At 64.6% G+C, this 56,354-nt stretch carries 52 protein-coding genes and 2 pseudogenes (2 of these 54 running past the window's edge); 29 read left to right on the forward strand and 25 right to left on the reverse strand.

The window, feature by feature from the left end; all coding sequences use genetic code 11:
- The 3 genes in view from MUG94_RS02930 to MUG94_RS02940 are tightly spaced (at most 38 nt apart) and all read right to left on the reverse strand, a layout consistent with a single transcriptional unit that may run on beyond the window.
- On the reverse strand, positions 1-400 hold the beginning of the coding sequence (locus MUG94_RS02930; RefSeq protein WP_227909294.1) for an N-acetylglucosamine-6-phosphate deacetylase. The gene continues 854 nt to the left of window position 1, outside the view; the window shows 400 of its 1,254 coding nt (coding positions 1-400); its start codon is at positions 398-400; its stop codon lies off the left edge, out of view.
- Positions 400-1,116 (reverse strand): glucosamine-6-phosphate deaminase, encoded by a 717-nt coding sequence (locus tag MUG94_RS02935; RefSeq protein ID WP_423724487.1) that lies wholly within the window; start codon positions 1,114-1,116, stop codon positions 400-402. The genes MUG94_RS02930 and MUG94_RS02935 overlap by 1 nt, the downstream gene beginning before the upstream one ends.
- A gap of 38 nt (positions 1,117-1,154) precedes the next feature.
- Positions 1,155-1,871 carry a FadR/GntR family transcriptional regulator gene (locus tag MUG94_RS02940; RefSeq protein WP_227909295.1) on the reverse strand — a complete coding sequence of 239 codons (717 nt, stop codon included), beginning with the start codon at positions 1,869-1,871 and terminating at the stop codon, positions 1,155-1,157.
- 255 nt (positions 1,872-2,126) lie between these two features.
- On the opposite strand from MUG94_RS02940, the gene MUG94_RS02945 reads away from it, so the two are divergent.
- The 8 genes from MUG94_RS02945 (at position 2,127) to MUG94_RS02980 (ending at position 11,297) form a co-directional block, all read left to right on the forward strand.
- Positions 2,127-3,731, forward strand: a complete 1,605-nt coding sequence (locus MUG94_RS02945; protein ID WP_227909292.1) for an ABC transporter substrate-binding protein — start codon at positions 2,127-2,129, stop codon at positions 3,729-3,731.
- Between the two features lie 81 nt (positions 3,732-3,812).
- Positions 3,813-4,772, forward strand: coding sequence for an ABC transporter permease (locus MUG94_RS02950; RefSeq protein ID WP_104054897.1), 960 nt, complete (start codon positions 3,813-3,815; stop codon positions 4,770-4,772).
- Between the two features lie 2 nt (positions 4,773-4,774).
- A complete protein-coding gene (locus MUG94_RS02955; RefSeq protein ID WP_227909291.1) occupies positions 4,775-6,949 on the forward strand; it encodes a dipeptide/oligopeptide/nickel ABC transporter permease/ATP-binding protein in 2,175 nt (724 codons plus the stop codon).
- Positions 6,946-7,776, forward strand: a complete 831-nt coding sequence (locus MUG94_RS02960; protein WP_227909290.1) for an ATP-binding cassette domain-containing protein — start codon at positions 6,946-6,948, stop codon at positions 7,774-7,776. The genes MUG94_RS02955 and MUG94_RS02960 overlap by 4 nt, the downstream gene beginning before the upstream one ends.
- Positions 7,777-7,846: 70 nt before the next feature.
- Entirely contained in the window at positions 7,847-8,779 is a 933-nt protein-coding gene (locus tag MUG94_RS02965) for a dihydrodipicolinate synthase family protein (protein WP_227909289.1), read from the forward strand.
- Positions 8,780-8,781: 2 nt separating this feature from the next.
- The gene (locus MUG94_RS02970; protein WP_227909288.1) at positions 8,782-9,798 is read left to right on the forward strand and encodes an ROK family protein; all 1,017 of its coding nucleotides are present in this window, start codon (positions 8,782-8,784) and stop codon (positions 9,796-9,798) included.
- The gene (locus MUG94_RS02975; protein WP_227909287.1) at positions 9,791-10,462 is read left to right on the forward strand and encodes an N-acetylmannosamine-6-phosphate 2-epimerase; all 672 of its coding nucleotides are present in this window, start codon (positions 9,791-9,793) and stop codon (positions 10,460-10,462) included. Before MUG94_RS02970 ends, MUG94_RS02975 begins: the two co-directional genes overlap by 8 nt.
- A 67-nt stretch (positions 10,463-10,529) precedes the next feature.
- Positions 10,530-11,297 carry a MerR family transcriptional regulator gene (locus tag MUG94_RS02980; RefSeq protein ID WP_227909286.1) on the forward strand — a complete coding sequence of 256 codons (768 nt, stop codon included), beginning with the start codon at positions 10,530-10,532 and terminating at the stop codon, positions 11,295-11,297.
- On the opposite strand, the gene MUG94_RS02985 is transcribed toward MUG94_RS02980, so the two are convergent.
- On the reverse strand, positions 11,270-12,883 hold the full coding sequence (locus tag MUG94_RS02985; protein WP_227909285.1) for an SLC13 family permease: 1,614 nt from the start codon (positions 12,881-12,883) through the stop codon (positions 11,270-11,272). The two genes, MUG94_RS02980 and MUG94_RS02985, sit on opposite strands and share 28 nt — an antisense overlap.
- 223 nt (positions 12,884-13,106) lie before the next feature.
- Here MUG94_RS02985 and MUG94_RS02990 point away from each other — a divergent pair, with 223 nt between their 5' ends.
- A complete protein-coding gene (locus MUG94_RS02990; RefSeq protein WP_227909284.1) occupies positions 13,107-13,670 on the forward strand; it encodes a small multidrug efflux protein in 564 nt (187 codons plus the stop codon).
- Here the strand turns inward: MUG94_RS02990 and MUG94_RS02995 are convergent.
- Genes MUG94_RS02995 through MUG94_RS03010 form a run of 4 tightly spaced genes read right to left on the reverse strand, consistent with a single transcriptional unit; the run spans position 13,654 to position 15,447 of the window.
- Entirely contained in the window at positions 13,654-14,076 is a 423-nt protein-coding gene (locus tag MUG94_RS02995) for a VOC family protein (protein ID WP_227909283.1), read from the reverse strand. The two genes, MUG94_RS02990 and MUG94_RS02995, sit on opposite strands and share 17 nt — an antisense overlap.
- Before the next feature lie 14 nt (positions 14,077-14,090).
- The gene (locus MUG94_RS03000) at positions 14,091-14,576 is read right to left on the reverse strand and encodes an SRPBCC family protein (protein WP_227909282.1); all 486 of its coding nucleotides are present in this window, start codon (positions 14,574-14,576) and stop codon (positions 14,091-14,093) included.
- Complete coding sequence (locus MUG94_RS03005; RefSeq protein ID WP_227891773.1) at positions 14,573-15,082, reverse strand: SRPBCC family protein; 510 nt, start codon at positions 15,080-15,082, stop codon at positions 14,573-14,575. Before MUG94_RS03005 ends, MUG94_RS03000 begins: the two co-directional genes overlap by 4 nt.
- On the reverse strand, positions 15,079-15,447 hold the full coding sequence (locus MUG94_RS03010; protein WP_227909281.1) for an ArsR/SmtB family transcription factor: 369 nt from the start codon (positions 15,445-15,447) through the stop codon (positions 15,079-15,081). The genes MUG94_RS03005 and MUG94_RS03010 overlap by 4 nt, the downstream gene beginning before the upstream one ends.
- Before the next feature lie 206 nt (positions 15,448-15,653).
- Between MUG94_RS03010 and MUG94_RS03015 the strand changes: the two genes are divergently transcribed.
- Entirely contained in the window at positions 15,654-15,947 is a 294-nt protein-coding gene (locus MUG94_RS03015; RefSeq protein WP_104054906.1) for a hypothetical protein, read from the forward strand.
- 29 nt (positions 15,948-15,976) lie between these two features.
- Here MUG94_RS03015 and gluQRS read toward each other — a convergent pair whose 3' ends face one another.
- Positions 15,977-16,888 (reverse strand): tRNA glutamyl-Q(34) synthetase GluQRS, encoded by a 912-nt coding sequence (gluQRS, locus tag MUG94_RS03020; protein WP_227909280.1) that lies wholly within the window; start codon positions 16,886-16,888, stop codon positions 15,977-15,979.
- Between the two features lie 47 nt (positions 16,889-16,935).
- Positions 16,936-17,364, reverse strand: coding sequence for a VOC family protein (locus tag MUG94_RS03025; protein WP_227909279.1), 429 nt, complete (start codon positions 17,362-17,364; stop codon positions 16,936-16,938).
- A gap of 108 nt (positions 17,365-17,472) precedes the next feature.
- Between MUG94_RS03025 and MUG94_RS03030 the strand changes: the two genes are divergently transcribed.
- The 3 genes from MUG94_RS03030 (at position 17,473) to MUG94_RS03040 (ending at position 20,562) form a co-directional block, all read left to right on the forward strand.
- Entirely contained in the window at positions 17,473-18,333 is an 861-nt protein-coding gene (locus tag MUG94_RS03030) for an MBL fold metallo-hydrolase (RefSeq protein WP_227909278.1), read from the forward strand.
- Between the two features lie 161 nt (positions 18,334-18,494).
- Positions 18,495-19,730 carry an NRAMP family divalent metal transporter gene (locus MUG94_RS03035; RefSeq protein WP_227909277.1) on the forward strand — a complete coding sequence of 412 codons (1,236 nt, stop codon included), beginning with the start codon at positions 18,495-18,497 and terminating at the stop codon, positions 19,728-19,730.
- 10 nt (positions 19,731-19,740) lie between these two features.
- Positions 19,741-20,562, forward strand: a complete 822-nt coding sequence (locus MUG94_RS03040) for a putative hydro-lyase (RefSeq protein ID WP_227909276.1) — start codon at positions 19,741-19,743, stop codon at positions 20,560-20,562.
- Between the two features lie 54 nt (positions 20,563-20,616).
- Here the strand turns inward: MUG94_RS03040 and MUG94_RS03045 are convergent, their stop codons facing one another.
- From MUG94_RS03045 to MUG94_RS03065, 5 genes are all read right to left on the reverse strand, one after another.
- On the reverse strand, positions 20,617-21,282 hold the full coding sequence (locus MUG94_RS03045) for a GntR family transcriptional regulator (protein WP_227909275.1): 666 nt from the start codon (positions 21,280-21,282) through the stop codon (positions 20,617-20,619).
- Positions 21,283-21,353: 71 nt separating this feature from the next.
- Positions 21,354-23,114: an acetyl/propionyl/methylcrotonyl-CoA carboxylase subunit alpha gene (locus tag MUG94_RS03050; RefSeq protein ID WP_227909274.1), complete on the reverse strand. Its 1,761-nt coding sequence runs from the start codon at positions 23,112-23,114 to the stop codon at positions 21,354-21,356.
- Complete coding sequence (locus MUG94_RS03055; RefSeq protein WP_227909273.1) at positions 23,111-24,808, reverse strand: 5-oxoprolinase subunit B/C family protein; 1,698 nt, start codon at positions 24,806-24,808, stop codon at positions 23,111-23,113. The genes MUG94_RS03050 and MUG94_RS03055 overlap by 4 nt, the downstream gene beginning before the upstream one ends.
- On the reverse strand, positions 24,805-25,563 hold the full coding sequence (locus MUG94_RS03060; RefSeq protein WP_227909272.1) for a LamB/YcsF family protein: 759 nt from the start codon (positions 25,561-25,563) through the stop codon (positions 24,805-24,807). The genes MUG94_RS03055 and MUG94_RS03060 overlap by 4 nt, the downstream gene beginning before the upstream one ends.
- Positions 25,564-25,625: 62 nt before the next feature.
- Entirely contained in the window at positions 25,626-26,312 is a 687-nt protein-coding gene (locus MUG94_RS03065; protein ID WP_227909271.1) for a TetR/AcrR family transcriptional regulator C-terminal domain-containing protein, read from the reverse strand.
- A gap of 220 nt (positions 26,313-26,532) precedes the next feature.
- Here MUG94_RS03065 and MUG94_RS03070 point away from each other — a divergent pair, with 220 nt between their 5' ends.
- Positions 26,533-27,492, forward strand: coding sequence for an NAD(P)-dependent alcohol dehydrogenase (locus MUG94_RS03070; protein ID WP_227909270.1), 960 nt, complete (start codon positions 26,533-26,535; stop codon positions 27,490-27,492).
- A gap of 155 nt (positions 27,493-27,647) precedes the next feature.
- On the opposite strand, the gene MUG94_RS03075 is transcribed toward MUG94_RS03070, so the two are convergent.
- Positions 27,648-28,085, reverse strand: a complete 438-nt coding sequence (locus MUG94_RS03075) for a nitroreductase family deazaflavin-dependent oxidoreductase (RefSeq protein ID WP_227909269.1) — start codon at positions 28,083-28,085, stop codon at positions 27,648-27,650.
- A gap of 139 nt (positions 28,086-28,224) precedes the next feature.
- On the opposite strand from MUG94_RS03075, the gene MUG94_RS03080 reads away from it, so the two are divergent.
- The 3 genes from MUG94_RS03080 (at position 28,225) to MUG94_RS03090 (ending at position 32,281) form a co-directional block, all read left to right on the forward strand.
- Positions 28,225-28,419: a helix-hairpin-helix domain-containing protein gene (locus MUG94_RS03080; protein ID WP_227909268.1), complete on the forward strand. Its 195-nt coding sequence runs from the start codon at positions 28,225-28,227 to the stop codon at positions 28,417-28,419.
- 86 nt (positions 28,420-28,505) lie between these two features.
- Positions 28,506-28,895, forward strand: a complete 390-nt coding sequence (locus MUG94_RS03085; RefSeq protein ID WP_227909267.1) for a VOC family protein — start codon at positions 28,506-28,508, stop codon at positions 28,893-28,895.
- Positions 28,896-29,392: 497 nt separating this feature from the next.
- Positions 29,393-32,281 (forward strand): glycoside hydrolase family 3 protein, encoded by a 2,889-nt coding sequence (locus tag MUG94_RS03090; protein ID WP_227909266.1) that lies wholly within the window; start codon positions 29,393-29,395, stop codon positions 32,279-32,281.
- A 98-nt stretch (positions 32,282-32,379) separates the two neighbouring features.
- Here MUG94_RS03090 and MUG94_RS03095 read toward each other — a convergent pair whose 3' ends face one another.
- Positions 32,380-33,456, reverse strand: coding sequence for a thermonuclease family protein (locus MUG94_RS03095; protein WP_227909265.1), 1,077 nt, complete (start codon positions 33,454-33,456; stop codon positions 32,380-32,382).
- Positions 33,457-33,770: 314 nt separating this feature from the next.
- Here MUG94_RS03095 and MUG94_RS03100 point away from each other — a divergent pair, with 314 nt between their 5' ends.
- The 5 genes from MUG94_RS03100 to MUG94_RS03120 all read left to right on the forward strand — a co-directional run bounded on the left by MUG94_RS03100 (position 33,771) and on the right by MUG94_RS03120 (position 38,991).
- On the forward strand, positions 33,771-34,166 hold the full coding sequence (locus tag MUG94_RS03100; protein WP_227909264.1) for a hypothetical protein: 396 nt from the start codon (positions 33,771-33,773) through the stop codon (positions 34,164-34,166).
- A gap of 279 nt (positions 34,167-34,445) precedes the next feature.
- Positions 34,446-35,570 (forward strand): multiple monosaccharide ABC transporter substrate-binding protein, encoded by a 1,125-nt coding sequence (gene chvE, locus MUG94_RS03105; RefSeq protein WP_227909263.1) that lies wholly within the window; start codon positions 34,446-34,448, stop codon positions 35,568-35,570.
- Positions 35,571-35,656: 86 nt separating this feature from the next.
- A complete protein-coding gene (gene mmsA / locus MUG94_RS03110; RefSeq protein WP_227909262.1) occupies positions 35,657-37,204 on the forward strand; it encodes a multiple monosaccharide ABC transporter ATP-binding protein in 1,548 nt (515 codons plus the stop codon).
- Complete coding sequence (gene mmsB, locus MUG94_RS03115; RefSeq protein ID WP_423724199.1) at positions 37,201-38,403, forward strand: multiple monosaccharide ABC transporter permease; 1,203 nt, start codon at positions 37,201-37,203, stop codon at positions 38,401-38,403. The genes mmsA and mmsB overlap by 4 nt, the downstream gene beginning before the upstream one ends.
- Before the next feature lie 171 nt (positions 38,404-38,574).
- Positions 38,575-38,991, forward strand: a complete 417-nt coding sequence (locus MUG94_RS03120) for a VOC family protein (RefSeq protein WP_227891731.1) — start codon at positions 38,575-38,577, stop codon at positions 38,989-38,991.
- Positions 38,992-39,018: 27 nt separating this feature from the next.
- Here MUG94_RS03120 and MUG94_RS03125 read toward each other — a convergent pair.
- Positions 39,019-39,279: pseudogene (locus MUG94_RS03125) on the reverse strand (VOC family protein); the annotation flags it as partial.
- Positions 39,280-39,383: 104 nt separating this feature from the next.
- Here MUG94_RS03125 and MUG94_RS03130 point away from each other — a divergent pair.
- Entirely contained in the window at positions 39,384-40,349 is a 966-nt protein-coding gene (locus MUG94_RS03130; protein ID WP_247098831.1) for an IS481 family transposase, read from the forward strand.
- An 11-nt stretch (positions 40,350-40,360) separates the two neighbouring features.
- On the opposite strand, the pseudogene MUG94_RS03135 reads toward MUG94_RS03130, so the two are convergent.
- Positions 40,361-40,654: pseudogene (locus MUG94_RS03135) on the reverse strand (VOC family protein); the annotation flags it as partial.
- Positions 40,655-40,758: 104 nt separating this feature from the next.
- Between MUG94_RS03135 and MUG94_RS03140 the strand changes: the two are divergent.
- Entirely contained in the window at positions 40,759-41,604 is an 846-nt protein-coding gene (locus MUG94_RS03140) for a helix-turn-helix transcriptional regulator (RefSeq protein WP_227909296.1), read from the forward strand.
- 81 nt (positions 41,605-41,685) lie between these two features.
- Positions 41,686-42,867 (forward strand): SGNH/GDSL hydrolase family protein, encoded by a 1,182-nt coding sequence (locus MUG94_RS03145; protein ID WP_227909297.1) that lies wholly within the window; start codon positions 41,686-41,688, stop codon positions 42,865-42,867.
- Positions 42,868-42,932: 65 nt separating this feature from the next.
- Here the strand turns inward: MUG94_RS03145 and MUG94_RS03150 are convergent, their stop codons facing one another.
- Positions 42,933-43,661, reverse strand: a complete 729-nt coding sequence (locus MUG94_RS03150) for a hypothetical protein (RefSeq protein WP_227909298.1) — start codon at positions 43,659-43,661, stop codon at positions 42,933-42,935.
- Between the two features lie 195 nt (positions 43,662-43,856).
- Entirely contained in the window at positions 43,857-45,143 is a 1,287-nt protein-coding gene (locus tag MUG94_RS03155) for a hypothetical protein (protein WP_227909299.1), read from the reverse strand.
- 92 nt (positions 45,144-45,235) lie between these two features.
- Here MUG94_RS03155 and MUG94_RS03160 point away from each other — a divergent pair, with 92 nt between their 5' ends.
- Entirely contained in the window at positions 45,236-45,682 is a 447-nt protein-coding gene (locus MUG94_RS03160; RefSeq protein WP_227909300.1) for a hypothetical protein, read from the forward strand.
- 29 nt (positions 45,683-45,711) lie between these two features.
- Here MUG94_RS03160 and MUG94_RS03165 read toward each other — a convergent pair whose 3' ends face one another.
- Positions 45,712-47,277, reverse strand: coding sequence for an SIR2 family NAD-dependent protein deacylase (locus MUG94_RS03165; RefSeq protein ID WP_227909301.1), 1,566 nt, complete (start codon positions 47,275-47,277; stop codon positions 45,712-45,714).
- Between the two features lie 478 nt (positions 47,278-47,755).
- A complete protein-coding gene (locus tag MUG94_RS17265) occupies positions 47,756-47,998 on the reverse strand; it encodes an ARPP-1 family domain-containing protein (RefSeq protein ID WP_489884359.1) in 243 nt (80 codons plus the stop codon).
- Between the two features lie 145 nt (positions 47,999-48,143).
- On the opposite strand from MUG94_RS17265, the gene MUG94_RS03170 reads away from it, so the two are divergent.
- The gene (locus MUG94_RS03170; RefSeq protein WP_227909311.1) at positions 48,144-49,064 is read left to right on the forward strand and encodes a YDG/SRA domain-containing protein; all 921 of its coding nucleotides are present in this window, start codon (positions 48,144-48,146) and stop codon (positions 49,062-49,064) included.
- Between the two features lie 352 nt (positions 49,065-49,416).
- Here the strand turns inward: MUG94_RS03170 and MUG94_RS03175 are convergent, their stop codons facing one another.
- Both MUG94_RS03175 and MUG94_RS03180 read right to left on the reverse strand, forming a co-directional pair.
- Complete coding sequence (locus MUG94_RS03175) at positions 49,417-50,205, reverse strand: hypothetical protein (protein WP_227909302.1); 789 nt, start codon at positions 50,203-50,205, stop codon at positions 49,417-49,419.
- Positions 50,206-50,398: 193 nt separating this feature from the next.
- Positions 50,399-52,078 (reverse strand): nuclease-related domain-containing DEAD/DEAH box helicase, encoded by a 1,680-nt coding sequence (locus MUG94_RS03180; protein ID WP_227909303.1) that lies wholly within the window; start codon positions 52,076-52,078, stop codon positions 50,399-50,401.
- A gap of 488 nt (positions 52,079-52,566) precedes the next feature.
- Here MUG94_RS03180 and MUG94_RS03185 point away from each other — a divergent pair, with 488 nt between their 5' ends.
- Both MUG94_RS03185 and MUG94_RS03190 read left to right on the forward strand, forming a co-directional pair.
- Positions 52,567-55,617, forward strand: coding sequence for a hypothetical protein (locus MUG94_RS03185; RefSeq protein ID WP_247098832.1), 3,051 nt, complete (start codon positions 52,567-52,569; stop codon positions 55,615-55,617).
- Positions 55,614-56,354 carry the 5' end (the start) of a DEAD/DEAH box helicase gene (locus MUG94_RS03190; protein ID WP_227909305.1) on the forward strand. Its footprint extends 4,590 nt past the window's final position, so only the first 741 of its 5,331 coding nucleotides appear in the window; the start codon lies at positions 55,614-55,616; its stop codon lies off the right edge, out of view. Before MUG94_RS03185 ends, MUG94_RS03190 begins: the two co-directional genes overlap by 4 nt.

The following is a 56,354-nucleotide window of genomic DNA, read 5'->3' on the forward strand; positions in this document are numbered from 1 at the left end:
CGGCCAGCCCGGCGAACATGTCCAAGCCGGCGAACAGATCGGCAGGGGACGCGGTGACCAGACTCGCCAGCACGGTGGTGGTGCCCGCGGAGTGCATCCGGTGCAAGGAGCTTCGGGCGGCGACGGCGTCGGCGGACAGGAAATCAACGCCGTAGCCGCCGTGGTTGTGCACATCCACCAAACCGGGGGCAACCAACTGGCCGGGAGCCAGCACCAGCGTTGTCACATCGGAAGCGGCGATGCCGGCTGCCGTCAGCGCGTCCGGAAGTCCGGTTTCCAAGCCGGCATAAATGATCGCTGTTCCGGCCACGGCAACAACACTGTTCTCCACCACACGCGAACCCAGCAGCACCCGGCCGCGGACAACCGTGACCGGCTGGGTGTGGTTTACCGGCTTCATCAGCGGAGCCCGGCGGCGGCAGCTTGGTCAAGGATTACAGTGACCCGCGGGTGCAGCTGCAGCGCGGATGCCGGACAATCCGGGGTGACGGGGCCCTGCAGCGCCCGCGCAATAATGTCGGCTTTATCAGCGCCGTGCGCGATCAGGAGCAGCTGCCGGGCATCCAAAATGGTGCCGATTCCCTGGGTCATGCAGCGGGTGGGCACCTGGTCGGGGGAGTCGAAGAAGCGGGCGTTGGCACGGCGGGTCCGTTCGGCGAGCTGCTCCACCCGGGTGCGGGAATCCAGGGCGGCACCGGGCTCGTTGAACGCCAGATGGCCGTTGTGGCCGATACCCAGAATCTGAAGATCCACGCCGCCGGCGTCTCGGATGGCCTGCTCATACTCCCGTGCGGCGGCCTCCAGGTCTGCGGCTGCGACATCGGGCAGGAGCACGGATCCGGGCCGCATGCCCAGCCGCTGCACCACTTCACTGTCGATCACGGCACGGTAGCTGCGGGGATCTCCCGGCGGCAGCCCGATGTACTCGTCCAAGGCAAATCCGCGCACACCGGAGAAGTCCAGACCGAAGTCCGCCAAGGCGTCGTAGAGCGGCAGCGGGGAGGAACCGGTGGCAAAGCCCAGCACCGCATCGGGTTTGGCCTGCACACACTCCCGGACGACGGCGGCTCCCGCGGCACCGGCGGCTTCCCGGCTTTCCCTGGTCAAAACCTTCATGGCGTGGTCCTTGGCAGCAGTTCCGACATATGAGGCGGTCATCGGCTGACCAGTTCGGCAATAGCCTCGCGGATGCCGTCAAAGTGGCTGTTGATCCGTTCGGACGCCAGCGCCTTGTCTCCGGCACGGACCGCTTCGAAGATCCCGCGGTGCATTTGCGCGGTGGCGTGCAGGCTGGCGGCCTTCATTCCCGCTTCGGCATGGATCCGGCTGTAAACATCCCAAAACACCGACATGAGGTGGGTCAGCAACTCGTTGCCCAGCGGCTCAAACAGCTGCCGGTGAAATTCCGAGTCCACTGCAGCCAGGGCCTGGCCTTGATCTGCCAGGGATTCCATCTCCCGGACGGTGGTCTCGATGGCGGCAAGATGCTCAGGGGTCATGAGTGTCATTGCCTGACCGATCAATCCTGATTCCAGTGTCTGCCGGACGTCCACCAGTTCCAGTGCCTCCTTGCCCTGCTGCCGCAGCGATAACCGCCCCCGGAAGCTCAGCCCGGCGGTCAGGGCATCGAAGTTGGTGGGCGCGACAAACATGCCGTAACCGTGCCTAATCTCCACGACGCCCAGGGCCTGGAGAACTTTGAGGGATTCGCGCAGCGTGTTCCGTCCAACGCCCAGTGCCGAGCAGAGTTCGGCCTCGGTGGGCAGCGGACTTCCGGCCTGCAGCTTGCTGTCCAGAATCAAGTCCATGATGTCGCTCTGCAGGGCAGCAAGCCGTGCCTGGGCGCTGAACCGCGGCGCCCGGGCGGCTATGCGGGCAGGGGACTCCGCGGAGACCGGGGCGGCTTGGCGGGAAGTCGGTGCGGCGTCATTCACCAAAGTCGGAACTCCTTAGAAACGGTCAGGAACTAAACGGCTCAAGGCTGCAGTTGGGTATGGGGCAAAACCGCCGGACCCTGCGCAAACTCTTCCTTGACCCGCCTTGTGATTCAGCTTACAGTCTACTCAACCCGCATGGGATGTCCTACGTCCGATATCCACATCACACCAGAATGGTGAGGCACCTTCATGAGTACAACTTCCGAGAGCACCGGCTTTCTCCGGAACGCCAGCCGGCGCGATTTTCTGCGCATTGCCGGTGTCCTGGGCACCGCTTCGGCCTTTGCCGGCTCCCTGGCTGCATGCAGCCCCGGCGGCGCTCCTGCTGCAACCGGCACCGGCGCCGCTGCAGCAGACTCCATTGAGGCAGGCATTTCCTATTCCCTCTCCACCGGCTTCGACCCGATGACCGCAACCGGCGCCACCCCGGTGGCCGCCAACCTCCACATTTTCGAAGGCTTGACGGAACTGCACCCGGCCACCCGGAAGCCGTACCTGGCCCTGGCCGGAGCCGAACCCGAAAAGGTGGACGACACCACGTACCGCGTCACGCTCCGTGACGGGGCCACCTTCCACAACGGCGAGCCCGTCACGGTCGACGACGTCGTCTACTCCTTTGAGCGCGTGCTCGACCCGGCCAACGCCTCCCTGTTTGCCGGTTTCATCCCCTTTATCGCGTCCGTCACCGCCGACGGCGATGCGGTGAAGTTCGCCTTGAAGTACCCCTTCGCCGAATTCGGTCCGCGTATTTCCGTGGTCAAGATCGTTCCCAAGGCCCTGGCCTCGAACCAGGCGGCCTTCGATCTGGCCCCCGTGGGCAGCGGACCGTACAAGTTTGTCTCAGCGGTCAAGGAAGACCGGATTGTCTTCAAGAAGTTCGAGGAATACAACGGTTCCTACCCGGCCAAGGTCACCGATATGACCTGGCTGCTGCTGGCTGACCCTGCGGCACGGGTGGCAGCGGTTCCGTCCCGGACCCAGGCCATTGAGGACATTCCGTACCTGGACGTGGACCAGCTCAAGGCCAAGCTGGATGTGGAGTCCGTGCAGTCCTTCGGCCTGCTGTTCATGATGTTCAACTGCGCTTCGGAGAAGTTTGCAGACAAGCGGGTACGGCAGGCACTGCATTACGCCACCAACACCGAGGACATCATTTCCAAGGCACTGCTGGGCAACGCCGCCGCAGCAACCTCCTATTTCCAGAAGGGCCACCCGTCCTACACGGAGGCCGGCACCGTCTACGGTTATGACCCTGAGAAGGCCAAGGCCCTGCTCAAGGAAGCCGGGATGGAAAACATGACCGTGACGCTGACTTCCACCGACGCCGGGTGGGTCACCAAGGTGACCCCGCTGATCAAGGAAAGCTGGGACGCGATCGGCATCACCACCACGCTGGAACCCCTGCAGTCCGCAGCGGTCTACGCTCCGGAGAAGGTGGGCGGCCAGAACTTCGACGTCCTGGTTGCTCCGGGCGATCCCTCCGTCTTCGGCAACGACGGCGACCTGCTGCTGAGCTGGTTCTACCGAGGCGACACCTGGGCGAAGAACCGCATGGCCTGGTCCGGCACCCCGGAGTACGCGGAGGTCCAGGCAAAGCTGGACGAGGCAGTCCAGATGGACCCGGCCGAAGCGAAAAAGCTGCACGCCGCCGTCGTCGACATTGTTGCCGAAGAGGCACCGCTGTACCCGCTGTTCCACCGGCAGCTTCCCACCGCGTGGGACAGCAGCACGCTCGACGGCTTCGCGCCGCTTCCGACCACCGGTCTCTCCTTCGTCGGCGTCGGCCGGAAGTAAGACCTGCCCTGCCGGATGAGGGACATCCCCCAGACGCCCTCCTCCGGCAGGGCGGCCCCGCACCACTTGGAGAAATAAAACATGGCAACACTTTTGCGCCTGCTGGGCCGCAGGCTGGCAGCTCTGCCGTTCATGCTGCTGGGCGTGACCATCATGGTCTTTATCGTTCTGTCCGTGATCCCGGCGGACCGCGCCACGGCCGTCCTGGGCGAAAACGCCAGTGAAGAGGCCAAGGACGCCTTCCGCGAGGACCGCGGCCTGAACGACTCCCTGCTGGTGCAGTTCCTGCGCTACCTGGGCGGAGTGGTGCGGCTGGATTTCGGGTTCACCAACCCGCCGGAGGAATCGGTGGCCTCCAAGATTGCCTCGGCATTCCCGGTCACCCTGCAGCTGACCCTGCTGGGCATCCTGCTGGCTGTGTTTCTGGCCCTGGTGCTGGGCGTGACGAGCGCCCTGTACCGGGACCGCTGGCCCGACCAAGCCATCCGAGTCTTCTCGATTGCCGCCATTGCGACGCCGTCGTTCTGGCTCGCGATCCTGCTCATCCAGTGGTTTGCGCTGCCTGCCGGCTCGATCTTTCCCACCGGCGGCCTGGACTGGGCCGATCAGTACGGCTTTGTCGGCTGGATGTACTCCATGGCCCTGCCCGCGCTGGCCCTGGGCCTGCCGGTTTCCGCATCCCTCATCCGGGTGGTGCGGACCTCCATGGTCGAGGAGCTGGACCGCGACTACGTCCGCACGGCCATCGGCAACGGAGTTCCGTACCGGACCGTCGTGGCCCGGAACGTGCTGCGCAACGCCCTGGTGACCCCGGTTACCGTGCTGGGTCTGCGCATCGGGTACCTGCTGGGCGGCGCGGTGGTGATCGAGAAAATCTTCAACCTCAACGGCATGGGAGACCTGATCATTGTCGGGCTCAACACCTCGGACACCAATCTCGTCCAAGGTGCGGTGCTGACCATTGCAGTGGCCTTCGTCGTCGTCAACATCCTGGTGGATGTTCTCTACGTACTCATCAATCCCCGGATCCGGACGGTATAACCATGCGCAACGGACTCGCTGAACGGCTCGCCACTTCCGGCGCCCGCTTCACCTCCCTGAAACTCAGCTCCAAGCTCGCCCTGGGGTTCCTGGTCCTGGTGGCGTTCATCGCCGTCACCGGGCCCATGCTCGCCCCGTTCGGCGAGAACGAATCCAGTGCCCCGGTGCTTCCTCCCGGCGGAGAACACCTGATGGGCACCGACGGAAACAGCTACGACGTGTTTTCCCGGCTGCTGTACGGTGCCCGGGTGTCGGCCGCGATCGGCCTCGGGTCAGTGCTTGTGGCCGTGGTCCTGGGCGCCGTCCTCGGAGCCCTGGCCGCGACCTCCCGGAAAGCGGTCAACGAAGGCATCATGCGGGTCCTGGACATCATGATGGCGTTCCCCGGCATCGCCCTGGCCGCCGCCCTGCTCTTCGCGCTCAAGGACTATTCAGTGGCCCTCTTCGGGTCCACCGTTCCGGTGATCATCTTCGCCATCGCCATTGTCTACACACCGCAGCTGGCCCGGGTGGTCCGTGCCAACGTGCTGGCCCAGTACGGCGAGGACTATGTCCGCGCCGAACGCGTGATCGGCGCCGGCCGGCTGTTCATCCTGACCAGGCACGTGGTGCGCAACACCGCGGCTCCCGTGCTCGTCTTTGCCACGGTGATGGTGGCTGACGCCATCATCCTCGAGGCATCGCTGTCCTTCCTTGGCGCCGGCGTCCAACCGCCGTCCGCCTCCTGGGGCAACGTGATGGCCGATGGCCGCAACGTGGTCTTCAGCGGCGCCTGGTGGCCGACGACGTTTGGCGGCATCGCCATCCTGCTCACCGTTCTGGCCCTGAACATCCTGGCCGAAGGCCTCACCGACGCCATGGTCAACCCGCGTCCGCGCCGGGCCGCACCGGTGAAGGAAGCCCTGTTGAAGGACATCACAGTGAAGGACGCGGCAGCCGCAGCCGCCGTTCCCGCCTCCGTCGTTCCCGCCTCCGTCGTTCCCACCCCCGCCGCAGCCGCACCCGTCGTAACCCCGCCCGCGGATACCGAAGGAACCGTGGTGGAGGAAACCACAGCCGGAACCCTCATCAACCAGCCCGGTTCGCTGGCCGCCCTGGCCGAGGAACTGCAGCTGCTCGCCGCCGTTGAGAACCGCCGAACCGACCGGCTCCCCGCCGTCGGCACCGACGCGCCGGTGATCCTCGAGGTGAAGGACCTGTCCATCCGCTTCCCGGGCCGCTACGGCGACACCGCCATTGTGGACCGGGTCAGCTTCACCGTCCGCGAGGGCGAAACCATGGGCCTGGTGGGCGAGTCCGGCTGCGGAAAGTCCATCACCTCCCTGGCCATCATGGGACTGCTGCCGCCCACCGCGGTGCTCAGCGGATCCATCAAGTTCAACGGCAAGGAACTGCTGACCAACAACAAGCGTGAACGCGACCAGCGCTACCGCGGCCTGCGCGGCGAGCAGATCGCCATGGTTTACCAGGACGCGCTGAGCTCGCTCAATCCGTCCATGCTGATCAAGGACCAGCTGCTGCAGCTCACCCGCCGCAACGGCCGCAAGTCCCCCCGCGAACTCCTGGAACTGGTGAAACTGGATCCGGAGCGGACGCTCAAGAGCTATCCGCATGAGCTGTCCGGCGGACAGCGCCAGCGCGTGCTCGTGGCCATGGCACTGTCCCGCTCGCCGAAGATCATCGTCGCGGATGAGCCGACCACCGCCCTGGACGTAACCGTCCAGAAACAGGTGGTGGACCTGCTCAACGAACTGCGCGAGGAACTCGGTTTCGCCATGGTCTTCGTCAGCCACGATCTGGCCCTGGTGGCATCCCTGGCACACCGGATCACGGTCATGTACGCCGGTCAGGTGGTGGAATCCGCCGGCGCCTCCGAGCTGATGCGCAATCCGCACCACGAGTACACCCGCGGCCTGCTCGGCGCCGTGCTGTCCATCGAATCCGACGCCGACCGGCTGCACCAGATCCAGGGAACGGTTCCGTCGCCGCGTGAATTCGCCGCCGGAGACCGGTTTGCCGAACGCTCCCTGCGTCCGGACGCCGATCCGGACCAGGTCCTGTCCTTTGTCCGCGTGGGCGAGGGCGAGCACTACTGGGCCAGCCACCTGACAGATTGCCACAACGACGACGGCGCCACTCTGGCCGCCGCCGGCACCAGTGCCGAAGGACAAGCATGAGCACCGATTCCATGAGCACCGAGGCGCCCGCCCGGACCACACCGGTCCTGGAACTGCGCGGCCTCAAGGTCCATCACCGAACCCGCACCGGATCCATCTTCCGCCCCAACATCGTCAAGGCCGTGGACGGCGTGGACTTCACGGTACGCCGCGGCGAAACCGTGGGCGTGGTGGGGGAGTCCGGCTGCGGCAAGTCCACCCTGGCCTCGGTCCTGGTGGGGCTGCAGCAGCCTACGGCGGGGGAGGTCCTGTTCCACGGCCAACCCGTCAGCATCCGCCGCGCAGCGGAACGGAAGCGCTTCGGCCAGGACGTCGCCGTCGTTTTCCAGGATCCGTCCACCGCGTTGAATCCGCGGATGACCATCCAGGACATCCTCACCGATCCGCTGCAGGTCCACGGCATCGGAGACGCCCGCTCCCGGGCGGCCAAGGTCAAGGACCTGCTGGCGCTGGTGGGCCTGCCCTACACCGCGGCCGAGGTGACCCCGCACCAGGTGTCCGGCGGACAGCGGCAGCGCGTGGCCATCGCCCGGGCCCTGGCCCTGGATCCCGCGGTGATCGTGGCGGATGAGCCCACCTCGGCGCTGGACGTTTCCGTCCGGGCCCAGGTGCTGAACCTGCTGGCTGACCTGAAGCGCGAACTGAACCTTGGCATGGTCTTCATTTCCCATGACATCCAGACCGTCCGCTACGTTTCCGACCGCATCTGCGTCATGTACTACGGCCGGATCGTCGAAGAAGGACCGGCCGAAGACATCTTCGCCAACCCGAAGGACGACTACACCCGCAAGCTGCTCGGCGCCGCGCCCAGCCTGCTGCACCCCTGATTTTTACTCTGTTTGACTGCAGCACCTTGTTCCACTGCACCAACCCATTACCAGCACCTTGGAGATATCTGTGGCCTCTCAGCCCATCCGCCAGTTCACCGGCGTCATTCCCCCCGTCGTCACCCCGCGTTCCGCGGACGGCAGCATCGACACCCACTCCCTGACCCGGGTTACCAAGCACCTGCTGGAGGGCGGCGTGCACGGCCTGTTCGTCCTCGGCTCCTCCGCCGAGGTGCCGTACATGACCAACGACGAGCGGGAACTGGTGGTCACCACCATTGCCGGAGTCAATGCCGGCCAGGTCCCGCTGATCGTCGGGGCGTGCGAGCAGACCACCAACCGCGTCATCGAGGAGGGCCGGAAAATGGTGGGCCTGGGCGCCGACGCGCTGGTGGTGACGTCCCCGTTCTACGCCATCCCCAACGCGCAGGAAACCGACACCCACTTCCGCAGCATCCACGCCGCCCTGGACGTGCCGCTCTTCGCCTATGACGTGCCGGTCCGCACCCACTTCAAGCTGCCGCTGAACCTGCTGATCCAGCTGGGCCGGGACCAGGTCATCGCCGGCGTCAAGGATTCCTCCGGGGACGACGTGTCCTTCCGTCAGCTCGTCCTCGCCGCGCGCGGCATCGACAACTTCTCCATCTTCACCGGCCACGAAGTGGTGGTGGACGGCGCCCTGCTCGGCGGCGCCGACGGCGTGGTGCCCGGTCTGGGCAACGTGGACCCGGCGGGCTACCGCCGGCTGTTCGACGCCGCCGCGGCCGGAGATTTCGTCAAGGCGGCCGCGGAACAGGACCGCCTGGCCGACGTCTTCAACATTGTCTACACGCCCACACCGGGCCGGGTTTCGGGCGGCGCAGCCGGCCTGGGCGCCTTCAAGACTGCCCTCATGCTGATGGGCGTCATCGACACCAACATCATGTCCGCGCCGATGCTGAGCCTCAACGACGCGGAAACAGCAGCCATCCGCACCATCCTTGAGCGCAACGGCCTGATCTAGCCATGCCTTCCGGCGCACTCCTTTCCCCGGCCCGGCGCTGCGTCATCGGGGTGGACCTGGGCGGCACCAAGACGGCCGCCGGCATTGTTGACGAAGACGGCACGGTGCATGCCTCCGGATCCCGGCCCACCCCGGCAACTGCCGGAGCGGCGGCGATCCTGGCCACCGCCGTCGGGCTCGTTACGGGCATGCTGGAACAGGCCCGCGCTGCGGGGCTGGACCCGGTGGCGGTGGGCATCGGCTCGGCCGGTGTGATCAACACCTTGGACGGGTCGGTGGTTTCAGCGACCGATTCGCTCACCGGCTGGGCGGGCACTCCGCTGGCGGCGCATGTCGCCGAGCAATCGGGGCTGCCGGCCTTCGCAGTCAATGATGTGCATGCCCACAACCTGGGCGAACACTGGGTGGGTGCCTCGGCCGGCGCGGACTCCAGCTTGCTGGTGGCGGTGGGCACCGGTGTGGGCGGCTCCCTGATCCTGGCCGGTGCGCCGCACCTGGGCGCACGTGCCGTGGCTGGGCACGCCGGGCATCTGGCATCGCCCTTGGCGTACGACGACGGCGGCCGTCCGCTGCCATGCAGCTGCGGACGGGCCGGGCATGTGGAGGCCATTGCCTCCGGACCGTCCATCGCCCTGCTGTATCGGCGGCTCGCCGGCGGGGACGCTGCAGCGGATCCCGTTTCTGCCGTGGATGTTGCCGTTCGGGCTGCCGCCGGGGAGCCGCTGGCCCTTTGTGCCCTGACCACGGGAGCAACAGCCGCCGGACAGGCCGTGGGCGGGCTGGCCAACATGCTGGATCCTTCCGTCGTCGTGGTCGGCGGCGGGGTGGCCGGAGCCGGTGACCTGTGGTGGACGCCGTTCCGGGCCGCGCTGCGCGCCGAGCTGATGGACCCGCTGGCGGATCTTCCCGTGGTTCCGGCGGCCCTGGGCTCCGGCGCCGCCATCGTGGGAGCCGCCCGGTTCGCCTACAACCGTCTTTCCGCTGAACTCAACGCACCACAGGAGCACCACCATGTTTGACCTTTCCGTTCTGGCCTCCCGGCTGATCGTTTCCTGCCAGGCCTACCCCGGGGAGCCGCTGCGCGATCCGCGGACGATGGCGCAGATGGCGCAGGCCGCGGTGATCGGCGGAGCCGCCGCGGTCCGGATCCAGGGGATCTCCGACCTGGAACAGACCCGTGCCGCGGTGGATGTTCCGATGATCGGCCTTTGGAAGGACGGTAAGGACGGCGTGTTCATCACCCCCACGTTGGAGCACGCCCTGGCCTGTGTGGCTGCCGGGTCGGACATCGTGGCGATTGACGGCACGCGCCGGCCCCGCCCGGACGGCCGTTCCCTGGCTGAAACCATCTCTGCGCTGCATGAGCAGACCGGGGCGCTGGTGATGGCTGACTGCGGTTCCGCCCTGGACGCGAAGGCCGCAGCCGATGCGGGAGCGGACCTGATCGGCACCACCCTGGCCGGCTACACCGGGGAGCGGCCGAAAACCGACGGGCCGGACCTGGACCTGATCGCCGAGATCGCCGCACTGGATCTGGGCCGGCCGCTGATTGCAGAGGGCCGGATCCATTCCCCGGTGCAGGCCCGTGCGTGCCTGGACGCGGGCGCGTTCGCCGTCGTCGTGGGCACCGCCATCACGCACCCGACCACCATTACCGGCTGGTTTGCGGGCGCCCTGGCCTAGCCTCACACTCGGCTGAGCTGTCTCGGGCGGGTATTCTTTGACTGTCGTGGCTCGGGAAGGGGATCGGATGGCGTGGAGCACCCGCGAACTGGCTGAGCTGGCGAAGACAACCGTGAACACCATCCGGCACTACCATCGGCTGGGTCTGCTCGAGGAGCCTGACCGGCGGTACAACGGCTACAAGCAGTACGAAGGCCGTCACCTGGTAAGTCTTTTGCGCATCCGGCGTCTTGCGGCGCTCGGCGTGCCGTTGTCGCAGATGCGCGAGGTGGGCACCAGATCCGGCAGCACACCGGATGTCCTGCATGATATTGACGCTGAGCTGAAGAAAAGCATCGAACGCCTGCAGGAGGCACGGGCCCAAATTGCAGCGATCATCGCGCACCGGGCGCCGGCGGATGTTCCCGCGGGATTTGAAGCCGTTGCCTCCCGTTTGTCGGAAAACGACAACGCGGTGATCCACCTGATGAGCCACCTGTACGACGGGGAGACATTGACCGATGTACTGGAGATGACGGCGGATGAAACCGATGACACCGGCCCTGACATTGACCGGCTGCCGGCCGATGCTGACGAGGAGACCCGGCAGGAGCTGGCCGGAAGGATGGCCGAGGTTCTGGCGCGGAACATGACCGATTACCCGTGGTTGGGCAACCCGGCATCACTGCAGTCCGATGACGCCCACTTCACCGCAAAGACAGTGGGGGACGTCCTGGCCGAGTTGTACAACCCGGCCCAGCTGGATGTGATGATGCGGGCGGGCGCCCTGGCCGCCGAACGGGTGCAGGCTCAGCAGGACCAAGCAAGTCAGAAGGGCCAGATCAGCGGCACGTAGAACACGCCGGCCGCGAGGAAAACGAGGGCCAGCGGCAGGCCCAGCCGCCAGTAGTCTCCAAAACGGTAGCCGCCGGGCTGCATCACCATCAGGTTCGCCGGTGTGGCGATGGGGGTGAGGAACGCTGCGGCGCCAACCACGGTCAGCGCCATCATGAACGGCTGCACGCTGACCTCCAGCGACTGGGCAAAGGACACCGCCACGGGCGCCATCACCAGGACCGTTGCCACGTTGGAGATGAACTGGCTGAGGATGAGGGTGAGCACGCAGATGACGAGGAGGGCGAAGTGAGGGGATCCTCCGCCCGTGAGCCGGTCGACGAGCGAAGCGATTTCATCCGCCGCACCCGATGAGACGAACGCATTCGAGAGCGGTATGAGCCCCGCGATCAGGATGACGGTGTCCCACGAGACGGCACGGAATCCCTGGGGCACGGAGACCACTCCCATGACCACGAGGGCACCTGCCGCGAGCAGTCCCGCGATCACCGGAGGAACAACGCCGGTGGCCAGCAGGACGATGGTTCCGACAAGCACGGCGAGGCAGCGGCGCCAGCCGCGGCCGAGCGGAACGCTCCGCTGGAGACTTTGGGACGGCTCGACGGCGATCACATCGGATGACTCGGTATAGCGGTGCAGAGCATCCCAGGGCCCGTGGATCAGCACGCCGTCGCCCGTGTGGAGGGTGAGTTCACCCGTTGGTGCGGGGGCCTCGGGGCCGGTCGGCGGTGCGCCGCCGCGGTGCAGGGCGATGACCACGAGGTCCCCGTCCCCGATGGTCTCTCCGGGAAAAACCGTGCGTCCGATCAGCCGCGAGTGCGGTGCGACGATAACCTCGGCCACACCCTCACCGCCGGTGAAAAGCCGTCCGGCCTCGAGGTCGGCCGGGTATCTCTCCTGCCAGGACCGCACCCGTTCCCGCGGATCGGCGGTGGCTCCCTCGAGCCGCTCGGGGGAACGCTGAGGCAGGAGGCGTCCCCCGAAGGCCACCACCACGAGCGCGGTCACAACCACGAGGGGCAGGCCCACCAGCGCAAACTCGAAGTAGCCGAACTCCCGTCCGCCTGATTCGGCAGCCATTTCGGAGACGATGATGTTCACCGGCGTTCCCGTCAGGGTCAGCAGCGATCCCGCGCCGGCGGCAAAGGCCAGTGGAATCAGCATGCGTGAGGGAACGACGCCGGACCGTCCGGCGGCGACGACGGCGACGGGCAGCAGCGCCGCAACGGCACCGTTGATGCTGATCACGGCGGAGAGTGCGGCGGCGGCCGCCATGACCGCCAGGAGCAGCCCGGCGCCGCGGAGCGACGAGCGCCTTTCGAGCTGCTGTCCGATCCACGCAGTGATGCCCGTGGCATCGAGCGCGTCACTGAGGACAAACAGGAAGGCGATGAACAGGACAACCGGATCGCTGAATCCCTGCAGTGCTTCGGTCAGCGGAAGCACCCCGGTGGCCCAGAGCGCCAGCGGGACAAACAGGGCAACGATCACGAGCGGAACCCGGTTGGTCATGAAGCCCAGTACGGCCAGTACGAGCACCACATACGTCGCCCACATCGGATCCAGGACCACGTGCAGGTTTTCCACGCATCACCCCTGTGCCAGTTGGTCCACGCCTGCGGAAGAAGGTTGTTCGTAGAAACCAGTCAAGTGCGTTAACGACGAGGTGTCGATGGATCAGCGTCCCCGCGTGTGCACGGGAGGCAGAGTGCCCTCTGCGCCGGGGTTGACCCTGTTCCGGGAACACGGTTTCTACTGATGGAACGTCCGGAGATATATCCGGCACGCCAACCAACAGTCAGGAACCGTCATGAACCCGATAGAGAGTCTCGTCAGCAATTTACAGGAGCTGGCTGCCCAGGTGCCCGAGATTATTCAGCCGCTGGTCGTGGCGCTGGCCGGGGCAGTCCCTTTCGTCGAGGGGGAGGGAGGTGCGATTATCGGCGTGGTCGGTGGAATGCACGTGGTCATCGCCGCGATCGCCGCCGCGGCCGGCAACTTCCTCAGCGTTCTTGTGGTTGTCCTTCTCGGTTCCCGCGCGCGTCACGCCGTGGTGGAACGCCGAGCCGTGCATGCCGTGGCGGCGGGGGCGGCGGCAGGCGGAGGATCGGTGGAAACGCTCCCAACCGTTTCCTTGAAACCTGAGTCCAAGGGCCAGCAGCGGTTCAAGAGGTGGCTTGTGCGGTTCGGGGTCCCGGGGGCCAGCATCCTCGGCCCGCTGGCGATTCCGACGCAGTTCACCTCTGCAATGCTCGTTGCCGCCGGCACTCCGCGCGGTTGGGTCCTGCTCTGGCAGGGAGTAGCCATCATCCTGTGGACAACCGTTGCGGCTGTCTCGGTCTGGGCTGCTCTCACGTTTATTGTTCTCTCGTAACCTCCTTGCGCGGAATCAACGGATGCTCGGCACGGACCTTCATTTCCTGGACCATCCAGCTGTTGCCGTCCGGGTCGGAGAAGCCGAAAAAGGTGCCGCCGTCGCGCTTGTCGAAAACGGTAATCTCGCCCGCTTCAACGCCGCGGCCGAGAAGCACCTCGCGGGCCGCCCGCGCATCGGAGACCACGAGCTGCATTCCGTGCATCGACCCGGGTTCCATCTGCTGCTGGGCCGGATTGCCGATCACGATGGAACATCCCGATCCCGACGGCGTCAGCTGGGCAAAGTCCATGTCCCCGCTGACGGTGCGGTGATCCAGGATGAAGCCCACCTGGTCGCGGTAAAAGGCGATCGAGCGGTCCAGGTTGCTGACCGGCAGGACCATCACTTCCAGTGTCCAATCCATGGTGCGCCTTCTTTCTAGCCAGTGGATCCGTTCCGGGCGAGAAACTCATCCAGTTGGTTGTAGCCGTCAGACATGCCCTCTTCCATCCCATTGGCCAGAAACTGGTCCCGGGATTCCACCGAGGGGTACAGGGAGCGGCCGGTCAGCCGGCACCGGCCGCCGGGCAGCGCGGTGAAGGTGCTGTACTCAAGCGTCACCACCTCGGGATCGGCTTCAAACTCGAAGGTCTGGAGCAGGAACTCATCCTGGCGCACCGTGTGGAAGACGCCCCGGAAGGCATACTCGTCGCTGCCTCTGGAATGTACGAACCGGTAGGACCCGCCGGTGCGCGGTTCGAACCGGTCGATGCGCGTGGTCACGTCCTGCGGTCCGATCCACTGCGCATAGGCGTCAGGCTCCACATGGGCGCGGAAAACGTCATGCACGGGGAAATCAAAGTCGCGCGAATACTCCATCAGGGGCTCGTCCGCGGGAGCGCTCAGGGTCAGCGGGTTGCTCATGGCGCACCTTCTCCCTGCAAGGCACCTTCCTGGAGCTGGGCGAGCAGCTCATCCATCCGGTCAAAGCCCTCGGCGACGCCGGCCTCCATTCCGGAAGACGCCATGCCGTCCCGTGCCTCCATCGAGGGATAGACGGCGTGGGCGCTGATCCGGGTGCGGCCGCCGTCGAGCGCCTCCAGCGTCATGAACTCCAGGCTGGTGACGTCCGGATAACCGGAGAACTCGAAGGTCTGGATGGCGGACTCGTTCTCCCGCACGGTGTGGAAAATGCCGCGGAATTCGTAGGGGACCCCCTCCGGCCCGGTGTGGATGTAGCTGTAGGAGCCGCCGGTGCGGAAATCGTAGTGGTTGATGTCCATTTTCATGCCGCGCGGGCCGAGCCATTGAACGATCAGATCCGGTTCGGCGTAAGCGCGGAAGACCTGTGCCACGGGGTAGTCAACCTCGCGGGTGAAATCGATGAACGGAAGTCCGTCCGGGACGGTGAGCTGCAGTGCGTTGGTCATGGTGAATCCTTTGCCTGCGGGCCGCTTTTCGCGGCGGCCTGTGCGCGAAGCACGGCATCAAGGCTGCGGAACTGCTCCTCGCGGACCAACCGGTACTGGCCGATCCAGGCGGTGAGCGCCTCCAACCGTGCGGGATTCAGATGGACGGGACGGCGCTGGGCGTCGCGGCTGCGCGTGACGAGCTGTGCCTGCTCGAGGACCTGAATGTGCTTCGAGACCGCCTGCTTGGAAATCTCGAAGGGTTCCGCAAGTTCGTTGACCGTGGCCGGGCCCCGGGACAACCGGGCGATAATGCGGCGGCGGGCCGGATCGGCCAGGGCCAGAAAAGCCCGGTCCAGTCCTGCCTCGTCACCTGATGGGTCCATGGCGTTGGGTCAGCTTCTGTGAATGGTGATTCGGGTGCGGGTTCCACCCGGTAATCAAGGTGCTGGTTGTTCAACCTGTTGGTTGATTACGAAGCTACTCCCGTGCCCCGGCGCCGTCAACGGGTCCGTAAAAGATTGTCGAAGCCTTAGGGTCCGCGCGTGCCCGTCGGTATTCACAGGCACCGGCCCCCGCCGGACAATGGAGCATGACTAGTTCGGTTTCGCGTTCCCATCCCCGCGGCGAGCCCGCTTTCCACTGGGGGAGTTTTGTCTTCGGACTGATCATGTTGCTGCTGGTGATCGCGCAGGGGGTGGCCTCCGGGTTGCCGGGCTACGTAGGGATGGCCGGGCTGATCCTGCTGCTGACGGGCCTGTATGCCTTCTTTACGCACCGGCCCTCCTGGTTGTGGCTGCACCACCGACGGGACGCGGCCATCGTGGCGGTCATCGGACTGGCGGCCTTCATCCTGGCGCTGGGCATTCATCTGGGCAGGGCTTAGCATTCCACAGTGATGACCGTCCGGGAGGGTTATCCCGGCGAGTCGAAAACCCATGATCCCCGCGGCAGCAGGGCCGGAGAAAACGCCGCCAGCGCATTCTCCAGCGTTCCGGCCGGCAGGTTCAAAGAGGCCAGAATCAGGTTCCGCACGTCGTCCGAATCCATGCCGATGCCAGCCAGCGCTGTCAGGGTGATAGCGCCGTCGCGCTTCGCCAGCCGCCGGCCGGCTCCGTTCAGGACCAGCGGCACATGCGCGTACTCCACTTCGGGCAGGCCCAGCAGCGAGGCGAGATACGCCTGCCGGGGAGCGGAGGTGAGCAAATCCCCGCCGCGGACCACCTGGTCAATGCCCTGCGCGGCGTCGTCGATGACCACCGCGAGGTTGTACGGCGGCACCCCGTCGTTGCGCAGCAGCACCATGTCGTCCACCGGCCCGGTAAAGGCCCCGTGCAGCAAATCCTTCACGGTGTACTGTTCCACGCCGGCACGCAGGCGGAGAGCGGCGGGACGGTCCCGGCGTCGTCGTGCCCGTTCCTCTTCCGTGAGATTCCGGCAGGTTCCGGGGTAGGCGCCGGGGGGTGCATGCGGGGCGCGCGGTGCGTCGGCAATTTCATTGCGGGTGCAGAAGCACTCATACACTCTTCCGGCACCGGCCAGCTGGTCAATGGCGGCCAGATAGAGCTCGGTGCGCTCGGACTGCCGCACGGGAACGGCGTCCCAGGAGAGCCCGACGGCGGTGAGGTCCCGCAGCTGCGCGGCTTCCGTTCGTGACCGCTCGGGGTCCAGGTCCTCCACGCGCAGCAGGAATCCGCGTCCGGAGGACCGTGCAAACAGCCAGGCCAGGACTGCGGTCCGCAGGTTGCCGACATGGAGATCGCCCGTGGGGCTGGGAGCGAAGCGGCCGGCTCCTGCTGTCGCGGCGGAGGCGGGGGATGCTGTCACTTGTCCACCTTACAAAACCGGCCGTAGGTCCAGGGCCGCCAGAGCGTTCAGTCCAGCTCCTCGAACAAGGTCAATTGGATGCCCTCCGGCGCGTTGAGCCGGGAGTTCAACGACCGCCACGGCGTTTCCCGGGGTTCGGCCACCAGCTGCGCACCGCCGTCGACCGCCGCCGCGGTGACGGACCGCGCGTCGTCAACCTCGAAAGCCACCCGCAGCTTCAGGCTTGGCTTGCCGTTGGCCTCCACCCGGTCGATCAGGCGCACCTGGGAGGCATTGGCGATCTCCAGGGTGGCCCGGCCGGCATCAAGGATGGTGACCTCGGCCCCGTCGCCGCCCGAGTAGGCCTCCTGCTGAGGCAGGCCCAGGGTGTCACGGTAAAAGGCGAGGGCCGCCGCATAGTCCTCAGCCGCAATCACTAGGCGCAGCTGACGGACAGGTGTGGCTGGAGATGACGGCGCGGGGTCGGTTGTAGTCATGCCGGCACAACCGCACACCGGTGCAGGGCATTCCCCACCCCATCCCCGGGGAAGGGGATTGCGGCGCGGCAACTCCGGGGCTATATCTCTGTAGAGGAGGAATACGGGATGCGAAACGGCCGGGAAGCACCAAAATACACACTGAGTGAGGCCGCCCATGACGTGTTTTTTGTCGAGGGTCCGGCGTCAAACTGGATCATTCTGCGCCGCGGTTCCGCCTTCACCCTGATCGACGGCGGCTACCCGGGGGACCTGCCGCTGGTACTGGCCTCCATTGCGGATGCCGGCCTGCATCCCGCTGACGCATCCGCCGTCCTCATTACGCACGCGCACATTGACCACGCGGGCACCGCCGGCCACTTCGCCGCAGCGCACAACATTCCCGTTCTGTGCAGTGTGCCCGAGCTTCCGTATTTGCTGGGGGAGGACCGGGACCAGGTCTCGGTTCGCAGCATCATGGGCAAAGCGTGGCAGCCCTCGGTGCTGCACTGGGCCTGGCATGTGCTTGCTTCGGGCGGTGCCTCCCGGGTGGCGGTCCTGACCGCGGCCGCGTGGGCCGACGACGACGAGCTGGCCGCACTGCCGGGATCTCCCGTAGCGGTCCCCACCCCTGGCCATACACCCGGCCACACCGCCTTTTACCTCCCGGCGGCCCACGCCGCGGTGACCGGCGATGCTCTGGTCACCGGCCACGCCATCAGCCGGCGCAGGGGGCCGCAAATGCTGGATGCGATGTTCCACTCGGATGAGGCCGGCGCTCGCCGCTCGCTGGCACAGCTGGGAAAACTGGACGCTTCGCTGCTGCTGCCCGGTCACGGACCCGCCGTCCGCACGGCGATGGGGCCGGCGGTCGGAACCGTGCGCGCACGCGCGGCGGTTCCCAAGCGCAGATTTGTGGTGCCGGGACCAGCAGGCGGCTTCGCCGAACCCACCTACGGGCGGAACGTGGCAGCGGGAGAAGATCGGTAACCGGCCGAGCGCGCAGGGGCAGGCCAAACTTCAGCCACGTGTTAACAGCAGGTAAAAATCACCGGATTGCAAAACACAATTACCACTAGATTGTTCAACAACCCATAGACTGCTGAAAGTCATGTGGCAGCGGCCACATCCCCCGGCGATTGGAAGTCAACATGGTTACCCCGGCCCCGAACGAGACCCCGCCCCGCACGGCGAAGATCAAGCCCAATGCCAAACGGACGGCACTGCTCGGTGCGATGTTCCTGATGGCCACCAGCGCGATCGGGCCCGGCTTCATCACCCAGACAACCGTCTTCACCGTCCAGCTCGGTGCCGCCTTTGCCTTCGCGATCCTGGTGTCCATTCTGGTGGACATCGCAGTGCAGCTGAACGTGTGGCGGATCATCGGCGTCTCCGGCCTGCGTGCCCAGGTGCTGGGCAACAAAGTGCTGCCCGGAGCAGGCTGGCTGCTCGCCGGACTGGTGTTCATTGGCGGCCTGGTGTTCAACATCGGCAACATTGCCGGCACGGGCCTGGGCATGAACGCCATGATGGGGCTGGATCCCAAGATCGGCGGCGTCATCTCCGCCGTCGTCGCGATCCTGGTGTTCCTGTCCAAGCGGGCCGGACTGGCGCTGGACCGGATTGTGGTGATGCTCGGCGCGATCATGATCCTGCTGATGCTCTACGTGGCCATTGTGGCGGCTCCTCCGGTGGGAGAAGCGCTCAAAAACACTGTCCTGCCGGCCGAGGTGGACTTCCTGACCATCACCACCCTGATCGGCGGCACCGTGGGCGGCTACATCACGTACGCCGGCGCACACCGCCTGCTGGACTCCGGAAACACCGGCACGGGACACGTCAAGGAAATCACCCAGGTTTCACTGCTGGGCATCATCGTCACCGGCGTCATGCGCGTGCTGCTGTTCCTGGCCATCCTGGGCGTGGTGTCCAGCGGGGTTGCGCTGACGGGCAGCAACATGGCTGCCGATGCCTTCCTCGCGGCAGCCGGCGAGATCGGCCTGCGGATGTTCGGCATTGTCTTCTGGGCGGCCGCTCTGACCTCCGTGATTGGCGCCGCCTATACTTCGGTCTCGTTCGTGACCACCCCGGCCACGAAGGACCGCACCCGCAGCCTGATCACCGTGGTGTTCATTCTGTTCTGCCTGGCGGTCTACCTGTTGGCCGGCCAGGCGCCGCAGACTCTGCTGGTCTTCGCCGGTGCGTTCAACGGCCTGATCCTGCCGCTCGGTTTCGGCATCCTCCTCTACGCCGCGTGGCGCCGCCGGGACCTGCTGCAGGGGTACGACTATCCGAAGTGGCTCCTTGGCATCGGCGTGCTGGCCTGGCTGCTCACCCTGTTCCTGGGCTGGAATTCCCTGTCCGGCCTCGCCGCTCTCTGGCAGTAAGGATCTCCCCATGAAGGACGGAACCGGTTCCCGGCGCATGCTCGCTGACGAGGTGTCCACGGCCGCGCTGTCGCCGGCTGAAGCGCGCCTGCTCTTTCGCGGCGGCGTGGTCACACCCACGGCGGGCTGGTGCGCCGGCTATGCGCAGGCGAACCTGATCATCGTGCCCAAAGCCCAAGCCTTCGACTTCCTGCTTTTTGCCCAGCGGAATCCCAAGTCCTGTCCCATCCTCGGAGTGCTCGACGCCGGTGAGACCTCCGGACCGCTGCTGGCCGACGGCGATATCCGGACGGACCTGCCGCAGTACACGGTGTACGTGGACGGCGAAAAAGTTGCAGAGCCGACGGACATCTCCGGCTACTGGCGCCAGGACCTGGTGACCTTCATCGTAGGGTGCAGCTTCACCTTTGAAGCGGCGCTGCAGGAGGGCGGCATTCCCATTGCACACATCGACCAGGGCACCAACGTGCCCATGTACCGCACCTCGATCTGGTGCCAGCCGGCGGGCAGCATCAGTGGTCCGCTGGTGGTGTCGATGCGTCCCATCCCGGCCTCCCAGGTGCCCGACGCCGTCCGGATCACCTCGCGCTATCCTGCGGTTCACGGGGCTCCGGTGCATGTGGGAAACCCTGAGGAGCTTGGTATTACCGACCTGAGCCGGCCGGACTTCGGCGATCCGGTGCAGATTCAGGAAGGGTACGTGCCCGTGTTCTGGGCCTGCGGCGTAACGCCGCAGGCCGCGGTGATGGAGTCAAGGCCAGCTCTGGCGATTGGCCATGCTCCCGGGCACATGCTGATCACGGACGCGCGGGACAGCTCGTACCTTGTTTGAGCGACGTCAGGGAACCAACGAGTTCAGCGTAAATAACAGACACGAAGAATGTAGCTAGGGGACCAAATGTCCCAGCAGTTCAGCCTCGGCGGCGTCGAGGTAGCCACGCAGCACCTCGGCGGCCTCGGCCCGGCGCCCCGCCCGGAGCAGTTCAACCAACGAGGCGTTCTCCTCGACGTAGCGGGTGTGAAAGTCGGGTTCACTGCTCATGGCATGGAACACCAGGCGCATCTCGGCGAGCACACGCGCCATCATCTGCTGCAGCTGCACACTGCCGGACATGGATACCAGGGCCTGATGGAAGTCCTGGTTGGCCGCAGCCATTTCGGCGACGAGTCCCCGGGACTTGGCGGCCCGGGCTTTGGCAATGACCGCATCCAACCGGGGCAGATCCAGGTTCGGCCCCCATTGGACCGCTGCCGGTTCCAGCATCCGCCGCACCCGGTAGATTTCACGCACCGCATCGGCGTCAGGGGAGGCAACGAAAACCCCGCGGTTGGGATAGCGCGTCACCACGGATTCGATGCTGAGCATGGTGAACGCCTCGCGCAGCGTGTTGCGGGAGACCTGCAGTGATGCGGCGAGCTGCTGCTCCGACAGCTTCGTACCGGGCAGCAGATCCCCGGAAGCGATCCGGCTGCGCAGCACATCGGCGACCCATGCGGTGGTGTTTGCATGATCGGCACGGTCGGCGATGATGTCCTCCTGGTTCACGAGCATCCCCCTAATCTAGCGGGCAAAGAAGGACCCGGAGTGCCGGCCGCTGGGGGACGGCCGGCACTCCGGACAATTTAGGAGCCGATCCGGCCCAGGGAATCCCCGCGCCCGACGGCGGCACCCGGCTCGATCGCGGCACGGTGCAACGCTCCGCCCCGGTGGGCGCGGACGGTGGTTTCCATTTTCATCGCCTCCAGCACGGCCACCGGATCACCCTCGGCCAGCTGTGCGCCGTCGTCGGCGAGCCACTTCACCAGGTTTCCGGCCATCGGGGAGGACAGTGCGGCAGCGGAGGCGCCGCCGTCGGCTCCGTCCCCGGCAGATCCGGCCACCGCACCTGCAACGGCACCCGCACCGCCGCCGGCACGCAGCGCGTTCAGCAGCGCCGCCGGCACTCCGACAGCCACGGCTCGGCCGTCGACGTCGATGGTGATGGTCTCTCGCTCGGTCCCCGGCAGCGATGCGGCTATTTCGGGGGACGCCGCCAGCGGTTCGGCGAACTCGGACTCGATCCACGTGGTGTAAACGCCCAGCCGGTCGTCGCGGGTGAACGCCTCGGAACGGACCACGGCCCGGTGGAACGGAATCACCGTGGGCAGCCCGCGGATCACCAGCTCGTCGAGGGCCGCCCGGGACCGGCGCAGCGCCTGCGGCCGGTCCTCGCCCCAGACAATCAGCTTGGCCATCAACGAGTCATACTCGGCGGGCACCACCGAACCGGAGCGCACGCCCGAATCCATCCGGATGCCGGGGCCGGTGGGCGGCTCAAAGGCTTCCACCGGGCCCGGGCCGGGCAGGAATCCGCGCGCCGGATCCTCGGCATTGAGCCGGAACTCGAAGGCGTGCCCGTGCGGCACCGGATCCTCGGTGGTGGACAGCGGCAGGCCGTCGGCAATGCGGAACTGCTCCCGGACAAGGTCCACGCCGGTGGTTTCCTCGGTGACCGGATGCTCCACCTGCAGCCGGGTGTTGACCTCGAGGAAGCTGATCAGCCCGTCCGGGGAGACCAGGTATTCCACCGTTCCGGCGCCGGTGTAGCCGGCCTCGCGGCAGATGGCCTTGGCCGAGGCATGGATGGTGGCGCGCTGCTCATCGGTCAGGAACGGTGCGGGGGCCTCCTCCACGAGTTTCTGGTTGCGGCGCTGCAGCGAGCAGTCACGGGTGCCCACAACGACGACGTTCCCGTGCGTATCGGCCAGCACCTGGGCCTCCACATGCCGCGGCTTGTCGAGGAAGCGTTCAGCGAAGCATTCGCCCCGGCCAAACGCCGAGATGGCTTCCCGGACAGCTGATTCGAAGGCGTCCTCTACATCCTCCATCCGGCGGGCAATCTTCATGCCGCGTCCGCCGCCGCCGAAGGCAGCCTTGATGGCGACGGGCAGGCCGTGTTCCTCAGCGAACGCGCGGACCTGCTCGGAGCTTTCGGCAGGTCCCTCGGTGCCCGGCACCAGCGGCGCTCCGGCGCGGACGGCGATGGCGCGGGCGGTGACCTTGTTGCCCAGATCGCGGATGGCCTGCGGAGACGGGCCGATCCAGGTGAGTCCGGCGTCGAGCACCGCCTGCGCAAAGTCCGCGTTCTCGGACAGGAAACCGTAACCGGGGTGCACCGCGTCGGCACCGGCCCGCCGCGCGGCGTCGATCAGCTTCGGGATGTTCAGGTAGGTGTCCGCACCGGCGGCGCCGTGCAGCGGAAAGGCTTCGTCGGCCAAGCGCACGTGGAGGGCATCGGCGTCGGGATCCGAGTACACGGCGGCGGAGGCGATGCCGGCGTCGGCGCAGGCGCGGGCCACGCGCACGGCAATTTCACCGCGGTTGGCGATCAGGACCTTCTTCATGGGGTTCCTTCCGTAAACAGCCCGGAAACCGCGCTGGGGGAGAGCGGCGCCAGGGTGTCGGCGTTCACAAAAACAAAGCGGACGGGGTGCCCCGGCGGCAGCTGCGCGGCAACGGGGACGTCCTGGGGCACGACGGCGGCAATCACCGGATAGCCGCCGGTCACCGGATGGTCGGCGAGGAACAACACGGGAAGGCCCGACGGCGGGACCTGCAGTGAGCCGGCCACCACGCCTTCGCTGGGCAGCTCGCCGTCCCGGATCCGTTCCAGCGGATGCGCTTCGGGGTCCTCCGGGTCGGTTTCCAGACGGACGCCAATCCGGTTGGATTCGTTGGTGGTGTGCCAGGTATGGGCGGTGAGCGCGGCGGCGGCATCGGGACCGAACCAGTCCTGTCGCGGCCCGGCGGTGATGCGCAGCTCAGCCGGAGCGTTGCCGCTGCCGAGCAGGCCTGGCCCGGTGCCCTCCGGCAGGGAAGTCGGTTCCGGCGCGCCCACGGGGAAGGCACCGGATGCGGGTACGGTTCCCAGCGGCAGCCGGACTCCGGATTTCAGCGGTGCCGGCCCGATGCCGCTCATCGAGTCGCTGCTGCGGCTGCCCAGGACGGGTTCAACACTGATGCCGCCGCGGACCCCCAGGTAGGAACGCACGCCGCGGTAGGGAGTGCCGAGGGTCAGGGTTTCCCCTTCGAGCAGGGGGAACGGGGCGTTCAGCGGTGCCGGGCGGTCCCGGTCTCCGTTCGGGGAGACAACAGCTGCGGGCAGTTCCGCCCCGGACAGGGCCAGCACGGTGTCGCCGCCGCGCAGAGTCAGTTCCAGGCCGCCGAAGAGGTTCTCGATCACTGCGGCACCGGCGGGATTGCCGACAAGCCGGTTGGCCTGCCGGGCTGATCGGGGATCGGCGGCACCGGCGGCGGAGACGCCCAGATCGGCGTAGCCGGGGCGGCCGAGGTCCTGGATAAGCGATTGGAGGCCGGCGGAGCGGATCTCAAGAAACCCGGAGGCGTTCTCCGGGACGGCCGCTTCGGGGCGGATTTCTGCCCGGGCGGCGGGCGCCGTCGTCGTGGTGACCAGTTCGCGGACGGGCCGGAAGAGAACCTGATCGCCGGGGCGGATGAGGGCTGGGTCTTCCCGCGCGAGGTCCCACAGGGGAGCGTTGGTGCGGCCGATCAGCTGCCAGCCGCCGGGGGATTCGCGGGGATAAATTGCGGAGTATTCGCCGGCCAGGGCCACGGAACCGGCGGGCACCGCGGTGCGCGGGCTGTTGCGGCGGGGGACGTTCAGGGCAGGGTTGCCGCCGGTGAGATAGGTAAAGCCCGGGGCGAAACCGCCGAAGGCGCCGAGCCAGGGCGTGCCGATGTGTGCGTTGACCACGGCTTCCTCGGAGAGGCCGGTGAGGCGGGCAACCTCGGCGAGGTCACCGCCGTCGTACACCGTCTCGATGGTGACCGTTCGGGTGTCCGGGGCATCAGCGTGCCTTAGGTCAAGGGCCTCGATGAGTCCGGCGGCGGTTACGGTCTCGCGCCGGCCCGCGAACCGGACCAGCACCGTGGCGGCAGCCGCGAGCACGTCGACCTGGCCGGGCAGCGGATGCGCCTTGAGCTGTGCATGGAGGGCGGTGACCTCCGCGAGCGAGCCGAGTTCGACCAGCAGTGCGCGGGTACCGGCGGGGCGGATGCCGGTGACGGGCGGCGTCATACGAAGCTCTGGATGGAAACGCCCGCGTGTTCCAGTCCGGCGCGGACCGCCTTCGCCATGGCCACGGCACCCGGAGTGTCACCGTGCACGCAGATGGACGCGGCGTCCATGGGGATGTCGGTGCCGTCGACGGCGGTGATGATGCCTTCGGTGGCGAGTCGAACCATGTTGGCGGTGACCCGGTCCGTGTCGTGGATGACGGCGTCGGGCTCGCGGCGGGAAACCAAGGTGCCGTCGGGGTTGTAGTTGCGGTCCGCGAACGCTTCGGCGACTCCGCGCAGTCCGGCGTCGGCAGCCTTGTCCAGGGCGACGGCGCCGGGCAGCAGCAGGAGAGGAAGGGTCTTGTCGAAGGTGCGGACGGCGTCGACCACGGACTGGGCATGGACCTCGTGGGTCACGATCGTGTTGTAGAGGGCGCCGTGCGGCTTCACGTACTTGATTTCGGAGCCCGCGGCCCGGGCCAGGGCCTGCAGGGCGCCGAGCTGGTAAAGGACGTCGTCGAAGAGTTCGGTATAGGAGCAGTCCAGGAAGCGGCGGCCGAAGCCGGCCAGGTCCCGGTAGCCCACGTGCGCGCCGATGGTGACGCCGGCGGCCACGGCGTCACGGCAGGTCTGCGCGATGGTGGAGGGGTCTCCGGCGTGGAAGCCGCAGGCCACATTCGCGCTGGAGACGGATTCGAAGATGGCGGCGTCATCGCCCATCTTCCAGTTGCCGAAGGACTCTCCAACGTCGCTGTTCAGATCAATGACCGGCATGGTGGCCTCCGCGCTCGCTCGGTAAAGGTGTTCCTATAGTGTGCGCGATCACGTCCGATTGTTCAACAATCTGACGCTGATTGCTTCAAAAGACGCGCCAGACCATCGAGGATGATATCCAGTCCGACGTCGAATTCTGCGCCGAAACTGTAGCCGGGCTGCATGGCGCGGTCCATGGCCATTTCCGCCAGATACGGCAGGTCGTCCGGGGAAAAGGATCTGGCCATGGCTTCCACCACTTCCGGATCCGAGTCGGGTCTCCCCACTGGCAGTCCGGCCTCCTGCAGCGCGAACCCATAGACATAGCTGTCCAGCAGGGCGTAGGCATGCCCGGCTGCCGCCAGGGAGAATCCGGCGCGCCGCAGCACACCGAGGGTGGCGTTGTGGTGGCGCAGGTTGGCCGTGCCCGGTGATGTGCGGGTCTCCATCAGGCCGACGGCCCAGGGGTGGCGGGTCAGTGCGGCCCGCATGTCATGGGCGCGCCGCTCCATGGCGGCGCGCCAGTCTCCGGGTGCGCCGTCCGGCACGTCCACCTCGGAGAAGACGAGGTCGATCAGGCCGTCCAGGATGTCGTCCTTGTTGCTGACGTGGTGGTAGAGGGACATGGGCTGCACTGACATGGCCTGGGCCAGGGCGCGCATGGTCAGCGCCGCCAGCCCGCCGGTGTCCGCAATGCGGGCAGCCTGCTGCAGCACCCGCTCGCGCGTCAAAGGGGAGCGGGGCTGGTCCGGGGCCGGTTTTGAAGTCATTGCCGGCAAGTCTACCGCGAGCTTACTTAGTAAGGTACCGTCCCACTTACAAAGTAAGGCTGATGTGTTTTAAGAACGAACTTCCGCGAAAGGACCCGCCATGTCCCGCACGTCACGCACTTCCAATAACGCCGCATCTTGTGACCCGTCCCGTCCGTCCACTCCGTCCGCCGTCCCTGCCGCTTCGTCGCCGGCCAGCTTGCCGGCTACAGCCCCCGCCGTGCTGCAAATCGCTTACGGTGGCCCGGAGGTCCTGCGCCTGGCTGAGCATCCGCTTCCTCAGCTGGAGGACGCAGATGTGCTGGTGCAGGTACGCGCCGCCGGGCTGGCCCGCGGAGCCTGGCACATGATGACGGGTGAACCGTATCTGCTCCGCGCGGCCTTCGGGTTGCGCCGGCCCCGGCAGCCCGTGTTGGGTCACAACCTCGCCGGCACCGTGGCCGCCGTCGGCGCCGCCGTCACTCGTTTCCGGATCGGGGATGAGGTGTTTGGAATCGGCCGGGGCACCTTTGCCGGCTTCTCCGCTGCAGCCGAGGAGAAGCTGGCGCTGAAGCCCGCCGGACTGGACTTCCAGCAGGCGGCAGTGGTTCCCGTGTCAGGGCTGACTGCGCTGCAGGCCCTGGATGCCGCCCGGGTGGCCGCGGGGATGAAGGTCCTGGTGCTGGGAGCGGCCGGCGGCGTCGGCAGTTTCGCAGTGCAGATGGCCCGGGCGGCCGGGGCCAAGGTCACTGGAGCGTGCAGTGCGGGCAAGGCGGAGTTTGTCCGGTCGCTTGGGGTCGCCGGGATTATCGACTATGCGCGGGAGGATTTCGCTGCCGCCGGGACCCGGTTCGACGCGATTATCGACGTCGCCGGCAACCCGTCCCCGGCCCGCCTGCGCCGCGCACTGGTGCCCGGCGGCACGGCCGTGCTTGCCGGCGGGGAGGGAGGCAACCGGCTGACCGGGGCCATCTTCGAACGGCAGGCCGGCGGTGCGGTCCTGTCGCTTTTCGGCAACCGACGATTGAAGGGGCTGATGTGCAGGGAGAATGGGAAAGACCTTGAGCGGCTCTCCGCCCTGATCGAGGCAGGAGAGGTGACACCCCGGATTGACAGCCGGTACCCGCTGGCCGACGTTGCCGAAGCGATGCGGCGGCTGGAATCCGGCCAGGTGTGCGGCAGCGTCGTCCTGATCCCGTGAGCTTCCGGTTGTTTTCCCTCCCCTTTAGGCAAGTCGACCGTTGTGGGATTTCCCTGCCACTGCGGAACGGCAGGGAAATCCCAAATCGGCAGCAGAATACCGAGGACGGCGGAGCCCAAGCGGTTCCGCCGTCGTCGTTTCAATTTGTTTAGGAGTTAGTCCATCCGCTTCAGGACGAACACCGGGATCTCCCGGTCCGTTTTCGCCTGGTAGTCCGCATACGGGGGATACGCGGCCACGGCCCGCTCCCACCAGAGCGCCTTTTCCTCGCCGGTAATTTCGCGGGCCCGCATGTCCCACTTCTGCGGGCCGTCCTGAAGTTCCACATGCGGGTTGGCCAAGATGTTGAAGTACCAGACGGGATGCTTGGGCGCGCCGCCCAGGGAGGCGACGACGGCGTACTCGCCGTCGTGCTCCACCCGCATCAGCGGCGTCTTGCGCAGCTTTCCGGACTTGGCGCCGACGGTGGTCAGCAGGACCACCGGACGTCCGTTGAGGGTGGTGCCCTCGGTGCCGCCGGAACTTTCGATCAGCTCCGCCTGGTCGCGGGCACGTTTGCTGGCACTGGGGGCATATTCACCGGTAAGAGGCATGGCCACCAGTCAACCCCTTTGCCGAGCGAAGGTCCAGTTCCTCCGGAGCGGGGGTGAAGCACCCGGTTGACGGCTCCGGTGCGCCAACCCAGACTGTGGAAGGACACCGCCAGCAACATTCGGGAGGCGTGGACCGCCGATGACAACACCCCTGGACGCCCTTCCCAAGGTCGGAGCGCCGGCGACCCGCGCCCTTGAGGCCGCAGGTTATTCAACGCTGCAGGGACTTGCGGGGATTCCGCGGGCGGATCTGTCAGCGCTGCATGGCTTGGGGCCAAAGGCACTGGACATTATTGAGCGTGCGCTCGCCGAGCACGGACTGGGACTCGGCTGAGCACGGTGCTGCGCACGCCCGCGGCGCCGGTATGCCATGATGATCCTGCGCGGCCGGCTTCGCCGTGCAGGAATCCGGGGGGAACAATGCGGCTACACCACGTGCAGGTCTCGATACCCAAAGGCGGCGAAGACCAGGCCCGCAGCTTTTACGGCGACGCCCTGGGCTTGACCGAGGTGCCCAAGCCTCCGTCCCTCGCCGGACGCGGCGGTTGCTGGTTCCGTGCCTTCGACGGTGAAACCGTGGTGGCAGAAATACACCTTGGCGTTGATTCGCCCTTTGTTCCCGCCAAGAAGGCGCACCCCGCGCTCGTCACGGGCTCCGCCGAAGAACTCGAAGCCCTCGGCGCCCGCATCGAATCGGCCGGTTTTGACGTGTCTTGGGAGGAACGGCACACCTTCGAAGGCTACGAGCGGTTCCACTGCCGGGACCCCTTCAACAACCGGGTGGAAGTACTCTCGCCCCTCACGAGCTGAACTGAGCTGAGCCGGGCCGAGCTGAGCCGGCGGTGGAACTGCGACCAGAAGGCAAGTTGGGACCCGGTCGGAAACTTTGGCCTGTCTCGGTTGACGCCTCAGCACTGCACCCATACCGTGCCTCGTACATTCGCGCCCGCCACCGTGATTCCGCGGCGGCACAGACGGAGCGGGTGCGCCCGTTCACACCGGACCACCGCTCCGTTACACCGCATGCACCGGCATGCGAATCCAGCGGTAGCCGCCGCGCCCAGGGGGTGATCGCGGCCCGTATGAGGGAACGCTTCATGGAACGAAGACACTAGTGCGCAAGAAACGCACCGGCACGCAGCCGCACCAACACCGCTGATCCCGTTTCACGGGCAGCATTTCCCCTCCCCGGCAGGCCGACGACGCCCGCCCGCAGGGACAGCCGCTGACATTTGCATCAGCCGCACCATCTGGTACCCCCGCTCACGTCCTTGGCGTGCGCCGTCATGACCGTATGAGGAGTTTTCATGCCCAAACCACAACACCGCAGAGCCCGGAGAACCGGGTTCGCCGCGCTCACCGCACTGCTCGTCGCCATTGGACTGTTTCCGGCCGGCGCCGCAGCTGCACCCCTGACTCCGACGGCGCACGCGGATTTTGCGCCGCAGGCGGCTCCGCCGGGCATGCCCTGGATGGACCCCGAACTTCCGCCCGAAGAAAGGGCGGACCTGGTGGTCGCGGCCATGACACTGGAGCAAAAGGTGGACTATCTGGTGCAGAGCGGCGGCCCCGGTGTCCCTGAACTGGGCCTTCCTCCGATCCGCAGCAAGGACGGCTGCTGCGGGCTGGCCCTGGAAAGCACGCCGACGACGGCGCTGCCGGTGGGCGTGGCCCTGGCCTCCACCTTCGACACCGACCTCGCACAGGCCTACGGCGCAGTGTCCGGCGAGGAAGCCCGCGCCACCGGCTACAACGCCATTGCCGGACCGACCATGGATTTGGTCCGTACGCCCTTCAACGGCCGCATGTGGGAGGACCTGGGGGAGGATCCAGTCCTGAGCGGATTCACTGCCGCCGCGCAGACCGACGGCGAGCAGAGCGCCGAGGTGTCCGCGCTGGTCAAGCACTACAACCTGAACAACTTTGAGACCCGGCGCGGCCACGTCGACATTGAAGTTGATGAGCGGACGCTGCAGGAAACGTACACCCGCCCTTGGGAACGGCTGGTCAGCCAGGCCGACCCCGGCGCCGTGATGTGTTCCTTCAACAAGGTGAACGGCGAGTTTGCCTGCGGCAATGATGTGCTGCTGAACCAGATCCTCAAGGGCCAGCTGGGCTTCGAGGGCTTCGTGTCCTCGGACTTCAACGCCGCCAAGAGTTTCGCCGACTATGAAGCAGGGCTCGACGTCGCCGGGCCGGGACTCGAATTTGCCGGGCCGGCGCTGCTCGCGGCAGTCCAGAACGGCACCGTGCCCGAGGCCCGGGTTACCGATGCCGCACGCCGCGTGGCGCTGACCATGTTCAAGTACGGAATTGTGGACAACCCGCCGGTGGGATCCTTCGTGAATCCCCAACCGGTGGAACCGGCAATTCCCGCCGCCATGCTCGATGAGCACGCGGCGGTGGCCGCCGAAGTGGCCGGCAAGTCAGCCGTGCTGCTTCGGAATGAGGACTCCGCGCTGCCGCTGGCGGCGGACACCGGCTCGCTGGCAGTGATCGGTTCCGACGCCGACTGGTACATCGACGGCGGCGGATCCGGCGCCATTCCCAACCCGGCACGCCTGACCACCATTCTGGACGGGATCACCGCCCGGGCCGAGGGTGCCGCCGTCGAGTATTCACCCGGTACCGATCCGGTGAGCCTGGCGGATACCCTGCCCGGGCCGCCGCCGGTTCCGTCCGGAATTCTCACCGGAGTCAACGCCGAATACCGGCTCGGAATCAACAATTTCGCCGGCGAACCGGCACTGGCCCGGTCCGAACTGCAGGTCAACCTCCGAACCGGCATTTCCGCCGACACGATCAACACCTCGCAGGTTCCGGGCATCGGCGCCGCCCTGGCCTCACAGCCGATCAGTGCGCTCTGGACCGGAACCCTGGTGCCGCCGGTTACCGGCGCTTACACCTTCTCGCTGACCCACCTGGGCACCGCGCGGCTGTTCCTCAACGACCAGGAAGTCATCACCGGTCCGGCCGCACCGTTCGGCACTCAGGAAGCGACGGTGAACCTGACCGCCGGCCAGAATGCCGCCGTGCGGATCGAGTACACCACCGACGCTCCCAACCAGTTCAACGGCGGACTCAATGACCAGCCCGGAGCCATGATGCGCTTCGGCTGGACCCCGCCGGAGGGCGTGCTGCCGCCCAAGATGCAGGCAGCGGTGGACGCTGCGGCGGAGGCGGAAGTCGCCGTCGTCGTCGCCCGTGACTACACCGGTGAAGCCGCGGACCGCGGTTCACTGGTGCTGCCGCAGGACCAGGACCGCCTGATCCGGGAGGTGTCCGCGGTGAACCCGAACACCATTGTTGTCCTGGCCACCAGCGGCCCTGTCACCATGCCCTGGCTCGACGACGTGTCCTCCGTGATGGAGGTCTGGTACCCGGGTCAGTCGCAGGGAACGACTGTGGCCTCGCTGCTGTACGGCGACGTGAATCCGTCCGGAAAACTCCCGGTAACCTTCCCGGCCAGCGATGAGCAGGCCGTGCAGGTGGCGGCGCCGAATCCGTTCAGCCTCGTTGAGGTGGTGGATCCGGTGGTGCCGTACACCGAGGGTGTCTTCGTGGGATACCGCGGGTATCTGGAGCAGGGGCTGACGCCGCTGTTCCCGTTTGGGCACGGGTTGTCCTACACCGAGTTCGACTACCGGAAGCTGAAGGTCAGCGGCAAGGTGAATGCCAAGAATCCCGAGGCATCCGTTTCGGTGCGGGTGCGGAACACCGGTGACGTGGCGGGCGAGGAAACGGTGCAGGTCTACGTCGGCAGCCTTCCGACGGATGTGTCCACACCGGAGCTGGCACTGGCCGGATTCGGCAACATCACGCTGGAGCCCGGCGAGAAGGGCACAGTGGACATTGAGCTGGACCCGCGGTCCCTGCAGTACTGGGATGTCGCCACGGGCACCTGGGTGACGCCCACCGGCGAGATCCCCATCTATGTCGGCAGCTCCGTAGAGGACCTGCGGCTGGAAGGAAGCCTGTCTGTCAGCAACAAATGCCACGACCGCGGTCACGACAGGCACGACAGGTACGCGGATGCCGGCAACGAGTGGGACGGTGCCGGCTACGACCACGGGACGAAGAGCCACGGCGGCACCACGCTCGACAGTGTGGGCGCGGGCTACGACGGACGCGGCGGCGGACGCGGTGGCGGACGCGGCGGCGGTGGGCACGGCGGCGGCGGTTACTGCCGGAGTTAGCCCGTACCGCGGAGGTTAGCGCAAAGACAGCTGGAGCCCGGGACTCAGGTCCCGGGCTCCAGCTGCGTGGCGGTGCTTTTGGTTAACGCGTCGCTGCTTTAGCAGGGACGCCAGGACTTGCCGCCGGGCGCGTAGCAGCGGGGACCGGTGTATCCGGGCGGATTAACGTTCTGCGCAGGGGGCGGGTTGTAAGTCTGCTCGGGCGGCGGGTTGTAGGTTGGCGCGGGAGGAACGGCTGCAGCCCGACGGTTGGCTTCGGCCTCCGCAGCAATCCGATCCGCTTCGGCCTGGGCGGCAGCAACACGCTCAGCCTCCGCTTGGGCGGCCACCCGGTCCGCTTCAGCCTTCGCCTCGGCCTTCCGAATCACTTCGTTCTCGGCGTTCTGGCGCTCTTCCTGCAGGGCCACCAGGTCACCGTGGTGTGTGTGCACCGTGTCCTTGGCCTCGTCTGCACGAGCCTTCCAGACGGCTTTCTCCGACTCGGAAAGGGCAGCCCACATGATGGACCTTCCTTCTCGGGTGGCCGCTTCCAAGGCGTCGAACCCCTCGTCAACAAGCTTCGCCAGCACCAAAACCGCAGCTGCGGAGGCAGCCGCCGTCGCCGCCGTTGACCCCGTGTCTTGCAGCGCGGCAGCCTGGGCAGCGGTGTTTTCCAGTGCAGCAACCATCGCAGGAACGGTGCACTCAATATCCTCGGCAAAGAGCCCGGCCTGCTGCTCCTGCGCTTCCTGATATGCCTCATCCACCGGCGGGCGGAACTTGGAGTTCGGCTCGTACGTCACGGGCACACCCAACCCCCGGCGGGCAACCTCGGCGTTGATGAGGAGATCCTCGTCGTCGTACACGGCCGCCAAGGTGCGGCCGTAACGGTCCTCGCGCTCGACGTCGAACGCGAGAGTTACCGTGCTTCCTTCCGGCAGAGCCTCGGTCAGGAAATCGGTCGCCTCGGGGCCCATGCATTCCACGGGTTTGTCGGGATCCTTGGTTTCGGGGGTGTCCACGTTCAGCAGGCGGACGGTCAGTTCCTGATCGTCGAAGTCCACAAGCAGGGTGTCTCCGTCAATAACCCGAATGACAGTTCCTTCGTCGTCATTACCCGTGGACGCGACGGCGATGGTGGTTACGGCAACCAGAGCGGCGGCGGTGGCCGCGAGTACTTTCGTGCGCCCGATCATCGAAGCGGCTTATCGAGAGAAGAGAAACGGTCCGACACGGACGGTTTTCCGGCTTCCGGAAGATCCGGACCTGGAACTGCGGAGGAGTGAGCTCCGCTGGTGCTGTGATGCAAGATTTCCCCAACTATTGAATTGTCTCCCTGAGGCTACTGGTTGCTGGTGACAATGGCGAAACAATGCGGTCCGGCTGTTCCGTGCCTGATGTGCAGGCTGAGGCGGCGGACCTGAAAGAATGGAAGTTCCCGGCGGCAGGCGTGCCCGCCGGACCTCAGGTACCAAAAACAGTCTCACGCCCTGGAATGGAGCTCCACCACATGTCATCCGATTCATCTGCCGCCAACACCTTCGGGATTTCGACCGAGGACCGTGTCACGGTCTACGGCGCGCTGGACCGTCCGGAGGTCGCCCCGTTCCTGCCCGCCCAGGCGTACCTCGCCGAATCCGGTTCGCGGATCCCGGCCGACGTCGTCGTGCTGTTTGCGGGCTCCGCAGCCGATCTGGCGCATGACCTGTCCGGTGCCGCGGGTGCCGTGGAACCAGGCGGCGTGCTGTGGGTCTGCTACCCCTCGGCGGCAGCGGTGGCCGAGGAGCGCGACCTCAACCGCGACACCGTGGCCTCCCTGCTGCAGGACAACGGGTGGGAACCGCTGGCAGACGCCTCCGTGGGCGAGGAATGGTCCGCGGTACGCGGACAGCCGACGCCAAAATAAGGGCAGGACACAGGGACAGGAAACTACGGGCGGTCGGGCCGAACGGGCAGAGGTTGCGGTTGCATAAACATTCCAATACCTCTTGTCCTGATGCGGCCGGAGTGGAATTGTTGGCACCGCCCGCAAATACCTGACGGTTGCTTTTAGTCACGGGGCGTTACAGCGTTGTATCCGTCCGATCCAGTCCTGCGGCAGTTGTGTGGGGGCTTCCGCCGTATCCCGGGGCGCCATGCCAGAGTCTCGCCGCCGGATTCGGGTCCTTTCCCAAAAGGCACAACCATGACTCGAATCAAGCACCTTTCGACCCTCTTCCTGGCCCTCGGACTCGCAGCCGGCATGTCTGCCTGCGCCCCGGCCGGTTCCAACAATGCCTCAGAGGACGCGAGCGACGGCGGCGTCGAATGCAACGTGGGAATCTCCATGCCCACCCGCAGCCTGGAGCGCTGGATTAACGACGGCGAAGGGCTGAAGGAAAAGCTCGAAGCCAAGGACTGCACCGTTGACCTGCAGTACGCGGAGGACAAGACCGACCAGCAGATCAGCCAGATCCAGAACCAGGTGGCCGGCGGCGCCAAAATCCTTGTGATCGCAGCGATCGACGGCAAGACCCTCGGCCCCACCCTGGAAAGCGCCAAGGACCAGGACGTCACCGTCATTGCCTATGACCGCCTGATCAACGGCACCGACGCCGTGGACTACTACGCCACCTTCGACAACTACCAGGTGGGCCAGCTGCAGGGCGAGTTCATTGAGGAGGAACTGGGCCTGGCCAACGGCGAAGGCCCGTACAACCTGGAGCCCTTCGCCGGCAGCCCGGATGACAACAATGCCGCCTTCTTCTTCTCCGGAGCCTGGGACGTGCTGCTGCCCTACGTGGAAAGCGGCCAGCTGGTGGTGCCCTCGGGCAAGTCGCCGTCGGACAACGCCGGCTGGACCTCCATCGGCATCCTGGGCTGGAAGTCCGCGGACGCCCAGTCCGAAATGGACAACCGCCTGCAGTCCTTCTACACCGGCGGTGACAAGGTCGACGTCGTGCTCTCGCCCAATGACAGCCTGGCGCTGGGCATCGAATCCTCGCTCCTGGCAGCCGGCTACACACCCGGCACAGACTGGCCTCTGATCACCGGCCAGGACGCCGACGCCGCCAACATCAAGGCGCTGCTCTCCGACCAGCAGGCGATGACCGTCTGGAAGGACACCCGCGAACTGGGCAGCCAGGTGGACGCCATGATCGCCTCGATCGTGGCCGGGGAAGATCCGGAAGTGAATGACACCGAGACCTACGACAACGAGGTCAAAGTGGTTCCCACCTACATCCTCGAGCCGCAGGTAGTGGTCAAGGACGACGTGCAGGGCACGCTGGTGGATTCCGGCTTTGTCTCTGCGGACGACGTCGGGCTCTAACCGGCCCCGGTCAGGAACCGGAAGCGGGGTGCGGCCGGTCCGTGTCCCGCTTCCGGTTCTCACTTCTGCAGCGAAACGAGAACGGCATGAATGACGTCATCCTCTCCATGGACGGCATTGTGAAGGAGTTCAACGGCATCAAGGCGCTCGACGGCGTTTCGGTGGACATTGAGCGCGGCGGAGTGCACGCCATCTGCGGCGAAAACGGCGCCGGCAAGTCCACCCTCATGAAGGTGCTCAGCGGCGTGTATCCGCACGGCAGCTTCGACGGCACCATCACGCTGGAAGGCGCGGCGGTGTCCTACGGAACGATCAATGACAGCGAGGGGGACGGGATCGTGATCATCCATCAGGAACTCGCGCTCAGCCCGTTCCTGTCCATCGCGGAAAACATCTTCCTGGGCAACGAGGTCTCCCGCGGCGGCGTGATCGATTGGAACCAGACCAATCTGCAGGCCGCGGCCCTGCTGGAGCGGGTGGGACTGGACGAAAGCCCGGCCACCAAAATCCTCGAACTCGGCGTGGGCAAGCAGCAGCTGGTGGAAATCGCCAAGGCCCTGTCCAAGGAAGTGAAGATCCTCATCCTGGATGAGCCCACGGCTGCCCTGAACGACGGCGACTCCGCGCACCTTTTGGGGCTGATCAACCAGCTCCGCGAGCAGGGCATCACCTCGATCATCATTTCCCACAAGCTCAACGAGATCCGGGCCATCGCGGACATCGTCACGGTGATCCGCGACGGACAGACCATCGACACGTTCCCGGTCGAGGACACGGAGGAGATTGAAACCCGCATCATCCGGGCCATGGTGGGCCGGCCGCTGGACAGTCAGTTTCCGGACCGGGAGCCGGACATCGGCGTGGAAAAATTCCGGGTCGAGGACTGGACGGTGCACCACCCCGTGGACACGGAGCGCGTCGTCGTCGACTCCGCCTCCTTCAACGTCCACGCCGGAGAGATTGTGGGCTTCGCCGGGCTGATGGGCGCCGGCCGCACCGAACTCGCCATGAGCATCTTCGGGCGGTCCTACGGTTCCCGCATCTCCGGCCGGGTGTACAAGGACGGCAACGAGATCTCCACCCGGACGGTGGGGGAGGCCATCCGCCATGGTCTGGCCTACGTGAGCGAGGACCGCAAACGGTACGGGCTGAACCTCATCGGCAGCGTCACCGTCAACGTGTCCGCCGCAGCGCTGCGCAAGCTCGCGAAGCTGGGGATCATCGACCGCAACCGCGAATACGGGGTGGCCGACGACTACCGGCAGCGGATGAACATCAAGACGCCGAACGTGTCCTCGATTGTGGGGAACCTGTCCGGCGGCAACCAGCAGAAAGTCGTGCTCAGCAAGTGGATCTACTCCGGTCCCGACGTGCTGATCCTCGACGAGCCGACGCGCGGCATCGACGTCGGCGCCAAGTTTGAAATCTACGGAATCATCAACGAGATGGCGGCGCAGGGCAAAGCCGTCATCGTCATTTCCAGCGAGCTGCCGGAACTGATCGGGCTCGCCGACCGCATCTACACGATCGCTGAAGGCAAGCTCACGGCCGAGGTGCCCCGCGCCGAAGCCACGCAGGAAGAACTGATGCGCCACATGACCGCCGTCCGGAACCAAGGAGCACAAGCCTCGTGACCACCACCACTCCAGAGCAGGCGAAGGCGCCGCGCCCGCCCAGTCCCAAGCCGTCGAGGCGGCGGATGCGGGTTGACCTGCGGCAGTACGGAATCCTTGCCGCGCTCGTCGTCATCATTGTGCTGTTCCAGATCCTCACCGAGGGACGGCTGCTCTATCCCGGCAACGTGTCCAACCTGATCCAGCAGAACGCGTATGTGCTGATCCTGGCCATCGGCATGGTCATGGTGATCATTGCCGGGCACATCGATCTTTCCGTCGGATCCGTGGTGGCCGTGGTCGGCGGCGTGGCGGCGCTGTCCATGAACGACTGGGGCCTGCCATGGTGGGGCGCGGTTGTCCTGGCCCTCGCCGTCGGCGCTCTGATCGGTGCGTGGCAAGGCTTTTGGGTGGCATTTGTGGGGATACCGGCGTTCATTGTGACGCTCGCCGGGATGCTGATATTCCGCGGCCTGGCCCTGGTGCTGCTCTCGGGCGGCACGGTCAGCGGCCTGCCGCGCCCTTATATAGCGATCGGCTCGGGCACCCTGCCCACCACCGGCACCCCGGACCTGATCACGCTGGGCATCGGCGCGGTGGCGTCCATTGCGGTGATCGCGCAGCAGCTCAAGAGCCGCCGGGATCTGCAGCGGCTCGGGCTGCCGCGCGAAGGGTCCGTGTCCTTCTGGTTCAAGATTGGCGTGGCCGTGGTGGCCATCATGTACCTGTGCTATCTGCTGGCCTACAACCGGGGCACGCCGATCATCCTGATCATCCTGGCGGTGTTGGTGCTGGCGTATTCGTTCCTGCTGACCCGCACCGTGTTTGGCCGGCACATCTACGCCATGGGCGGGAACCTGAACGCGGCCATGATGTCCGGCGTGAAGACTCAGTGGGTGAACTTCTTCATCTTCGTGAACATGGGCTTCCTGGCCGGGCTTGCCGGCGTGGTCAGCACGGCGCGCGCCGGGGGAGCGGTGGCCTCGGCCGGCGGCGGCTATGAGCTGGACGCGATTGCCGCCGTGTTCATTGGCGGCGCGTCGGTGCAGGGCGGGGTGGGCACGGTGATCGGTGCCGTGATCGGCGGCCTGGTCATGGGCGTGCTGAACCAGGGCCTGTCCATCCTGTCCGTGGACACAGCGTGGCAGCAGGTGATCAAGGGCCTGGTGCTGCTGCTGGCGGTGGCGTTCGGGTTCAGCCGGCGGAAGAGCGCACGCTAGGTTTCTGTTTGCAGAACGACGACGGCGGCCGGTTCCGGGAGGAGCCGGCCGCCGTTTTGCGGGTGGGTTTTCCGAAATGGTTTTGGGGATTGCGGGAGCCCTTCCGACAGGACCGTACCGCGCCTAATCTGGCTGGGTATCTGACCGCAACGAGTTTTGAAGGAGATCGCCATGTCCAGCACCATGAATCCCTATCTCAGCTTCCGGGACAACGCCCGGGAAGCGATGGAGTTCTACCAGAGCGTGTTCGGCGGAACCCTGGAGAGCAGCACGTTCGGCGAGATGAACATGGCCGACGACCCCGCCGAGGCCAACAAGATCATGCACTCGTCCCTGAAGACGGACAACGGGTTTGTGCTCATGGCCTCGGACACCCCGGCCAGCATGAATCTGGACGAGGGCAGCAGTTATTCCATCTCACTGAGCGGCGACGACGGCGAGGAGCTGCGCGGTTACTGGGACAAGCTGCTCGACGGCGGCCAGATGACGCTGCCGCTGGAGCGGGCTCCCTGGGGCGACGTGTTCGGCATGGTGAATGACAAGTTCGGCACCAGCTGGATGATCAGCATTGAGGGATCCGATTCCTAGCCGGACCGGTTCCTGGCGGGATTGCTCCTAGCCGGACTGCTCCGCGGCCCACTCCGCGAGCCGGTTGGCACTTTCCTCCTCGGAGAGGTCCTCGACCCGGCTCATAACGGACCAGCGCACTCCAAACGGATCGCGGATGCTGGCAAACCGGTCTCCGGACACGAACGTGCTCAGCGGTTCACGGATGGTTGCCCCGGCTGCTTCCGCCTTGGCCACTGTCTCGTCGACGTTGGCGCAGTAGAGGCCCATCGAATAACAGTCTTCGTCTCCGGCCGGCATCGGAACTAGTTGTACCCGGCCAGGACGTTGGTAGCGGCGTGTCTGGTTGAACGAAGGAGAACCTCCGGATGGGATGTGGCTTGTCAAAGGCCCGCTCCAACCCGGAGGTTCTCGTGTCCCACAGTAGTGCCCGTTTGACCGTTTATGGCCGGCTGCTGATCGTCCATCGCCACCAGTCTGGCTGGAAACAGGCCCATATCGCGGCCGCTATGGGTGTCTCACGCAAGTGCGTGAAGACCTGGATCGACCGCTACGACGCTGAAGGCGAAGCAGGGCTGGCCACACGATCCTCCCGGCCGCACACGATGCCAACGCGCACCAGCACCGAGGTTGAGCAGAAGGTTCTCGCTGCCCGTGCCGAGCATCGCGCCGGGCCCGACGTGCTCGGACCGATGCTGGGCGTCCCGGCGCGAACGGTGTCCCGGATCCTTCGCCGCCATGGCACGGCCTTCCTGCGTGACTGCGACCCGATCACCGGAGAGGTGATCCGCTCATCGAAGGCCACTGCCGTGCGGTACGAGCGCGAAACGCCCGGCGAGCTGGTGCACATGGACGTCAAAAAGCTCGGCAAGATCCCCGACGGCGGCGGCTGGAAGGCCCACGGGCGGCAAATGGGCTCCACGAACGCGCGCAAGCAGATCAAAGTCGGCTACGACTACGTCCACTCCGTGATCGATGATCACTCCCGGCTGGCCTACAGCGAGATCCTGCCCGACGAGAAGGGACCGACCTGCGCGGGATTCCTGGAACGCGCCATCACCTACTTCGCTTCACACGGCATCACACGGATCGAGCGCTTGATGACCGACAACGCCTGGGCCTACCGCTACTCGCTGCGTGATCTCTGCGCCGCCTACGACATCACGCAGAAGTTCATCAAACCGCACTGCCCCTGGCAGAACGGCAAGGTGGAGCGCCTGAACCGCACCCTGGCCACCGAATGGGCCTACCGACGGATCTTCACCAGCAACGACGAGCGGGCAGCGGCACTTGCGCCATGGCTCGAGCACTACAACAATGAACGACGCCACAGCGCACTCGGAGGCAAACCACCCATCAGCCGCCTGCTACCAACCTAATGGCCGGGTACAACTAGTCCGTACTGGGGGTTCGGCTCGCCCAGCTGCAGCCTGCCGTTGCCGAAGTCCAGGTCGGCATGCACCACCACGCCGCCCATCTCGGTGACGTCCACAGTTCGGGCGCCAAAGATGTCCCGGTAGAAGTCGATGGCGGCACGGGCGTCCGGCACAGAAAGGAACGGTGTCAGGCTGGTGACGCCGTGCGGAATGCCGCCGGTGGTGTGGGCGCCGGTGACCCCGGCCGTGCTGTCAGGAGGTGCCGGCGCACTTGAAGGCTGTGTCGTTGATGGATTCGTGCTGGACATTGGGCTGTTTGATGTAGTCATGGTGTCAGCGTAGGCAGCAGCTCCGGAGCCGGGCTTGGAGATTCGCGACAGGAATGACGGGGACGCCGGGAGGGAGGGGAGAGGTGGAGGAGCAGTGGCGGGGCACGCTATACCCGGCGCGGCTGCCTGTCTTCCATCGCATCCTGCCTGCTGAAGCGCTGTCGGACCGGGTGCGCTGGTTCTGGATTCCGGAATGGAACCTGGCTCCGGGCCGGATGTCCCGGCAGGAACTGCTGCCCTTTCCCGCATTGAACCTGGTGGTCCAGCCCGACGGCGTCACGCTCTCCGGCCCCGCGACCCGGCGCTCCTTCCGGGACCTGTCCGGACGGGGCTGGGCAGTGGGCATGCTGCTGCGTCCGGCGGCGGTGCCGGTGTTCGTTCAGGATCCGGGCAGCCTGCGCGACATTGAAATCCCGGTCGAAGCTCCGGAGCTGCTGACGGCGGTCTCGGCTGCCCTGTCGGGCGGCACTGATTCGGACGGCACTATGCGCGACGAACAGATAAGGACGGACCAAGACGACGACGGCGGTGCGTCCCGCCGGGCGGCCGCCGTCGTTGCAGCCGCCCGTTGGCTGGAGGTGCGGGTTCCTGTTCCGAACGCGGATGCTTTGTTGGCAAACCGGCTGGAGGACCTGATCCAGTCGGATCCGTCGCTAATGCGCGTGGAACAGGCCGCCGAGCAGCTTGGCGTCTCCGTCCGGACGATACAGCGGCTGGCCCGGCGGCATGTGGGGCTGCCGCCGCTGGCCATGATCCGCCGATACAGATTGCAGGAGGCCGCGGAGCGGGTGAGGCTGAGTCCCTCCACCCCTATTGCGGACATTGCCGCCGAGCTGGGCTACGCCGACCAGGCTCATCTGGCGTCAGCGTTCCGAGAGATCCTCGGCTTCACCGCCAGCAGCTACCGGCGGTCCGCGGGCGGGTCATAGGTCCCCAGCTGGTTCCTCCGCCGAAAGTGCCCGCCGAGCCGGATGCACTAAAGTTGCCTAGCTGGAATTACCTGAACTCTGATGAAAGTCACCATGATCACCACTGCCATCACATCCGAACTCGTCCACGGAACTGTGGAACTCGAAACAACCGCCCGGGGACTGCGGCCGCACCGCCTGCCCGCATCGGTGCGCACGCGTTTCCCGGACCCGCAGCTGCTGATGGCCGAGTCGCAGCCTTCCGGTGTCCGGCTGGCCTTCTCTACGACGGCGGAGCAATTGGAGCTGGTCACGCATCCCACCCGGGTGGTCTACCTCGGTGCGGACCGGCCGCGCGGTCACGTGGACCTGATGGTCGACGGCGAATTGGTGCACAGCGACACGCTCACCGGAGGTTCATACACCGAGGTGAACATGTCCACCGGTGCCAGCCGGCAGGTGGAGGGTCCCTCGCACACCAGCATCTTTTCCGGTCTGCCTGCCGGTTCAAAGGTGGTGGAGATCTGGCTGCCGCACAACGAATCGGTGGAGCTGGTGGAACTGCACAGCGATGCGCCGGTGAAGCCGCACCACTCCGGCCGGCCGGTCTGGCTGCACCACGGCAGCTCCATCAGCCACGGATCGAACGCGGCAACGCCGTCGGGCATCTGGCCTGCCGTGGCCGCGCAGCTGGGCGGGGTGGAACTGTTCAATCTGGGCCTGGGCGGCAGCGCCGTCGTCGACCCCTTCACCGCGCAGGTGATGCGCGATACCCCCGCCGACATCATCAGCGTGAAGCTGGGCATCAACGTGGTTAACCTGGACTCGATGCGGCTGCGGTCGTTTGTGCCCGCGGTGCACGGGTTCTTGGACACCATCCGCGAGGGACATCCGGAGACGCCCCTGCTGCTCGTGTCGCCGATTTTCTGCGGCATCCACGAGGACACTCCGGGCCCCGGTGCCTTCGACCCGGCGACGTTTGGCGCGGATCAGGTGAAGTTCATTGCCACCGGTTCGGCGGAGGGCGTGGCTGCCGGCCAGCTGACGCTACGGGTGATCCGCGAGGCGCTGGCGTCCCTAGCGGAACGCCGGTCCGAGGACGTGAACCTCCACTATCTGGACGGGATTGCCCTGTATGGCGCCGGCGACGCCGCAGCGCATCCGCTGCCCGATGCGCTGCACCCGGACAGTGCCACGCACTGGCTGATCGGGGAGCGGTTTGCACAGTATGCGTTCGCAGGTGAGGGGCCGTTTGGGCAGGTCGGGAAACGGGCTGTGGTCTAGGCGTTAAAAAGCGTGGGGGTGCAGGCTTGTTCAGCCTGCACCCCGACAGCGGAACAACGAGGCGGTTAGGCCTGGTATCCGCCGAACTTCTTGGCCTGCCGGTAGGCCTTCTTCCGGGTGAAGTACTCGCTGGATGGCTTCATGAACAGCAGTACGACGGCGGCGAGGGTGGCGAGGGTGGCCAGCAGCGTGAGGGTCCCGGCGACTGCACCTGAGGAGAACAGGCCGATGAGCCCGATGAGCCCGAGTACTGCGAAGATCGTGATGAGGATGCGCGCCCAGTTGTGGCCTGCCCGTACCAGGAAGGCCAGCGCCACCCGGACTGCCAGACCGAAGATGGCGGACAGTACAGCCGTCAAGGTACCGGCCCCGACGCTGGCGGCCAGAGTATCGGAATCAACCTCCAGCCCGGCGTTCCGAAACGTCTCCTCAAGGGAGTCGAGGTATTCGGGTGAGTTCACGTAAACCAATGCGAATGGCAGCGCGATCAGTGCCAGGACGGCACTCGCGATCAGCAGCCAGAACGCCTGATCCACCTGCTTGGGGCGGGACGGATCTTCGGCGGGAGTCATCTGGCCGTAGGGACTTCCCTGATACGCGTAACCGTTCTGCCCCGGGGCTCCCGGCGCGGGGTAGTTGTAGTTGCCCGGGGCGCCGGGGTTAGCCTGTCCGCCCTGGTAGGGGCTCTGCTGCCCCGGCTGCTGGCCGGGTGCAGGCTGCCCGGGCTGCTGGCCGGAATTCCACGGTCCGGGGTTGTTTCCGGACTGGTCGTTTGGCTGCGTCGGTTCACTCACGCGTTATTCCCCTTGTAATTAGTTCGCCGTGACGGCGCATGCGGTGTGCCGCCCGGAGCGGGCGGGTGATACTCCACGGTCAGCCTAGCCGCACGAGCGAAGAGAGCAGGGGTCTATTCACGGCCTGTCGTCTCATCGTTTGTGGGGCTTAGCGGCGCCCCAACAGTACTTCTCGGAGCTGGAATGGCATGATTCCTATTTCTTCTCCAATTCTGGGTCTTGGGACAGATTGTCCACGGGTGCAGCGATCAGCGCACGCTTCTCCGCAATCCGGCCGGCTTTTTCCGCGATACGATCGGCCTTCTTGAGTACCTGATCCTCACGCAGGCGGCTCAGCTCGTCGGGGACGGATGCAGCAGACGAGCGAACTTCGGCCACGGTGCCCTTAGCTAAATCGGAAAGTGACTTGCGCCAGGATTCGCGTTCGACGTCCCCAACCACAATGTCGAGGGACGCCACATCGGCGTAAGCAGTGACCAGTTCAAGGGTATTCTGAGCTTCCCGGAGGAGTTTCCGTGCCTTGAGCGGAGACCGGACACGGTTGGCGTCACTGACATCGGCGGCGCCGCCCAGGGAATCCGCCAGCCGCTGCACGCTATCGGTAAGGGCGAGACGTCGTTCTTCCACAGCGGCGCGGGCGGCTTCGGCATGAGCGGCCACCGCTTCAGCATCCGCTTGACGCAAATGCGCCAACTCAAGGACCTCAAGGCGCTGCTGATTCACGTGTGTGGCTGCGAGAATGACCAACCATCGCTGCAATTCGCCGCTGGCGGCACGTTCCACCGCATCGGCACGGTCGTTGAATAATTTAACAGCCAACGCGTTCGCGAGACTGTCCACGTGTCCTCGCGCCCGAGCCTCAGCCTGCGCCAATGCGGAAGCATGACCGGAGATTTGACTCCATGCGGTGTCAGTAATCTTGCCGGTTTCTTGGTAGAGGTTGAAGACCCGGCCCAAAACGTGGGTTAGACCCTGAATATCTCCAAGCGCAGCGATGCGGTTGTCCTCAAGGAGTTGGTCGAGCTTCACATCCATGGCTGCGACGAGTGCTTCGAGGTCGGCGATAGCGGTGCGAACCGCCATGACGGCGACGAGAAGCGCGGCGTTCGACTTGATCATGGGGTTCATGCCAAGGGCATCAAACTTCATGTACTGGTCAATGCGGCCCATATCTCCGCGGATCACGCCGGAAAGCAGACCGCCTTGAAGCTGGTTAAAACTCCCCAGTTCATTCAGGCGCTGGTAGCTCTCACTCGTCATGTGAACCCACCGAGGATCGAATCCGGAAGCGAGTGCATCGATGCCGAGAATCCCCGCGAACAGGTCCTTTGCGGATTGCCCGGTGGGTTTGGCGGACGACGGCTTCACATCCAGGCGCTCAAACAGCATGGCTACGGCCGCGTCCGAGCCTGCTACCAGTGCGCTGTCACCGGAAACAACTATTTGGACTTCGCTTGGCACTTCATTAGTGGGTTCATTCACGGGGTTCATTGTGGCATATTGGCGGCTCCATATCCGCCAATACCTAGCATATAAAGTCAAACGTATACGCGTGAGTATGTAAGAGTGACCGTATGAAGAGATTTATTGCACCGATCGTTCTTGCCATGGCCTTGACCCTGACGGGGTGCGGAGGATCAGAAGAGACGCCAGCTAACGCTTCCAGCCCTAATGCAGTTGAAAAGACCTCCGAGGTTCCTGACCTAACCGGTCAATGGAAGCAAAGTAATGCCGCGAGTGAGGAATCGTTCCAACAAGCCACCATCACTGCGGACACAATAACGATTGACTGGGTCAGCGACGGAGGCGACACGACATCCATCTACTGGGTTGGAACATTCGAACCCCCAACGCAGGCGGGGGAAAAACACACGTGGACGTCGCAGAGGGATGCCGCGGCGACCGACTCGGCACTCTTGGCATCCACTGATGCGACTAAAGACTTCACATATGAAGGGGATTCCATCAGTTACAAGGTCAGCATGCTAGGGACCACCACAACCGTAAAGCTCAAGAAATAACACCAAACTGTTGCGCCTGGGGGTGGCTTTTACGCTATTCGGCTGCTGGCCCCCAGCTCAGCAAGCATTGCCTCTAGCCGTCTTCCGCCGCTGCTTGCTTTTTCGTCAGACGTGAGTTGGAGATCCAGATCCTGCAGTTTTTTGCGCAGTGACTGCTCTGCATTCGAAAGTGCGTGTTCGTACCCCTCGGCTAGGAGGTAGGAATGGCTGTCGGCGGCCTGTGCCACCAGATAATCAAGGAAGATCTCAAGAGTTCGAGCCGTCGATCCACTGGCATCTGGACCCATGGACACCAGACTCAACTGGTTGGACCACATGCGCTCGCCCAGCGGGTCCTTGGACAGCATCAGTGCTGTCGCGATCCCGTCCTTTTCGTGCACTGTTCGGGGCAATGCCCGGCGCACGTCGTGGAGGATTTCGTGGAAATGATCGTCTTCCAAGCCGAACCCCACAAACAACAGGTGTTGTGTCATCAGCGTGGCTTTGACGAGAGCAGAAAGCGCATTGCGAGAGACATTGAAACCGAGGTAATCGTCGCGGGTCAGGACAATGCTCTCCGGATTCGTCACAGAACCGTGGAGTTTCAACAGCCAGGCATTCTTTTCCTGGGCTCCATCAGGAATCACGGTGCGAGGGATCCCAGCGTCAGCCGAGGCCATTTCAAACAATGTGTCGTAGTTCAAGGTAATCGCTTCACGGGAACCCAGGGTCGCCAGAAGTGTCGGTGCCAGGCCGTAGCGTTTCAGGTCCACACGACTTGCTATGGCTTGGTTGAACGATGTTCCACCCCGCTCGGCACGCTCACTGAAGATGGACCGCAGAATACCCGCCTGGTCCAGATTGCTGCGCTTCCGGAGGGAGGTCTTATCGGGCTCGGACAGACGCGCCTCCGAAGCCAGCCCGTCCAGAAGCTGTCCCCAGCTGGGCGCACCCGCGCTCATGCTGACTCCTGCCCCCATGAACGGCACGAGCTTACCCTCGAGGGCATAGTCGGCCAGCCGCTGAGCCTGCCCCCGCACCTCCGGGTCCAAGGATGGCCACCAGTCTGTGCCGTTGCGCTTCCGCAGCTCCTGAGCGAAGGCGAAGTCCTTCTCATCCCTGAGGACCAGAGCAATATCAACCTGAGCTTCGGCCGCTGCCCGGCGTGCCTCCTCGAGCAGGCGTTTGATGACATCTCCGCGGACAAAACCCGCTCCGCCTCCGCCCGTTCCAAACAGCGGGATCCCGAGAAGGGGAACTGGGCGGGCCGTATCCCTTCGTCCCTTTGCCGACCGTTCCCTGCTGCTTTCGGCCGCCACCTGAACAAACTCGCGTAGCGGCGCAATGAGATCGTCCACCGAGGAAATTCCCTCATACGGCACCGCTGTGAGGACGGGCAACGGCTCCCCGACGGGCCAGGAGTCCAGAGGTTGGGTCAACTTGGATTTGCTTCCAAAGGGGGCATCCCGGCTGTCGTTTACTGCGGACTCAAGCCCTCGTACCGCATCGCGCCAGTGCTTCCTGATGCTGTATGACCGATCCGTCGGCAGAAGCCACGCGTCACAGGCGAAGTTGGTCAGACTGCCTTTGGTCACGAAAACGTGCGATTCTCCCATGGGCGATTTCTATCACGAGCTGCGGCCTGCGCTGGGACCTGCCCGGTTTGCGGGGGAGTCGCCGCGGTTCCCTTTCAGTTGCCGGGTTCTGTTGCCTGAGCAACGGCCACAGCCAGGATCTCTCGGAAGGCGGGGTTCGGATGAGCGTTGGGCAGGACCCGGCGCACATGCTCCAGAGATCCCAACGGAGTCACTCCGGCGGCACGCGCACCGTAGAGTGCTGCAACGGTCGGGGTTCGGGATTCGGCCCGGACACAGTGCAGCAACACGGTTTTTGCTTTCAGCGCGGAAGCGTTCGACGGCGGCGGCAGCCTCCTGCAGGACATAGCCGGCGTAGGCGTTGAACTCCGGGGAGGTGGAATCCACCAGCCAGAACGTCGCCTGGTTCTCCGGCGCGATGCCGGTAACGTCATCCGTCCCAACCGGCACAGACTGACCACTGCATCAATACCCAGCTCCGCCGTCCTGCCGAGCGCACCTAAGCCAGCTCGGCGCGGACATTCACGGGTGCCCGCCGTGCCAGGCGGCGGTGGATGCTCTGGCACGCCTCCCAGCGTCCGGCTTCAACGCAAAAGGTCTTAATATCCATGGACTCACCTGGGCCTACGAGCACGTCGCGGGCCCAGGTGCGGCCGTTCGCTCGGTTGACGAAATGGACTATCCACCGATCCGCCTTGATTCCCGGTTTTCCGAGCAGCATGCCAAAGTACTCCCAGGTCACCCAATTGCACGGCCGCGACCTTTTACAAACCGACGTCCCCGGGCGTGTGTCCAAGGGGCGGACTGATTGCGAAGTGAATTTCCCTAGAAAGACTTTTTCTAAGACGATTGCTCAACTGTGCTTGGTGTTAACGGCCGAGCAGAAAATGTCTTGGTTTAAGTCTCGGTTTCTATGGGGGTATACGGTGGCGCGACGTGTGTATGGAGAGATACCGGGGTATCCACCCGGAAGTCGATTTCTTAACAGACAGGCAGCATACAACGCAGGCATACACCGGCACACCCAAGCCGGAATCTCCGGAACTGCTGATGGATCTGAGTCAATCTGCCTTTCGGATGGTTATTCAGATGATGAAGTCCAGGGCGACTTGATTACCTATACCGGATTCGGGGGTCGTGACTCCAATACAGGCCGTCACATGGCTGACCAGGAATTGGTCGGAGGCAATGCCGGACTGGTACGGGACTACGAAGTGGGGCGACCAGTGCGGGTCCTGGCCAGGGAATCGGTACTGACCGGACGAAAAAAGGATAGCTGGTACACGTACCTCGGCCTGTTCTTCGTGACGCAGTGGAGCTGGGGAGAACGGGACGGGTACAAAGTCCTTCGATTCCAGTTGCAGGCAGAGCCTTTGGACAGCTATACACCCGCCGAAGTTGCCCATGCTTTGAACCGTGGAGAGGATCTTCCCCCGCTTCGACGGAACACGGTCGTTAACCGCAGAGTGCGCAGCGCGGAAGTGGCTGAGTCCGTGAAAAGGCTGTACGACAACACTTGTCAGATCTGCGGTACGCAGTTGAAGACGGCAGCGGGAACATACGCAGAAGCGGCACATATCCGGCCTTTAGGCATTCCGCACGAGGGGCCAGACATTCTGGCGAACTTGTTGTGTCTCTGCCCCAACTGCCACAAAGAATTTGATGGTCATGCGGTGACAGTGGATGGCGACGGGAAGGTTTACCAATTTGGTGAGTATAAAGCCGACCTTGTCGTTCATTCACAGCACCAGCTGGACATGAGGTACCTGGCATATCATCGGGAGATATCTGAGGGCAGCTCTCGATAGCCGACGGCATTGTTGCAAACAAACGTGCGGTGGATTCCCAACCCAGCTTTATCACCACTGGTGCTGATGCTGTGCGCTCTAGACTGCACGGTTCTCGCTGTGCAGCTTCCACTCGAGCCTTCCGCCAGCTCCGGCTCTAACAGATCGGAACGCTGGCGCACCTACCGTACGGAGGGGTGGGGCAACTACCCGTTTCCATAGGGCCTTCCCCTCCACCGCCGCCGGCGGCACCGATAGCATCACAAGAGAAAGTGCCATACCGCTGCCGCCAAGAGCCGAACTCTGGGCGGCAGCCGAAGCTCTTTGCTGCTCAGAGCCAAGCCAAAAGCGGAAGAAGTTCCGCTCACATTCGTCAGGAATCAGCGGTGATGTCCTCAAGCATGGCTTCCAAATCCGCTGCTTTTGCGATGGCTGCGAACTGGGCTTCGGTCTTTCGCGTGTGGATGCCAACAGTCTCAGCTAGGCGCTCGAGACTGCTATCGTCCCACTGCCTGGTGTTGCCCAAATCCCATTCCCCATCGTCAATCCACAAGGTGTATCCGTGATCTGGGTTGGGTTCTTTTTCGAGAACGTAGCTCAAGCCTCCCCTCTCAGTTCTGTACGAAGCGCCCTCGGCGGCGTCTTCGTCGCCTTCCCACTGGACGTCGCCCTGCTTCGTGGCACTGGTCAATCGTTCAATCAGGATGTTCCAGTCCTCGTCACGGATGGAACGGGCGAGCGATTCTTGATCTTCCTCACCCATTGGAATACCAGACTCTATGCTTTCAAGAATTCGAGCCAGGAAGACGGATGCCGCATGATCTTCTGCTTCTAGCTCGTTTTGGTGTACTTGGTCTCGAACAGCACGGAACAAGAGGTCAAAGGGAATGCCCTCTGCTGACTTCTGATTCGTTATTTTGATATGGTCGCCAGATACAGGGTGCCCCTCCACTTCCCGCGCGACGCACATTTTGTATGAAAAGCCTCGCAGACGCCCAAAGAGGGTCAAGGTTGTCTGTCTCTTCTGTGCCTTGAACTGAAGCGCATTTCCATTGGCGTCGGGGCTTTCGTTGACTACCCAGGTGAGATTACCCTCGTGCGTGGATGCCAGGGCACGTTCGACTATGGTTCTCCAGTCAGCTAAGTCGTATGTGTATGGCATTTTTCTGATCCCCCGGTTGACTATCAGTTGTGGTGTAACTGAGGCGCATAATTTTCAATGAAAAATATGTTTCTTTTGTTCAAATCATAGCTCTATGCCCTGGGCAGTCTTTCGAACGCCACCTCCCTGCGAAGTTGATTGGGGATCTCGTCCGGTGCTCATATCGGGTTAGGGACTACTGTTTCAAATTAGTTCAGACACCCGGAACCCACGTCTCAGCCCGCCCCAAGGCCAGCTCGAGATCACGCCCGCCGGCCTCAGCGATAAGTTCTTGATCGCCCACCACCATCAGCAGACACCGCGCTCGCGAGAGCCCCACGTAAAGCTGCTCCGGGGCGCGGGCCATGTCCTTGAAGCCGTTCACGCAGAGGATCACCACTGAGCGCTCCAGCCCCTTGAAGCCGAGCACGTGCCCGTAGAATTCGGCATCGTTGTCGTGGAACTGGCGCCAGTACTCGGGAATGCCCTGGGATTCAAAGGCCTCCTGATGAATCGGATGCCGTTCCTTGGTAGTGAGGAGCGCGATCTGGTTGGCCGTCCAGCCCTCATCGATGAGCGCGTCCACGCAGTCACTGGCCACATCCAGCGCATCTTCGGTGGCGCAGTCTATGACCCGGACCGGCAGCCCGTCCCCGCCGCGGGGCGAGAAGCGTTCACTGGAGAAACCCCGGAACGTTTGGGCGATGCGCCGGGTGTTGCGGAGGTTCTCGTCAATGTGCAGGGTCACCAGCCCTGCGGTCGGGTCAGTGCTGGTGCCGGCGGTGGCAGCATCCCACCGGCCGTAAACGTTCTGCCGCTCATCCATAAACGCGTAAACGCCGCCGTCGTCGGGTTTCTTCAGGCAGGCAAGGAGCGCTTCCCACCACAGCGGGGCGAAGTCCTGGGCTTCGTCCACGACGATGGCGTCCAGCTTGTCCTCGATGGCCATGCTCCCCGCGGTGTACTTGAGCAGCTCCGGCATGTCCTTGTCGAAATAGTCCTGGCCGGTGCCGTCGGGCACGCCCAGGGACCGGACGTACTCGTGGAATTCGCCTACGAACACCGGCTTCGCTTGCCTTCTCCATCCCGCAACCTGACGGCGCAGATGCTCGCCGAGGCCCTTGTTGTAGCAGAACAGGCCCACCCGCTGGCCGTCTTTGGCCAGCCGCTTGGCCTTCTCCACGGCGAGCCACGTCTTGCCGCTGCCGGCACCGCCGACAAAGCGCGCCCGGTCAATGGCACGCGTGGAATCGAGCAGCACCCGCTGCCGCTCGGTGAGCTGGTCCTGCAGGTCTTCGAGCTCGGCGGCAGTGCTGCCGATGGGGGAGAAGGTATCGAGGTCTCCGGACAGGTGCGGAAGAATGCGGTTGAGGTAGGTGGGGGAGAGGGGAGAGCCGCCCTGTGCCTCGCGCTCGATGACCGTGCGGATCTGCGCGGCGCAATCTGCCATGCCGTCCTGGTCGATGATAAGGCTGCGGGGGATGCCCGCCATTTGCCAGTCCTGCGCAACATGGGTGTAGGGAAACGCTGCCATGTAGGCGAAGCGGCTGGTGAGCGGTGTGCCCAGGACGCTGGTGATGAATTCCTTGAAGGCGTGCTGGGCGCCCTGGGACTGGGCGATGGGGCTTTGCAGGCTGCGCCTGGTGCTGCCGTCGGATTGGTACCACTTTCCGTTTTCGACGGTGATCCGTCCGCCCTTGACCTCGATGGCCGCCAATCCGACGCCCGGCCACAGGACCAGGATGTCGATCTCGTGTTCGGCGCGTCCATGGCGGACGTGCACGGAATGCGCCAGCACGACGTCGTGGGGCAGCTGGGCGCGCAGGGTGTCCCAAAGTCCCTTTTCGGCATGGTGGCCGTCTGGAAAGTCAGGTTGGTCCGGTATGCAACGCACGATTCCCCCTCATCGATCCGGCGAGTGCCGGCTTCTGTCCGTAACGTATCGCAGGAACGCGACCAATATGTCCTCAGGAGCCCGGCAGGAACGAATTTCCAGGGACCCTGGCCAATCAACCGCGAGCGGTGTCCCCATGTGTTTCCATTCCGTTATATGCAAAGGCATCTACGTGTGGCGTTTTCCTATACTCTGTTCGAGGCAGCGCGGCGAAACGTTGGTTGTAGGTTTCGGGGGCTGAAAATGTGCACAAAGATCCGTGCGCCGGGCGAGATTCTTTCCGGGGTTTAGGGGCTGCACCACAATGAGTAACGTCGCCCTGCCAGGACGTATTGGCAGGATTCCTGCCCCCAGAAGGACGACCCAACAGACTTTTTGCCTCAGGGTCGGGCGCAACAGGGCTCCGTAGTTGAGCCCTCCGCAGCCGACAGCAAAGTGTCAGAGGCACTGGGTAGTGTGAATAAATAAAGATCAATCCCGGGGGAAATATGATTAGATCCACAGGCGCTGATGCCGGTAACAATGCCTATGATCAATGGAATACGGCATTGGCTAAGGCGTATTTCGTAGAGGAAAACGAGGGCAAGCTCGTCTACTTGGATCAAGACGACGACGCATTTAACGTAGCCGCAACATCGCTCGGCGTCGCCGCGGAGCAGGCACCAGACCAACTTGTCGCTGCCGTGCGTGGGAGGCTGTTTTGGAAAAGGTCGGGCGTGCCGATGTTTGCCTGGTTCGACGAAATGACCGAGCGGTGGCTGGAGCACCGAAACCATTCAGTGGAGACAAAGAGGGCTCCTGAGGCGCCGCCCCACATCGCTCTCCTGACCCTCTTCTCAATGGCTGCGGAGACAATGGGGAGTTCGTCCAAAGGGCTTAAGCAAAGTGAAGCGGGATTCTACGGTCAGCTTGAGGACCTTCTCTCAGTTCCATCTGAGGAGTCTCAACGTCTACGTACCTCATTCAGGGCCTCGACAGAGGCATACTGGGAGGCTTTGGCCCTCTGGCTTGAAGACCGTGATGGTGCTCTGGGCCTTCCGAGCGCTTATGCACTGACCCACAGGTATGTGGGATTGCCGGTTTCCCAGGCCCTCGTCCGCGAAACAGAGCGGCGCAACCTGAGGCGCATGTTCGAAGAGCAGGGGCTGTTGCCGGGAACTGCTTTGTCCCACACCGAAATGTTCAACGCACTAGATGTGTGGATCCACAGTGCTCGGACATCCGCCAATGCCTCCATGATCAAGATGTGGGCCAACAGCGACACACAGGACCGCATAACTGACATCGCACTTGCTGAACTGGCTGCATGGGATGGTCCAGGTCATGGAACCGACGGGCAGACCAACGTCTCTGCCAGAAGGTGCTTCTTTACACTCAGAGAGAGCAGGCAGCGCCTCGCGACTGTCTTTCAACTGGGGCTAGTGGCCAATGTGCAATTGGTCGCCGACGAAGAAGCGACGCTAGCAGGAGAGCACGAGGACATAAGCGTTGTTCTTCGGTCCGGCTCGCCAGGCCAGGCCGGCGTCGATTTCAAAGGTGTGCTGCCGGATTACGCAAGTTTCCTCGAGGGCGCCGTTTCAATGACCACGCAGTCCGGACAAACGATCAGAAGATTCCCCAAGAACGTTCTGATTCTGACTCGGGACCCTGTCACTGAGCGCTACCTGGAGACAGACCGGATAGCTCCGGGTACCCCCGCGCGGGTCTTAGTTCGTTTGCAAAGTGGCCTGGCAGATGCGGTGGAGAAGATCCTCATTGATTCGGCGCAGCCCGGCTATTCCAGGCTCCTCGAAGGCCATGCCGGATTGCCCGCAGGATGGGTCATGTTTGACCGTGTACAAGTGCTTAGAAGCCCGGCAGCCGCGCTGATTACGAGCAAGGAACTTGCTGGGTTTGAGCTCCGTTTGTCCGCACAGATGACTCTAAACGGAGGGCTCAAGCTGCCTGGCAGGGTCGCCCGGTGGAGCGCACGTAGCCCCCTGCAGTTGGTTATCGCCTCAGATGAGGATGGCCCTTTCGAACTCGTTATGACGACCCTGAATGCTGAGACTCTGCAGGCAGAAGAGAAGGTGCTCATACACGGATTGCTCGCACCGTACGCTGTGATGCTAGAGGACCTCGACATTGATCGTGAGGACTTCAGCCTCTCTTTGCGCGCCGGGAAGAAGACACTGCAATCGATTTCAGTCAAACTTCGTGACTCTTCATCACCTAGGGCTGCGTCAGCGGCCGCTTACCGGTTCCTCTGCAGGGACTTTGGGGACCCCTCGTGGCCGGTAACGGCTGTCCCCGCCGTTGAGGCGGATCGGATCGGAATCGACGGACTCCTTGTACAAGAGGAAGCGGCGGATAGCACAACGACGAGAGAAGTATCCATTCCTAGGACAGCGACATGGTCAAAGCGGAGGGTGGGAAACACCAACCGGAATGTGCTTCGACTTCCACCTCCGGGCCCAACTTCCTGTCTGATAACGGGAAGGCACCATTTCATCTTTCCGACGTTTCATGGAGGGTGGCCGCAGACAAAATGGATCTATGGGGAATGCGAACAGTGTCGCCTGAGCAGTCGGGCTCCAACCCGTTTTACCAAAAAAACAACCCAGCGAAAGTCACTGTCAAACCAAACCCCGCTGCCTCCACTCTCGACTAAGGAAGAACCCAATTGGGAGGTGCTCATGGATGCCTTGGCCTACATCGGCTCAGGCACAGCCAAGGAATTCTCAGGCCTGGCCAGACAGCATGAAGACACGCCTCTCTTCGAGAAACGGTTGCTCACAGCGCTCGAAGCGCTGGCATACATCGAGGTTCAGCGCGACTCCTCACATCGTCTCACTCACTGGGAAATGGCAGCGAGCAGCATCGGTGGACTCAGTGACGGTTCTTGGTTGCTTGCAGGGTTGTGGGACCGGGAAATGGTGGCTTCTGTCGAGCAGGCAACCCAGGCGTGCGGAGGACGCATTGAGCAGATCGATGTAGCGACTCACGCCAGCAGAATCATTCGCGGCATGGATCAGACAGCAGTCGCGGAGCTGGCTGCAGACTTGGAAGTAGTACTTCGCCCAGGCGCAGCGGACGCTCTTACCCGGGTGCTCCCAAACATATCTACTGTTGGGCACTCGTTGACTCGGTCCTCACTGCCGGACGTGCACGAGTGTCAGTTTTTTGAACCGGTATCCGCAAGCTGGCTGGACGTTGACTCCGCCGAGCATGCAGGGCTGTTTAGAAGCCGTCACGGATACGTCACTCACTATTTCTTCCGTACCCCGGCAGACGTTAGAAACGGCGTAGGAGCAAGGGTCGACGTCGAACTCGGGAAACACCTGGCAGCCATTCAAATCGGGCACCATTTAGCCGCCTACGATCCTGAATCGCAGACGCTCTCCGTGCCTATGGGTGCCGAACTTCCCGGAATCTACGGACGCGCCGCGGTCATGGCCTCCGGAAGGTTTCCTGAATCTGATTTCCGAACATCATCACTGAATTACCGGGGAGTGGAACCTCAAACTGCCCGCCTTTTGATTGGAAAAGTTGCCTCATGAGCCTCGTGCCCACGCCTACATCCGTCTCGGCCGCTCTGCGCGATGCCTTCCAACGCTATTTCAGCACCCACTACCGGCTCAGGTCCCCCGGTCTAACCGCCGATCGGGACGAGCTGGTCATGTCTCCCGGGCAGGTGTTCCGGGATCCTTTGATTGAGCCTGTCATCCCCTATCCAGCTACAGACGACCTCATCCGCACCGCCGTGGAGGCAGGATACTCCGAGTCTGTGGCCAGGACAGTAGGAGATGCGCTTTTTCGCCAATTCACAGCGCCGTCTTCCAATCCGCAAATCCGCAGCCATCAGGCGACCAGCATTACGGTAAACCGGCGGTCCGAGGAGGACGGTCCGCAGCATGTGGTGGTGACCTCCGGAACCGGATCGGGCAAAACGGAAGCGATACTCCTGCCCATCCTCTTGCGGCTAGTGGAAGAAGCTGAGGCATGGGGAACGCCCGGCCCCGTCAGCCGCTGGTGGACAACCGACTCCTATACCAGGCTCCGAAAGGCGGAGGAGCGCCCAGCTGCTGTCCGGGCCATGGTTCTCTACCCGACCAACGCCTTGGTTGAAGACCAGCTGACGCGCCTACGTCTCGCATTCCGACGCATCGGGAAGACAGAGCCGGCAGCCCGACTGTGGCTCGGTCGTTACACGGGTGCGACTCCGGGAGGGAACGGTATTCCTCAAGGCAGCAACGCCAAATCCAAGATTGCCAGGGCAGCCCAAGAGCTGCAGAAC

It is taken from the genome of Arthrobacter gengyunqii, from assembly GCF_023022985.1.
Taxonomy (GTDB): domain Bacteria; phylum Actinomycetota; class Actinomycetes; order Actinomycetales; family Micrococcaceae; genus Arthrobacter_B; species Arthrobacter_B gengyunqii.

What these genes read in the sequence shown, in the direction of transcription:
- mmsA (WP_227909262.1), top strand. Translation starts at nt 35,657, where the DNA reads ATGAATGACGTCATCCTCTCCATGGACGGCATTGTGAAGGAGTTCAAC.
- MUG94_RS02960 (WP_227909290.1), top strand. Translation starts at nt 6,946, where the DNA reads ATGAGCACCGATTCCATGAGCACCGAGGCGCCCGCCCGGACCACACCG.
- MUG94_RS03095 (WP_227909265.1), bottom strand. Translation starts at nt 33,456, where the DNA reads ATGATCGGGCGCACGAAAGTACTCGCGGCCACCGCCGCCGCTCTGGTT.
- MUG94_RS03100 (WP_227909264.1), top strand. Translation starts at nt 33,771, where the DNA reads ATGTCATCCGATTCATCTGCCGCCAACACCTTCGGGATTTCGACCGAG.
- MUG94_RS03085 (WP_227909267.1), top strand. Translation starts at nt 28,506, where the DNA reads ATGCGGCTACACCACGTGCAGGTCTCGATACCCAAAGGCGGCGAAGAC.
- MUG94_RS03120 (WP_227891731.1), top strand. Translation starts at nt 38,575, where the DNA reads ATGTCCAGCACCATGAATCCCTATCTCAGCTTCCGGGACAACGCCCGG.
- MUG94_RS03030 (WP_227909278.1), top strand. Translation starts at nt 17,473, where the DNA reads ATGCGAAACGGCCGGGAAGCACCAAAATACACACTGAGTGAGGCCGCC.
- MUG94_RS03175 (WP_227909302.1), bottom strand. Translation starts at nt 50,205, where the DNA reads ATGCCATACACATACGACTTAGCTGACTGGAGAACCATAGTCGAACGT.
- MUG94_RS03000 (WP_227909282.1), bottom strand. Translation starts at nt 14,576, where the DNA reads ATGAGCAACCCGCTGACCCTGAGCGCTCCCGCGGACGAGCCCCTGATG.
- MUG94_RS03045 (WP_227909275.1), bottom strand. Translation starts at nt 21,282, where the DNA reads ATGCTCGTGAACCAGGAGGACATCATCGCCGACCGTGCCGATCATGCA.
- MUG94_RS03010 (WP_227909281.1), bottom strand. Translation starts at nt 15,447, where the DNA reads ATGGACCCATCAGGTGACGAGGCAGGACTGGACCGGGCTTTTCTGGCC.
- MUG94_RS03040 (WP_227909276.1), top strand. Translation starts at nt 19,741, where the DNA reads ATGAAGGACGGAACCGGTTCCCGGCGCATGCTCGCTGACGAGGTGTCC.
- MUG94_RS03065 (WP_227909271.1), bottom strand. Translation starts at nt 26,312, where the DNA reads ATGACTTCAAAACCGGCCCCGGACCAGCCCCGCTCCCCTTTGACGCGC.
- MUG94_RS03060 (WP_227909272.1), bottom strand. Translation starts at nt 25,563, where the DNA reads ATGCCGGTCATTGATCTGAACAGCGACGTTGGAGAGTCCTTCGGCAAC.
- MUG94_RS03050 (WP_227909274.1), bottom strand. Translation starts at nt 23,114, where the DNA reads ATGAAGAAGGTCCTGATCGCCAACCGCGGTGAAATTGCCGTGCGCGTG.
- MUG94_RS03170 (WP_227909311.1), top strand. Translation starts at nt 48,144, where the DNA reads ATGTCTTGGTTTAAGTCTCGGTTTCTATGGGGGTATACGGTGGCGCGA.
- MUG94_RS02995 (WP_227909283.1), bottom strand. Translation starts at nt 14,076, where the DNA reads ATGGATTGGACACTGGAAGTGATGGTCCTGCCGGTCAGCAACCTGGAC.
- MUG94_RS03035 (WP_227909277.1), top strand. Translation starts at nt 18,495, where the DNA reads ATGGTTACCCCGGCCCCGAACGAGACCCCGCCCCGCACGGCGAAGATC.
- chvE (WP_227909263.1), top strand. Translation starts at nt 34,446, where the DNA reads ATGACTCGAATCAAGCACCTTTCGACCCTCTTCCTGGCCCTCGGACTC.
- MUG94_RS03005 (WP_227891773.1), bottom strand. Translation starts at nt 15,082, where the DNA reads ATGACCAACGCACTGCAGCTCACCGTCCCGGACGGACTTCCGTTCATC.
- MUG94_RS03185 (WP_247098832.1), top strand. Translation starts at nt 52,567, where the DNA reads ATGATTAGATCCACAGGCGCTGATGCCGGTAACAATGCCTATGATCAA.
- MUG94_RS03165 (WP_227909301.1), bottom strand. Translation starts at nt 47,277, where the DNA reads ATGGGAGAATCGCACGTTTTCGTGACCAAAGGCAGTCTGACCAACTTC.
- MUG94_RS02945 (WP_227909292.1), top strand. Translation starts at nt 2,127, where the DNA reads ATGAGTACAACTTCCGAGAGCACCGGCTTTCTCCGGAACGCCAGCCGG.
- MUG94_RS02955 (WP_227909291.1), top strand. Translation starts at nt 4,775, where the DNA reads ATGCGCAACGGACTCGCTGAACGGCTCGCCACTTCCGGCGCCCGCTTC.
- MUG94_RS03145 (WP_227909297.1), top strand. Translation starts at nt 41,686, where the DNA reads ATGAAAGTCACCATGATCACCACTGCCATCACATCCGAACTCGTCCAC.
- MUG94_RS03015 (WP_104054906.1), top strand. Translation starts at nt 15,654, where the DNA reads ATGACTAGTTCGGTTTCGCGTTCCCATCCCCGCGGCGAGCCCGCTTTC.
- MUG94_RS02990 (WP_227909284.1), top strand. Translation starts at nt 13,107, where the DNA reads ATGAACCCGATAGAGAGTCTCGTCAGCAATTTACAGGAGCTGGCTGCC.
- MUG94_RS03160 (WP_227909300.1), top strand. Translation starts at nt 45,236, where the DNA reads ATGAAGAGATTTATTGCACCGATCGTTCTTGCCATGGCCTTGACCCTG.
- MUG94_RS02950 (WP_104054897.1), top strand. Translation starts at nt 3,813, where the DNA reads ATGGCAACACTTTTGCGCCTGCTGGGCCGCAGGCTGGCAGCTCTGCCG.
- MUG94_RS03055 (WP_227909273.1), bottom strand. Translation starts at nt 24,808, where the DNA reads ATGACGCCGCCCGTCACCGGCATCCGCCCCGCCGGTACCCGCGCACTG.
- MUG94_RS03075 (WP_227909269.1), bottom strand. Translation starts at nt 28,085, where the DNA reads ATGCCTCTTACCGGTGAATATGCCCCCAGTGCCAGCAAACGTGCCCGC.
- MUG94_RS02980 (WP_227909286.1), top strand. Translation starts at nt 10,530, where the DNA reads ATGGCGTGGAGCACCCGCGAACTGGCTGAGCTGGCGAAGACAACCGTG.
- MUG94_RS03025 (WP_227909279.1), bottom strand. Translation starts at nt 17,364, where the DNA reads ATGACTACAACCGACCCCGCGCCGTCATCTCCAGCCACACCTGTCCGT.
- MUG94_RS03080 (WP_227909268.1), top strand. Translation starts at nt 28,225, where the DNA reads ATGACAACACCCCTGGACGCCCTTCCCAAGGTCGGAGCGCCGGCGACC.
- MUG94_RS03090 (WP_227909266.1), top strand. Translation starts at nt 29,393, where the DNA reads ATGCCCAAACCACAACACCGCAGAGCCCGGAGAACCGGGTTCGCCGCG.
- MUG94_RS02975 (WP_227909287.1), top strand. Translation starts at nt 9,791, where the DNA reads ATGTTTGACCTTTCCGTTCTGGCCTCCCGGCTGATCGTTTCCTGCCAG.
- MUG94_RS02970 (WP_227909288.1), top strand. Translation starts at nt 8,782, where the DNA reads ATGCCTTCCGGCGCACTCCTTTCCCCGGCCCGGCGCTGCGTCATCGGG.
- MUG94_RS02935 (WP_423724487.1), bottom strand. Translation starts at nt 1,116, where the DNA reads ATGAAGGTTTTGACCAGGGAAAGCCGGGAAGCCGCCGGTGCCGCGGGA.